Source organism: Erysipelatoclostridium sp. An173 (assembly GCF_002160495.1).
GTDB classification, from domain to species: Bacteria; Bacillota_I; Bacilli_A; order Erysipelotrichales; family Coprobacillaceae; genus Thomasclavelia; species Thomasclavelia merdavium.
Window position 1 is genome coordinate 1 of record NZ_NFKR01000024.1, and the last position, 42529, is coordinate 42529.

The window sequence follows — 42529 nt, forward strand, 5'->3', positions numbered from 1 at the left end:
ATTATTGGTGGCGTTGATAAAGCAGATTCTGGAAGAATATTTTTAGATGATAATGAAATAAGCAGTTATGATTATAAAAAAATGGCTAGTTATCGTCGCAAACAGGTTAGTATCATTTATCAGTTCTATAATCTATTACCGGTATTAAATGTCGTTGATAATATTATTTTGCCACTTAAGCTTGATAACCGAAAAGTAGATCAGCAGTATTTAGATGAATTATTACAATTATTGCAGTTAAATAATAAAAAGGATGCCTATCCATCTGAACTTTCAGGAGGACAGCAGCAGCGAGTAGCAATAGCCCGGTCATTAATAACAAGACCAAAACTATTATTGGCAGATGAACCGACAGGAAATTTAGATAGTGAAAATTCTAAGATCGTAGTGGATTATTTAAAAAAGATCCATCATCAAAATGATATAACGATAATCATGGTAACACATGATTTAGAACTTGCTAGAAACTGTGATCGAATTTATGTCTTAGAGCAGGGAAAGCTAAGAGAATATGAAACTTGAGAAACTAAAATTCTTAATTAAAATAAGCATACAGTTTATAAAAAAAGACAAGATTCGATCACTGCTTACATTATGTACTGTTATAATATGTGTATTTTTAATCAATGCTCTTACAACTAATATGGCTACTTATTCATATCAAAATTATGATGCAGCAGTAAAAATAACTGGTGACTGGTTATTATATTATTCATCTGATTCATATGATATAGAAAATCAAATTGAGGATATTACTGATATAAAAGAAACAACTGTTACCAGTACTATTGGTTACAGTGATGTTGATGAATATTATCATGTTGAACTGATTAGTTATTCTAATTTTGATTTGTTACCGATGTATTTATACGATGGTGATTATCCTCAAAATGAAAATGAAGTCTTAATTACCAGAGCATATAATAATAAAACCGGATTTAAAACCGGTGATACGATAACTATGGAAGTTACAGATCCTGCTGATCCAGAGAAAAAATATGATAAAACTGTAAAAGTCAGTGGTATTATTCAGGGATTAGCTACCAGCAGTGATACAGGTGACTTTTATGATAGAATTATTACCAGATCATCTAAAAAAGCAGATTATTATACAGTATATGTAAAAACAGATACTATTTCTAACGATCAGTTAAGTGAGCTGCAAATATTAATTGAAAATACTGCTAACGCTGGCTTAAATCATGATGAAGCAATAATAAAAGTATATACAGGACATTTACCATATGAATTCAGTAATATAGCTAAAACAGATATTATAATATTTATAGTTTTATTTATTTTAATGTATGTTACATTAAAAAATATCTTTTCGATGAGCTTTAAAAAAAGACAGCGCAATTTTGGTATATTATCAAGTGTTGGTGCTTCATTTAATGATTTAAAACTGTTGGCTATAATCGAGGCTATTTTGTATGCAATACCAGGATTGCTGATTGGAATATTTTCCAGTAATTTTATAATGAAGACCTTGCGAGATAATCTGGTTGCTCACTTATTAGAAGCTGAATATAATTCTCATCCAGCAGCATTTGTTTCAATACCGCTAGTAACTATCATAGTAGCCTTGGTTATTACGATCGTTCTATCATTAGCTGGTTTGTCAGCGCTTAAAGGAATTAAAAAAATCAGTATAATAGATTTATTCAAAACAGCAAAATATCAAAAGAACAGTTTTTCTAAAAAACGTAAAACCATTCTTAAAAGCTGTAAAAATACTAGTCTGGCATTAGCGACGACGTATATGAAAATGGATAAAAAGAAATATTTGTCTGTTTTAATAACTTTGATTTTTTGTATCGTATTTTTAAATGTGACTAATTACAATGCCAGTATTAATGAACAATATCTTCAAGAAACGATGGATATGAATGCTTTATATGTTGATTGTAGTATATATGATTTTTATCAAAATAGAGATGATTTTAATAAATTAATTGAGACAATTAAAGAAAAACAACCCCAGAATAAAACCACTATAAGTGCTGATTTTGATTTTGAAAATATCAATAATTTACCATTTGATCAATACAGTGATGAATATTTATCATCATTTACTACTCCGGAAACTAATAATGTAACTATGCGTTTTATAGGAATTGATGAAAAAGTATTAGAAGAGGTAACCGGACAAAGTGAACCAATCTTATTAAATAAAAAGATTATAACTGAAGGAACAAGAAACAGCAGAGATATTCCGATTTTTAATGATGGTACTATAACGATAACAATGTCATATGAATATCTTATCGAAGATGAGATGACCTGGATCCAGGAAAAACTAGATTTTACAGCAAAAATAGACGGTATGTATGATCTTGATGATTTTGGAATTACAGATATTTTTGAACCAGAATTGCAAGATCCAGAGCGATTATGTATATATATGTTAGCCCCATATGATTACTATTTATCACGGTATCAGGAGATGGAATTTTCTAATGCTAATAGTACAAATATTCTATTTAAAATAGATACAGATGATCGTAGCAGTTTAAAGAAAGAAATTTTAAGCGATGAATTTATTAGTAAATATTTAGTATCGACAGAAAAAAATCAGCCTGATCAATATTTAACATTAACAAGTAAAACTACAAAGATGATTGCATATTTAGCGTTAGTAGTTTGTATTATTAATTTAGCGATAATTATTATTTCAAATTCATATGAAAGAGAAAATGATTATGCAATTTTAGAATCACTAGGTATTGATGATCGTGATATGAAAAAAATGATTTTCTTTGAAAATCTGAGTCTGATAATAATTGCGATAATTATTTCTACTCCATTGATAATAGGAATTGAAGGTCTGCTTTATTATTATCAATACACATATATAAAAGAGTTCAAGATTTCATACATTACTATTATCTCAATGGCACTTATATCATTATTAATTGCAGTTTTAGCGTCAATATTATTATATAAACTAATCAAAAATAAGAGTATCATTGAAAAGATTAAAGGTAATGATATTTAAAATAGACATTATTTATAATTATTAACTACAATAAAACTTTATAAAAAACAAAAGCAATGATAGGTATCAAAAAGCTTTTGTTTTTTTATAGTTATTTTATTTCCTTTAGGTATAAATGTTATTCTTTTTTAATATACTATAGATATATTTTAGTAATTAGAAAGGGAATATGAAAATGAAAAGTGAGGAAATAGTTATTAAAAATACGCTAAAAATGACCCAAGAAGCTGACAATCAGCTTTCATTATATGCAACTAAAAATCGCGACTGTATAAAAATAAAATCACCACTAAAACAACAAGAAGAATTTGATATTCGTTGGCCTTTTGAAGAAGATGTAGATCGTATTTTATATTCTAAATCATATCAGCGTTATGTCGATAAAACTCAAGCACTATCTTTTTTTAATAACGCGCATATTTCCAAACGTTCAATTCATGTTCAATGGGTAAGTCGAATAGCTCGGCAAATTGGTAAGTGTTTAGGTTTAAATACAGATTTGATTGAAGCAGCAGCTTTAGGCCATGATTTAGGGCATGCTCCTTATGGACATGTTGGTGAAAAGATTTTAGATATAATTTTACAGAATAAAGGATTTGGGCATTTTTGTCATAATGCTAATAGTGTACGAAATATTTTGTTTATTGAACGAGACGGGATTGGCTATAATGTTTCATTACAAGTATTAGATGCAATTTTATGTCATAATGGTGAGATGTTATCTAAAAAATATATGCCAGATTATGATAAAACAATAGCCCAGTTTTGGAAAGAATATAATGATTGCTGGTATCAAAAAGATATTAGTAAAAAAATACGTCCGATGACTTTAGAAGGATGTGTTGTTAGGGTATCAGATATAATTTCTTATATTGGTAAAGATATTGAAGATGCTATTAAAGTAGGATTGATAAAGGAAGATGATTTGCCTAGAAAGGCAACTAAGGTTTTAGGACATAATAATAAATCAATGATTAATCGTCTAATTGGTGATTTAGTGATTCATAGTTATGAAAAACCTTATTTAAGCTTTTCACCAGAAGTATTTGATGCCTTACTAACAATGATGAATTTTTTATCAGCTAATGTTCATCATCATCCTGTTTTAGTTAAAGAAAATGCAAAATTAATGCGGATGATCAATCAGTTATATGATGTATATTATGAAGAGTTAACAGATGTTAATAATCATGATTGTAAAATAAAAATGTTTGTAAGTAAAATGACACCAGAATATGCTAAAAATGATCCGGCATTAATTGTAACTGATTATTTATCGATGATGACTGATAGTTATGTGCTAAATGAATATGAAACAATATTTTTACCAATCATGCATAATACCATACTTTAATCAATAAATTTGTACTAACTTTAAATAATAAGTGTTATAATATATACAAGGAGTACAAGGAGGAGTCAATATGAAACTTATAATCGCAATTGTTAATTCTGATGACAGCTCAGCAGTTCAAGGTGCGCTTACTGAAAATGGATACTTCGTAACTAAACTATCTACGACTGGAGGATTTTTAAAGAAAGGAAATACAACATTTTTTGTTGGAACTAATGATGATAAAGTTGAAGACTGTATTTCTATAATTAAAGCCCATTCGAAAAAAAGAGTGGAAAAAGAACCAACTGTTCCGCCAACTGAAATGGGTGAATTTTTTACCCCAATAATGGTTGATGTACTTGTTGGAGGAGCAACAGTATTTGTTTTGAATATCGATCAATTTGAAAAATTCTAAAAAAGAAGTGGTAGTTCCACTTCTTTTATTTTATAATTATCTAAGGTGAAGAAAATGGAATATAGATTATTAGATAAAAAAGAAATTAATCAAGTTATTTTATTAGTCGATAAAGTTGCTAAAAAACATATATTTAATGATTATGATCAAGAAGGAATTGATAGTTTCAATCAAGTTAATCAGGAATCTTTTTATTTAGATCGACATAATTTAACATATGTTGCTTTAGAAAATGATCAAATCGTAGCTATGGCTACACTTTCAAATAATAATCATTTAAGTTTGTTATTTGTTTTAGATAGTTATCAACATTTAGGAATTGGAACTAAATTATTAGAAATTATTGATAATTTAGTATTAGGAGATTTGTCAGTTAATTCGGGAATCGAAGCTAAGGATTTTTATTTAAAAGCTGGATTTGAATTAACTGATAATCTAATAAAAAAGGATGGTATTTTATATTATCCAATGGTAAAAAAAAGAGAAGTTAAGCAGCAGTTTGAAAACTATGACCAGGTTATTGAGTTTATTAATAGTCAAAAAGACCGTGTTTATAGTTTGGATAATTTTAAAAGATATATGGATGATTTAGGTAATCCCCAGCTAATTCTTGATTGTATTCATATTGGGGGTACTAATGGTAAAGGTTCAACTACAAATTATATAAAAGAAGTTTTAAAACAAGCAGGATATAGAGTAGCTACTTTTACTTCTCCAGCCTTATATTCTAGATTAGATATTATTCGTATCAACGATCAATTTATCGATGATAAAACAATGGTCAAATATGCTAATCGTTATGTCGATTTATGGTTAAAATATGAAATTTCAATGTTTGAAATTGAAGTGTTTATTGCCATTATGTATTTTATTGAAAATAACGTTGACATAGCTATTTTTGAAGTTGGATTAGGTGGTTTATTAGATGCGACTAATATCATTAAACCAATGCTGGCTATTAATACTAATATCGGTTTAGATCATGTTGATTATTTAGGACATGATTATCAAAGTATTGCCTTAAATAAAGCCGGAATAGTTAAAGATGGCATTGATTATTTAACTGGAGAAACAAAACCAGAGTGTTTAGAAGTATTTAAAGAAGTATGTAAGAAACATCATAGTCAATTATTACAAGTACAGCCAATTACTAATATTATTGATGGTAATAATGTTGCTTATCGTTATCGTAATTATGATATTATTTTAGATACTCCAGCTCTATATCAAATTAAAAACAGTGCCTTAGCATTAGAAGCTTTGTTGTATTTAAAGAAACATCAATTAATTAGTTTTAGTGATGATGATTTATTACAAGGAATGTATAACGCTAAATGGCCAGGACGTTTTGAAATGGTACATATTAATCCAGTAATTATTGTAGATGGTGCTCATAACAAAGAAGGAATTGATGCCTTTTATGAATGTGCAAAAAAATATGATAATATTAAAATTATTTTTAGTGCTTTAAGAGATAAAGATTATAAGCATATGATTGAAAAACTATTGCAATTAACTGATGATATTACTATATGTGAATTTGAACATGTTCGCGCTAGTACTGCTAAAGATTTAGCTAAAGGGTTTGAGGTTAAAATTCAGCCAGATTACAAACAGGCAATTAAAGAATCATTACATCATCAAGGAACAGTTTTTGTAACTGGTTCATTATATTTTATTTCTAAAGTTAGAAATTATATTTTAAATGAATTAAATGGGTAAAATCGTTAGATTTTACCCATTATCTTTAAAGCTGGAATTATTTAAGATCTATTTTCCTAATTAACTCTTTTAATTCAGGAGTATCTTTTAAAAATTCAGTATTTTTATCAGTACCAATTGATTGAAGAATTGTTTTTTGTAACTTTGTTGTAAATGTATTATCAACTTCTTTGGTTTTAATATGTTGATACAAAGGTGAACTGTTAATATCCCACTTTTTAGTAAGTGATTCTAGCATCAACAAAAGTATTTTTAATAATTCAGCTTTATTTTTTGTAGTACTATAAAGCTGAAAATGAGCAAGATAAAAATTGTATTGCCATAAATCAAATAATTTAGCTGCTTGTTTATCAACATCAGCAATATATTTTGCATCCTCTAAACGGTTTTCTTTAAGAGCAATTTCCATTAAGGTCATTAATGATGTATGAATTTCGTAGGTGGTAGCTAAAAGTTTTTCTTCTATCAGTTTTGCAGCTTTTTTTGTTTCTTGTTGAGCAATGTAGATATTTGCTTGAATCTGCTCTTTGTTTATTGGATTTTTATTTGAAATTGTATTAAGCATTTCTTGGGCGTGGTTATAATCTTGATTTTCCATTGCTTTAGAAATTAAATGTACTAGTGCCTGCTCTTTAATAGCAATATCATCACTTTGAGCAGCTCTATAATATAGTTCTTCTATTTTATCATGATATTTTTCGTTTAATCGTTGATTTTTACAAAGAATTAAAGCACCATCTAATAACATCGCTAAATTGATTATTAATAAATCACAAGTTGGAAATTCTTTTAATTTTTCAGTTGCTAATACATAGCCAGCTTCAAAACCACTTTTATCTATCACTTCAGAAACTTTGTTTAAAAACAATGTAATTTCTTCTTTTGATAAATTATCTTGAAAAGATAAAAGAGTATTTAAATCGGTATCAAGAAGCCTGGCTAGAGCAGGTAATAAAACGATATCAGGATATGAGATCCCGGTTTCCCTTAGTTAAAAATATTACTCTTGTTGATTACTCAACTTTTCCGATAAATCGGTAATATATCTCAATTTCCTGTATTCTTTCGTTATCCTCATTCGTTGTTGCTTCATGTATGAGGATTTTTTCTATCATGGCATTTAATAATGGTGCTGTCAGTTCCTTTGGTACGGAATATTCCTTGATTAACTCAATCCACTTTTCAGCACCTATCATATCCTGTTCCATTTTACTTAGTTCTTCTCTTAGGCTTGTTATCTGCTGTTCCAGTTCTATCTGTTCTTTTTGGTACTTGCTGGACAACATCACAAAATTTCGCTCTGTTATCTTCTCACAGGCTCTATCTTCATACATTTTCGCAAATAAACGGTCAATCTCATTTTGTCTGTTCTCGGCTTTCTTCAAGGTACTTGCCTTTTTCTTCTTTTCCCGTATTCGCTCTGCATTGCCGACTTTCTGTATCTTGTTCAATACCTTTTCTTCGTCCTGCTGTACTGCCTTAGCCCAATACTGCAAGCGTTCCAATACGGCTTGATACAGCACATCATAACGAATGTAGTGCATAGAACAATTACCTTTGCCAAACTGCCCGTAGTAACTGCAAGCATAATAACTGTATGGCGTTTTATTTGCCTTATTCGTTCCCAATCTCATAGACCAGCCACAATCCGCACACTTGACAAGCCCTGCAAAAATCGGCGTTGCCTTTTCCTTTGTCTGTCTGCGTCTTGATTTTATCTGCTCCTGCACACGATAGAACACTTCCTTGTCAATAATCGGCTCGTGAGTGTTTTCTACTCGAAACCATTCACTTTCGGGTTTACGCACTTTCTTTTTACTCTTGAACGATACCGTAGACTGCATATTGTGAACACTGTTTCCGATATAAACCTCACTTTTCAATATCGCCTTGACATGAGCAATCGTCCACTCATAACGCTTACTTTCGGGTTTTCCCTCAAAGATATGTGCAAAAGTACCATACCTTGTAAAATTCAGCCATGACGCTGTCGGAACTTTTTCTACTCTTAACTGCTTTGTGATTTTTGCACTTCCATAACCTTGATAGGCTAGGGAAAAGATTTTTTCAATAATCCATTTTGTTTCCTCATCAATCAACAGTTTTCCTTTGATATCAGGGTGTTTCTTATATCCCAACGGAGCATAAGCACCGTAATGAGCCCCCTCCGCAAACTTTGTCTTAAATGCTGATTTGACTTTACGGCTTGTATCTCTTGCCACCCATTCATTGATGATGTTCTTAAATGGTGCAATCTCACTTTCGCCTTTTTCGCTGTCTACACCGTCATCAATCGCTATGTAGCGGACATTATGACTAGGGAAATACAATTCTGTATATTGTCCTGTCATAATATAATTTCTGCCAAGACGAGAAAGGTCTTTCGTTACAACACAGTTGATTTTTCCTGCCTCTATATCCTCAATCATTCTTTGAAAACTCGGTCTGTCAAAATTTGTTCCCGACCAGCCGTCATCAATATATTCATCAATGACATTCAAATGATGTTCTTTTGCATATAGACGCAACATACTTCTTTGTGTAGTAATGCTGGAACTTTCGCCCTGTAATTCATCATCTCGGCTTAACCTAAGATAAAGTGCAGTATTGTAAATCTGTTGTTTCATTGTCAGTTATCCTCCTTTATAACTAACCCGTGTTTACAATACCTGCTTGCAAGTAAAGTATAACACGGGTACTTTTTGTCATTCAATCTATTTCTTACAACTGCACCGATTTTATGCGATTGTCTGCTTTGCTTTTTCCAGCATGACATCAGTTAGAAGTTCTTCCATTGTTTTGCCCTTTTCGGAAAAATGCTCTTTTACTACAATCTTTGTCTTTCCTCTGTTGCTAATGCCACACTTGCCATTTTTCTTTTGAATTGTTTTTACAGCATTATCAATAACACATACCCCCTTTCTGTAAAATCTTTCTAAGCAATTCAACGGCTTTTGTCATAGCCCACAGGAGTTCCACCTCTGCATAGTTCTTATGTAGCCGTACCCATTGCGTGCGACGTTCTGAACGCTCAAGCTGTGGCTGTACGGGAGTATCATTATCTGACAGCACAGGTCATGGCGATAAAAGAGGACAAGTCCTTTACAGGAACACAATAGGTTTTCGCTCGCTCTTGCAGGGGAAAGGTCGTGGCGTATTTGTTTCAACGGCTCGCTGTCTGTCAAACGTATTGAATTGCTTTATTCAGTTGTAAAAGAACGATTGAAAGAAGAAAATCGTCTTTCCTATATACCGCGTCGGAAAAGAGGGGAAACGTAACCAAAATCCAAAACTTTTTCCATTATTAGTACAAATGGAACGGTTCATTTTGGCAATCAACGGTTGATTTTCTCCTTTTTCATTACTATCTGTATAGCAAACGTCCATTTGCTAAGTTGAAATAGAAAAATTTTAACTTCTTTTCTTACACCATATAGGGACAGAAATTGTCGTTTTGCTAAGTTGATGATGAAAAAGATTATTTTTCTTCTCACACCCTAACTACCCATACAACACCGTTACTGCCAACTATGGAATGAAATATTTTCTTTGCACCATATAGGGAACGGAAACCATGAATTGTTAAGTTGAGAACAAAGTATTTTCATCTTTTCACATCAACACTCAACTGCTAATGCCTGTTTGAATACAAAATGATGATGTTTTTCCTCTTTTCATAGAACACTGTCCACTAATCACGAATTTCCGTCATTTTTTCAAAACTTTTTTCTCCTTTCACATCATATAGGGACAGCAAGACCCGATTTAATGACCTATTTTCAAAAAAAGTTTAGATTTCCTTTTCTCGCACCATATCTGTACGCAAGTAGCCGTTTTGTTGCAGATTTGATAAAAAATTTATTTTTCTTCTTTCACTTCACATAGGGAATGAAAACAGCTCTTTGCTGACTAAATCTGAAATTTTTCAATTACATTAAAAAATACCGTCATTCTCTTGTGGAACAGCGGTATCTATACGTTCTTCTATGGTTGATTTCTCTAATTGTAATAAATGTTTATGCTTGTCTTTAAGTTCTGCCTGCTCAATCATATCTTTCAGTATCGTTGTATGATTTTCTCTGTCTAATGCCTGTACCATTTTTATTGTTGGTGCAACTTGTCTTTGTAGCCAATGCAACGCTTTTTGTAAAGTGTAAGGCTCTGGCTTTGTGGTTAAGCGTATCGGCTCTCTGTTTTCCCCTACAAACCATGCCCAATCATCATTTGTTATCCATTGACTTTTTGGCTTGTCGTCCTCTCTGTCAACAAAGCGGACATAATGATTGATGATAGAAAAAGCGGTGCGTTCAGCGTCCCGATAGGTCAGTAAATCTACAACCGCATAATAGGCTCGTTCATTCTTCATGCGTATTTCAAAACGGTTCTTAATCTCCGTATCTTCAATTTCTGTGCCATTCTTGACATACTGCTCATAATTTTTCTGATAAGCACACATATATAATTCGCTACTTGTTGAACCGAGATATAAGGTTTCTCCTGTATTCTTTGGTAAATCGCTACCGCATTTTTCTGTACCGCTGTAATCTTTCTGCATACGAAAATAGGAAACACATTCGCCAGCCTTGTATTTTTCCTTTAACTTTGGAATATCCAATATTCCTGCTCGGTCATTGATAGCCAAATCAAGCCGTTTCATCACACCACCAGCTGTCATACAATCCAGCATGAAGTCATACCATGAGCGTTCCTGTGCCAGCAGATAACATTCCATTTGCCGACAGCCTTTGCCTTTCAGTTCCAATAAAACACCTAAATGCTCCTGCATGGAACACATGATATTGATGTCGCCAAGTACATATTTGCTTTCATATCCGTATTTTCCATAATCTTCATAAAGCATATAATCAGATTTCAGTTGCAATACATCACGGATAATCGCCAATGCGTCCGTAGTAGGAAAGCGGACACGAAAGTAATCAATCAATAAGAATAGTGGTTCTTGCGGATTGAAACGCTCAATCTGTTTTTCTATGACTTCTCTTAATTCGTCATTCAATGGCTGTTTCCCTTTTTCAATGCGGTTGTAATATTCACGGCTGATACCACAGGCAACAGCAAGCCTTGTTTGTGTTACTCCGTATTCCTCACGCTTTTGTCTTAATTCTTCAATAAAGTTTTTATCATTCATTTTTAAATTCCTCCAATCAAAAAAGGCAACTACCATAATTGATAATTGCCTGTCATTAAAAATCTGTATAGAAAAAGCAGTCAATCCTAAGACTAACTGCTTTGTGTGTATGGATATAAAATTGTTTCTAATCTTGAATAGGTATCCAAATTTCAATAACTGAATTATCACTATTCCAATGAAAACGATAATCGTATTTTTCAAAGTGTAGGATAATATCTTTTATAGGAATATACGATGTACTAGGAATAATTTCTTGATAAATCTTGCCATAAGTTTCATATATTTTATCCATAGCACCAATATGCTCCACAACCAAATATTTATAAGACGGTATTTCTTTATACAGAAAGCCCTCTGGGGTAATGGTTCTTTGGGGAATAGAACAGAAATAATAAAGTTTTCCATTTCTTCTTTCCATAAAAGCATATTTTACCCAATTTCCCGATTGTGAAAGATACGCTTTTTTCAAACTACTGTTAAACTTTCTCCAAAACTGTGTACTAATCTGAATATTCTTTTTTTGATAATTAGTCAGTTCTACTTCTTGCCCAATAACTGCAAATGCGTTTAATTCCTTTATAGAAAAATTTATCATTTTACCTTGTGAGCAGTGATAACGGTATAACTGTACGCATTTACCGTTATAATACAATTATCAATCGTTATATACCAGTTTTTTCCTTTTCTTGTGATTTCCGCATTAGAAAGGCTAATTTTTTCTTTGCACCATTCAATTACATTTTCTACATTCAAAGATAAGTTCTTTTTAATTCTAATAACGCCAAGTTCAGTTGTGTGAAGTCTTCCTAAGTTTTCCAGTAATTCATTTTCCATATTTTGATACCTCATTTTTCAGCAAATTTATTTGTATGTTTTATATCCCAATTATAACATTCTCATATCAGCACTACAATAAAAAATAATTAAGCACCAATAATCTTATTGAACATCTACAACCGTAAATCTTTCACACCATCAGTGTTAAACACTGAGCTGACAGCAATTACGACAGCTACCATAATTGATAATTGCATGCACTTAAATTTCTGCAAAAGAAAACGACAATCAATTTCTTATTTTTTGAAATCAACTGTCTTTCTCATATTTACTATTCAATTTTCATAGTGATATAGGTACAATTTATATCACTACTGTAAAAATGCGGTTTTGCCTTATAAATACAGCGTTTTCCGCTTGTTAGTGTATAGTGTTTCTTGTTTTTTGTGCCCCCCTTGTTAGATAACGGGGGCTTATAAGGCTCGCTACGCTCGCCCAACCGACGAAGTGAACCAGCCCCTCGCCAGCTTTGCTGGCGTGGCGCTATGTCTTACGACCGCCACCGTGGACGGATCACTCCGTCGGTTTGCGAGATTTTGAGCGTATCTTCCACACAAACTGGGAGTTGTAATTACATTTCTAAAAAATCGAATAATCTTTTATAAAATTAAATATATATTTAGATTTCAATAACATCACCGCAAGACATATAATTCATATTATCCATTTGTTGAGATAGATAATGATATGCCTTTTCACCAGTGCAATGACAAGTATAAAATTCAATATCTTTATACTTTTGTAATTCCATTGCAATACTGTTTAACAATTCTTTTGATACTGTTTTCTTTGTAAGTGGGTTGAACAAATGAAAACCACCAATACAAAAATGTGGTTGATACTTCTCTGCTTCTTCCATGATATTTACAACACCAGAATGCCCACACCCCATAATAACTACTACTTTATTTTCTGAAATAATCAAGTTTTGTTCGTGTACAAAAGTATCTTTGCCCTTTTTATCATAAAGAGCATTATTGGCAGGAGAATAAAATTTATTTGTTTTACTTACTGTAAATAGCGATAATTCTTCATCAATTTTATAATTACCATTCAATAGTTTGATTTGCCTATTAGATTTAAGCTTACTATCAATTCCAACTGGTATTTTAAGAAATAAGGTTTTACTGTAATGTGGTTCAAAGGCTTCCTTTTGCACATAGATATTTGCCACAGAATTAATATCTAAAAATTTTTTCAATGCTCCTCCATGGTCAAAATGCCCATGAGAAATAATAACAGTATCCACTTTTGAAATATCTATATTTCTTTTCATAGCATTTTCAAATAATGTGCTATCTGAACCTAAATCAAATAGAATTTTATGTGATTTCGTTTCAATATATAAGGAAAGTCCGTGTTTTGTTTTAAGTTCTGACTTAGTCGTATTTTCAACTAATGAAGTTATTCTCATAAAATCTCCTTTACAATTCTAATTTATCGTTCTCTTTTACAAAAATTATATCACGCTAGAAACGAACAGTCATTCTTTTTCAGTTATCTAATGAAAATTTATTAGATATAGAAAAAGACACTATATTTCAAGTGCCATTCTCTTATACATCAGTATTCTGCAAGCAGGTAAACACAGGTTGTTTCTTAATATCCTTTTGTTTGGGAAACTCCACGTTCCCATTTATTTACAGCTGGAGTGGAAACGCCTAGATAATTTGCAATTTGTTCTTGGGTAAGTCCTTTTGCTAAACGTTTTTCACGGATTATATCATTTATTTTCATAAACAAATGCCTTCATTTAATTTTCTACTTATATTGTAATGATTTAACTTTATATTTTCAATTTACTGTTTATTAACTTTTTAGAAGTTTTATTAACTATAAGTTATTTAGTCTATAAAAAAACAGGGAATTGAAACTCCCTGTTTAAATGATCGCTAGTAATATAAAGTTAATAATGAACAATATTGCTACTACAGCGATAATTGGATGAATTTCTTTTGCTTGTTTTTTAATAATTTTTACAATGCAATAGAAGATAAATGCTGTAGCAATACCATATGAGATACTGTAGCAAAGTGCCATGAAGATTCCGGCAAAGAAAGCAGGTACAGCTTCTTCTAAATCATTCCAGTTAATTTCTGTAAATGATGAAACCATCATGCATCCAACAATAACTAGTGCTGGTGCAGTAGCTGCTGAAGGAATAGCACTTACAAATGATGATAAAAAGGCACTTAAAGCAAAACAGATTGCTACAACTACAGAAGTCAAACCAGTTCTACCACCAACACCGATACCAGCTGCACTTTCAACAAATGTAGTAGTATTACTTGTACCAAAGATTGCACCGATTGAAGTTGCAGTAGCATCAGCGAATAATGCTTTATCCATTTTTGAACTAAATCCACTACTGTTTTCTAAAGCAGCTTCATCTTCAGCTGAGAAGATACCTGATTTACGACCAGTTCCGATAAATGTTCCAATTGTATCAAATGTATCAGACATACTGAATGCAAAAATAGTAATAATTACTAAAGGAATTTTAGAAGCATCAGCAAATAATGAAGGTAAACCTTCAGAAGTAAAGATAACCCCAAAAGTAGAAGGTAAAACACCTAAAGCTTCTGAAAAACTAACAGTATCAGCTGTTGATGTTACTCCAAAAGGAATCCCGATCAATGTTGTTATGATGATAGCAATTAAAATACCACCTTTAACTTTTAAAATAGTTAAAACAACAGCTAAAACTAAACCAATTAAAAATACCCATAATACTGGCTGATTCATATTTGATAAAGCTGGTACACCAGAATCAAAATTAATCATACCAACATTTAAAAATCCTAAATAAGCAATGAAAACACCAATTCCACCACCAATAGCATTTTGTAAAGATTGTGGAATTGCTTTAATAATTGTTTTACGAATTTTAGTTACTGTAATAAAAATATTAATTAATCCACAAATAAAAACCATTGATAAAGCTTGTTGCCATGTAAATTTTAATGCAAAGCAAACTGTATAAACGAAGAATGCATTTAATCCCATTCCCGGTGCTTGAGCATATGGAACATTGGCAACTAGACCCATAATTAAAGTCCCGATTACTGAAGCAATAATTGTTGCTAAGAAAACAGCACCCCATTCCATTCCAGATTGGCTTAATGTATTTGGATTTACCGCAATAATATAAGCCATTGCAAAGAAAGTGGTAATACCTGCAATTATTTCTGTTGAAACAGTGGTATTGTTTTCTTTCAATTTAAAAAATTTTTCCATTTAATTTCTCCTCTTTAATCTATTTCAACGTTAAGACTTTATCATGTTTTAAAAAAAGTTGCAAACAAATATCGTATATATGTAAAAAATTGAATAAAATAGCTTATTTAAAGTGTGAAGATGTAAATTATATTGAAGCTATAATATATTTATAGTATTATATTTTTCGTATACACTTTTGTATATAGATTAAGAAAAGGGGGAGTCTACTTTTAAGTAGCAATCGCATGTACGGTCATTGATCGGAATTAACGCCTGTGGACTAGAAATGAGGATGAAGCAGGAAAGATTGTAAATAAGTAGCAATCAATTATGATTCAAATTATTTGCGGAATTATTTTAGTATTGATCGGAGTTTTGGTTTTCTGGAAATATCCGATTAAAAGTGATGCTAAATCACTATCGCTGGCAGCCTTGTTCATTATTTTAGCTGCTATTTTAAATCGGTTATCAATTATGATACCGTTATTTGGCTTTGAAAGCTTAAATATTTCTATCGAAGTTATTCCTATGATGTTAGCCGGGATATTATTAGCTCCGGGATATTGTTATATTATTGGAATAGCTATTGATTTAGTAGGGTTGCTTGTAAACCCGACCGGTTTTCCATTTTTAGGATTTACTTTAAATGCAGTATTACAATGTTTAATACCTTCCTTAATTGTAACAACGATCAAAGAAAATCGTTTAAATTATTTAGAAAAAGTTATCAAGATTTTATTGATTGTTTTAGTTGTTGGTGCTTGTAGCTATGTATTTAGTTTAAATCAAGTTACTATTTCTAATAATGTAGTTACAATTAGTACTAGCTTTAAGATAATTATGAGTATTATCTGCGTAATAATGATTGCAATATTGTTTATTGTAATGTATTTTTATAAAAAGAAATTAAATGAAGAAGAGTATTATTTATTTAATATCTGGTTGATTTCAGTTGTAATTGTTGAAATGGCTGTTTCTTTTGTTTTAACGCCATACTGGTTAGAGGCAATGTATGGAATACCGTTTACTTTGTCGTTATTTATTCGAGTAATTAAAGAATGTATAATGATACCAGTGGATATCATTTTAGGATATAGTGTTTTAAGAATATTGAAGAAGCTTAAAGTGTAATCGATTGATTACACTTTTTTTGTTTATTTTTTTTATTAGTGGAAAAAATATTTATTGTGAGGTGATAAAAATGGAAACATCTAAGTATAATCAAATTGCAGAAAGTTTAAAACCGAAAAAAACGGTTTTAAAACATTGTATATATGCTTTTGTTTATGGTGGTGCTATTGGGGCAATCGGACAATTTTTCTTAGAATTATATATGAATATTTTTGAAATTGATCAACAGGAAGCAACACCAATGATGATCATAACTATTGTTTTAATTGCTGCAATATTAACTGGACTAGGAATTTATGATCGTCTAGGTAAAAAAGCTGGAGCGGGAACTTTTATTCCGATTACTGGTTTTGCTAATAGTATGACTTCTAGTGCTTTAGAAGCTAAAAGTGAGGGATTAGTAACTGGAATTGGTGCTAATATGTTTAAACTTGGCGGTACGGTAATAACTTTTGGAATTGTGGCTTCATTTGTATTAGGAGGAATCCGATATGTCATCAGTCTTATCTGGTAGTTCGATGGGATTAAATAATGTATATATTCGCTCAATTGGATCAACATGTGGTATTGATGAATTTAATGGTCCTTTAGGTGATTATTTTGATCGTCATTATCCTGACTTTCATTGTGGTTATCCTTCTTATGAACAGGCTGAAATTGCGATGTTGGAAGAAGCAATAAAATTTGCTTTAAAAAAAGGAAAATTAAAAAAAGAAGATATTAATTTATATATGGGTGGCGACTTAAATAATCAATTAACAGCAACTAATTATATGGCTAAAAAAATCAAACGACCATTAATGGCAATGTATGGAGCCTGTGCAACAATGGGACTAGTAATAGATAATGCTGCAATGTTAATCGAAAATCATTGTATTCATAACGCTAATTGTTTTGTGTGTAGTCATAACGCTACTGCTGAAAGACAATTTCGTTACCCGCTTGAATATGGTGTGCAGCGCAAAGAAACGATGACAACAACGGCTACTGGTGCTGTTAGTGTAATTTTAGATAACAATCCTAGCAATGTAAAAGTAGAATCAATAACAATAGGTAGAGTCGTTGATTTAAATCAAAGTGATCCCAATGATATGGGACGAGCCATGGCTCCAGCTGCTTTTGATACTTTAGTTACTCATTTAAAAGATCTAAAAAGATCGGCTTCATATTATGATTTAATTGTAACTGGTGATTTATCAGCCTATGGTAAAAAAATTATGAAAGAATTGATGAAACAAAGTAATATTGAATATCGTCGTTATGATGATTGTGGCTGTTTATTATATGATTCTAATCAGGATGTTAATCAAGGCGGTAGTGGACCTTCTTGTAGTGCCTTAGTAACATTTGGTTATTTATTTGCTAAGATGTTAGAAGGGAAATATAAGCGAATTTTAGTAATTACAACGGGAGCTTTATTATCACCAGTAATGACTAATCAAAAACAAAGTATTCCTTGTATTGGCCATGCTTTTTCATTGGAGGTAGTACAATGATGAATTATGTTTTAGCGTTTTTATTTTGTGGTAGTGTTTGTGTAATTGCGCAGTTAATTTATGAATACACTAAGTTAACACCTGGACATATTACAAGTTTGTTTGTGGTAATTGGTGCATTTTTAGATTTGTTTCATATTTATGATCGTTTGGTTGAAATATTTCATGCTGGGGCATTATTGCCGATTACCAGCTTTGGTCATTCTTTGATGCATGGAGCTTTGGCGGCTACTAAAGATTATGGCTTTTTTGGTTTAGCGATGGGTATTTTTGATTTAACGGCTGCGGGTATTAGTAGTGCGATTTTATTTGCTTTCTTAGTTGCGATAGTTACTAAACCTAAATCATGAAAAATCCATCATTTGATATTAATACCCGTATCTTAGACTATAATAATGAAAAAGTATCAATTAGTTTCCTTTCTAGTCTATGTGGCGATGATATGGTGGCCTATATTGTTGAAGGAATCACAAATAATCGCGGGGAAACATTAAAAGATTGTATCAATAATGGAGCGATAACTGAAGAACCGGATCATCAAAAAGCATTATATGCCATGCTTTCAGGATGTGCTTTGGTTGCTTATCGTGATAAAGAATATGTTGTTGATACAAGACGCTATCCCAATCGTTCTGTAGAAGAACCAGAAACAGAAAAAAGTGTGCGTGGTTCTAAGGATGGTTTTAATGAATCAATTTTAACTTGTGCAGGATTAATTAGAAGAAGAATTAAAACTATGGATTTGATCTTACAGAAATATACGATTGGAAAGAATAATCCGCTTGATATTTGTGTTTGTTATTTAGATAGTGTTGTAGATAAACAGATGTTGGATACAGTAACTAGACGAGTTAAAGAAATAAAAAATGATGATTTAGTTATGACTGACCGAGCGGTTGAAGAAATCATATTAAATCAAAGTTATAATCCGTTTCCATTAGTTAGATATAGTGAACGACCTGATGTTGTTGCGACCCATATATTAGATGGTAAAATTGCGATAATTTGTGATACTTCATCTTCGGTAATGATGTTACCAACAACTATTTTTGAAATTTTAGAGCATGTTGAAGAACATCGGCAAACACCAATTATTGGTACATTTATTCGTTTAATTCGTTGTAGCGCTGTATTACTTTCAATTTATCTGGTGCCATTGTGGCTTTTAATAAGTAGCCATGGAAATTTAGATATATATTTTTTAGGTCAGGTTTTATTGATGGAATTATCAATTGAATTATTAAGAATTGCTACGATTCATACGCCAACTCCTTTATCTAACGCTATGGGGATGATTGCAGCAGTATTATTAGGACAGTTTGCCATTGATTTAGGTTTTTTTAGTGAAGAAATTTTATTATTTTGTGCTATTGGTGATGTTGGTGGTTTTGCAACACCGAATTATGAATTATCACTTACTAATAAGTATATTAAAATATTTTTGATTATTTTTGTTGGTTTATTGGGATGGGCTGGTTTTATTGTTTTTCATATTATTTTAATTGGTTATTTAATTTCTATTAAACCACTAGGAGTTTCTTATTTGTATCCATTAATACCGTTTGATGGTAAGGCATTATGGAATTTTATTATTCGAAAACCGAAAACGAAAAAAGGTAGTAAAACTGTAACATAGTTGCAGTTTTTTTAGTTCTTCTAATGATTTTAAATCTGTGCTATAATAACAAGGTCATAAGGAGGAAACAGGATGGAATATCAAGTAATAATGGATGATTTTCAAGGACCCCTTGATTTATTGTTACATTTAATCAAGGAAAAAGAAATGGATTTAGAAACTTTAGAATTATCTGTGATCGCTGATCAATATTTACAATATATTCATGCAATGGATCCTTCAAAACTAGAAGAAATGTCAGAGTATTTAGTAATGGCAGCAGATTTGATTGAAATGAAAAGTAAGCTGTTATTACCAAAAGAAAAGGTTGATATTAATGATGAGTATCAAGAAGATCCTCGTGAAACATTGATCAAACGATTGATAGAATATAAAAGATATAAAGATGTTTTAGATGATATCAAAAATCAATATGAACATCGTCAGACAATGATCATTAAACCAGCTGCTTCAATGGATGAATATGTAGTGGATACTAGTACAATGATTCCTAAAGATTTAGAAGTATATGATTTAATGAAGGCGATGCAAAAAATGTTTCAACGTAAAGCGTTAATGAAACCATTAGATACCCATATCGCTAAAAAAGAAATTTCAATTGATGAAAGAACATCACAAATAAAAGATTTCTTTAGAACCAGGGTAAATAAAAAAGTTAAATTTGAAGAATTATTTGATCATTATGATCGAACATATTTTATTGTTACATTTATGGCTATTTTGGTTTTAGCTAAAGATAAAGAAGTTGAAATAATTCAAAATGGATTATTTGAAGATATATATATAGAAGGGAAACTTTAATGAAAGATAACAATTATTTAGATATTATCGAAGGTATGCTTTATTTAGCTGGTGATGATGGTATAGATATTAAACAGATTGCTGGGGTACTAGAGATTAGTAGAAAAGAAGCGACTGTTTTAATGGATCAGTTTATTGAGCTATATGAAAATAAGATGTTTAAAGGTATTAAATTAGTCAATTTTGGTGGGCGTTATAAACTAGCTACTAATGAAGATTATTTTATGTATTATCAAAAAATGGTTGAACAAAGCAGTAGTACTTTATCAAATGCAGCCTTAGAGACATTAGCAATTATTGCTTATAACCAGCCAATTACTCGTTTAGGTGTTGAAGATATTCGTGGGGTTGGTTGTGATGCGATGATTAGAAAATTAGTTGCTAAAGCATTAATAAAAGAAGTAGGGCGTGAAGATAGTCCAGGAATGCCAATTCTTTATGGGGTAACTGATGAATTTATGGATGCTTTTGGATTAACTTCATTAGATGAATTGCCTGATTTAGCTGATATTGTAGAAATTGATGAGCAGGAAGATATTTTTGCAACTCGATATCGAGAAACTGATGTTGAGGAAATTGGTAAGAAAGAAAGTGATGATAGTGAAACTAATTAAGCACTTAAAAACAATAACTAAACATAAATACTATGTTATGAAATTATGTTTTCGTTTTGGATTGTATAAACAAGGCTTGCTCCATGATTTATCAAAGTATTCGTGGTGTGAGTTGTCTACGGGAGCTAAATATTATTTAGGCTATAAGTCACCTAACAGTAATGAACGCCAGCAAAAAGGATATAGTAGTGCCTGGTTACATCATAAAGGACGTAATAAACATCATTGGGAATATTGGATTGATTTTACGCGTGATGGTATTATTGCAATTGAGATGCCAATTAAATATGTAGTTGAAATGTTTTGTGATCGGGTAGCGGCTACGATGGTATATCGCGGTAGTGATTTTGATTTTACGGCACCATTAGATTATTATAATAAGACTCATCATTATTATGTAATTAATGAAAAAACAGATCAGATTATCAAAGACATGTTAGAGCATTTAGCCAATAGCAATCTTGATGAAACAATTAAATATATAAAAAACAATTATTTAAACAAAAAATAAAAATGAAGGTCAGCTAATGAATTAACATTGGAAAATGACCTTCATTTTTTTAGATATGAAAATACTTTTTTACAAATAAAGTTTATTCCTAGAATAATGATTACCATCCAAAGCGTCCAGGCAAAAATACTAACCATATCGATTTGAACTCGGGCGAAATATAATTGTTTACCAATTCCACGATTGGCAGAAACAAATATTTCAGCCATAACACCAACTTTTAAACTAAGTGGTAAGGCAGTTTCAATTGCTGAAACCAAATAACCTTTAATCAAAGGAAGGTAAACGTGAAATAAATTAAATGAAAAAGAATGATGATATAAATTAATAACATCTTTTAAATCAGAATCAATATTTACAATACCATTAACTGCATTATTATAAAATATTGGTAAAATCATCAATAAAACAATAACAATTAAAGCAGTTAAACTTTTAAACCAGACTAATAAAATTAATATATAGGCAATTTGAGGAATTGTCTGCATCAAAGAAATAATTGGATATAAGTAATCATTAACTTTTTTTGATAAACCACTAAATATTCCTAAAATTGTACCAATTATTAATGCTAATAAAAAACTAATAAATACTCTTAGTAATGTAGCTAAAATGGCTAAATAAAAAGACTTTGAGGAAACAAATGTAATCATTTGTTTAAAAACTGTAAGTGGTAATGGCAAGATTACCACTTTATCAATCGATAAAGCAAAACCTTGCCAAATTACCAATAATACTATAATTGTAATAAATTTGCGTTTCATTAAACTATCATATCATCACTATATTCAATATTGTATAATTTCAAAAAGTCTTCAATTTGTTTAGCGCATTCACTAGCTGGTCGATAATGAAGATTTTGACGTTCAATAGAATTTACAGTAATATCAACACTTGGTAATCCTAATGTTTCAATACCAATATTTTCTAAATCTTCTTTTAATCCATCGTAACCATTATTAGTAAATTCATCAATTTTGCTAAATAAAGAATCATAATTTTTTCCTTCTTTAACAAATATTGCTGCTTGAGGATAACCATCTTCACCATATGATTCTTGTAAATCAGTGATAATTGATAATTCAAGACCACTTTGTTTTGCTTTAGCAATTGTTGCACTAGCAAGTGGTTCGGCCAATAATCCGACTTGAACATTACCAGCTAAAAGCTGTTGTTGTACTAAAGTAGCTGATTGATAATAAGTAGGAGTTAATGAAGTTTCAATATTCGTTGCTTCTACTATTAATTGGGGAACTGCACCTTCACCAAATAAAGCCAATTCACCGGTTTGTGATAAAGCTTCTTTGCTTGTACCAACTAAATATAAATTCCCCCAAGTAATTACTGCCTGGATACGATAATCACTCTGGTCGCTAGCAATTAATTTTGCACCTAAATTAATGGGAGCAACTATAATATCGTATTCACTGTTATCTTTAGATAATTCGGCTACTAATTGATCACTGCCATCAACAAAATCAATTTTACCGTTTTCTGTTATATTTTCATATTCACTGACAAAAGCTAATGATGGTGCGCCTACAGGACAAAGGATGTTAGCAGTATCTGATTCATCTGAACTATTTGTACCTCCTGAACATCCGACTACTGTAGTCAACATCATAAAACATAATAAATATTTAAATAATTTCTTCATAAAACTCCTCCTAATAAATTATTTAAAACGTGGTTTTCCACTATAGTGAGTATGCAGAAGATGGTGTGCTTTTTCACTATTTGGTTCTCCTAAGAAGTTTGCATATAATTGTTGTATTTGTGAATTCTTATGAGATTTTCTAACTGGAAGTGACATATCTTCGTCATATAAAGCTTTAGCACGAGCTTGTTTCCAGTCAAAACCGCTATTTCGAACTAGAGCATTAACATAAGATTGACCGCCACCGTTAACACAACCACCTGGACAACCCATAACTTCGATAAAGTGGTATTTAGAAGTACCGTTTTTGATTTCTTCAAGTAATGGTTTAGCTAGGACCATGCTATGAGCAACAGCTACATTTAAAGTCTGATCACCAATTTTAACCGTAGCTTCTTTAATTCCTTCTTCACCACGAACAGCATGGTAGTCAATATTAGTTAGATCTTCATGTGATAAAACATCAGCTACAGTTCTTAAAGCTGCTTCCATAACACCACCGCTGGCACCAAAGATAACTCCAGCACCCGTATATTCACCAAACATATCTTGATCGAAGTCTTCGTCTTTTAAATCTCTAAAATTGATACCAAACATTTTAATTAATTTACCTAATTCACGAGTAGTTAAAACTGCATCAACGTCTTTTAGACCATCAGTTAGATTTTCTTCTCGTTCTTTTTCACCTTTTTTTGCAACACAAGGCATGATTGAAACAACATAAATATCTTGTGGATCAATATTATTTACCTTAGCGTAGTATGATTTGATCATCGCACCTAACATCATATGTGGTGATTTACAGCTAGAAAGATGATCTAGTAAATCAGGATATTCATGTTCAATATAATTAACCCAGCCTGGACTACATGAAGTAATCATTGGTAATACACCATTATTATTTAAACGATGCAAGAATTCATGACCTTCTTCCATTATTGTTAAATCGGCACCAAAGTTAGTATCATAAACTTTATCAAAGCCCATTAGTTTTAAAGCGTGAACCATTTTACCAGTTACTCGAGTACCGATTGGCATTCCAAATTCTTCACCTAAACTAGCTCTAACAGCTGGAGCAGTTTGAACAATTACATGTTTATCAGGATCATTTAAAGCGGCAATTACATCATGAATTTCTTCTTTTTCTGATAAAGCCCCAACCGGACAAACATTAATACATTGACCACATTGCATACAGTTAACATCAGCAAAACTTTTATCATAAACTGGACCAACTTTAGTTTTAAATCCACGATTGATATAGCCTAATACGCCTAGTCCTTGGGTTTTAATACATGTTTCAACACAACGACCACAAAGGACACATTTAGATGTATTGCGGACAATACCTGGAGAAACTTCATCAAAAGTTGGTTTTGATTTTTCACCAGCAAAGGCATCTTCACGAACCCCTAACTCCTGACAAAGACGTTGTAATTCACAGTTTGTATTTCGAATACATGAAAGACAGTCTTTAGAGTGGTTAGATACAATTAATTCGACTACTCTTCTTCGGGCATCTAATGCTCTTTGAGAGTTTGTTTTTATTACAAGCCCTTCACGAACTGGATAAACACAAGCGGCTGCTAATGTTTTAGCTCCTTCTATTTCAACCTGACAAACACGGCAAGCGCCAGTTCCCGTCACTCCTTTTAAATAACACAAAGTAGGGATATGGATACCGTTATTTTTGGCTGCTTCTAAGACTGTTTGCCCTTCGTAAGCTTCTACGACACGGTTGTTGATTGTTATTTTTACTTTTGACATTCCTTACACCTCTACTTTCTTTCAATTACATTAAAGTGACAAGCGTTGATACATTGACCACACTTAATACATTTTTCTTGATCAATAACATAAGGAACTTTTCCTAATTCCCCATGGATAGCACCAACTGGACATTGTTTTGCACATAAACCACATTTACGGCATTTTTCTTCATCAATAACATATTTAAGCAATGCTTTACAAACACCAGCAGGGCATTTTTTATCAACGATATGGGCAATATATTCATCTCTAAATTGATTGATTGTTGATAAAACTGGGTTAGGAGCTGTTTGTCCTAGTCCACATAAAGCAGTATCTTGAATTGTTTTAGCTAGCATCTCTAATTCATCTAAAGTATGCATAGTTGCTTTACCATCACAAATTTGTTCTAATAGTTCTAACATTCGTTTAGTTCCTACTCGACAAGGAGTACATTTACCACATGATTCATCAACGATAAAGTCCATATAGAAACGAGCAACGTCAACCATACAGTTATCTTCATCTAAAACAATCATTCCACCTGATCCCATCATTGAACCAAGTTTAACTAATTCATCGAATCCAATTGGGGTATCTAATTGTTCTTCAGTTAGACAGCCACCGGAAGGACCTCCAGTTTGAACGGCTTTAAAGCGTTTATGATTTGGACATCCTTCACCAATTTCATAGATAACTTCTCTTAAAGTAGTTCCCATTGGTACTTCAACTAATCCAGTATTAACGATTTTTCCACCTAAAGCAAATACTTTAGTTCCTGGTGAAGTTTCAGTACCGATTGATCTAAACCATTTAGCACCATGTTGAATGATCTGGGCAATATTGGCATAAGTTTCTACGTTATTAATAATTGTTGGTTTACCCCAAACTCCTTTATGAGCTGGAAATGGTGGTTTTGGATTTGGCATACCACGTTCACCTTCGATTGATTTGATCAATGCTGTTTCTTCACCACAGACAAAGGCTCCAGCACCAAGACGAATTTCTAAGTCAAAATCAAATCCAGTATCAAAAATATTTTTCCCTAATAATCCTAGTTCACGAGCTTGAGTGATTGCTGTATTCAAACGATCAACAGCAATTGGATATTCAGCACGAATATAAATATAACCATGATTAGCACCAATTGCATAACCAGCAATTGCCATTGCTTCAATGACACTATGAGGATTTCCTTCTAGAATGGAACGATCCATAAATGCTCCTGGGTCACCTTCATCAGCATTACAAATTACATATTTTTCATCACCAGGTTCATCTAAGGCAAATTGCCATTTAACTCCAGTAGGGAAACCACCACCACCACGGCCACGCAAACCGCTGGCTTTAATTTCGTCAACAACTTCTTGAGGTGTCATTTCCTGTAATACTTTAGCAAGAGCAAAGTAACCATCTTTTCCAATATATTCATTAATATTTTCTGGATCGATAACACCACAGTTGTGTAAAGCGATTCTTCTTTGTTTATGATAGAATTTGGTGTCGTTAATATCATGGATTTCCCGAGTATCTTCATCTGATTCATTTAACATTAAACGATGAACAGGACGTCCTTTATATAAATGTTCCATAACAATTTCTTTTACATCGGAAACTTGAACTGATTTATAAATGATATTATCAGGGTAAATTGAAATATTAGGACCAACACCACAAAGACCTAAACATCCAGTTCTTAAAACTTCGATTTCATTATCTAATCCTAAGGACTTAATTTCTTTTTCAAATTCAGTGATTAATTCTCCTGAATTCCCGATTGTACAGCCAGTTCCAGCACAGACTAATACTTGTGTTCTTTTTGCTGCCATCTTGCAACCTCCTATTTTTTATAGTGTCCGACTGTGTACTCGTCGATTATTTCATCATTTTTTAAATGTCTTTCAGCAATTTCTTTAGCCTTTTTTTCATCGACTAAAACATAAGTAGTTTTATTATCATCTTTATCAAAGACTTCAACAATTGGCTCTAATGTACACATTCCGATACATCCAGTTTGTAGTACTTTAGCTGAAAGTTTTTGTCTAGCAACTTCTTCAACTAATGTATTTAATACAGGTCGTGCCCCAGCAGCAATACCACATGTTGCCATCCCAACAACAACACGATATTTTTGTAATCCTTCATCACGAATACTCATATTATTTCTTGCTGCATCACGAATTTTCTTTAAATCTTCTAAGGATTTCATAGCTGTAATCCCTCCTTTATATAATTTTTTAGCCAAATAATTATTTCTGGTTCATTAATTAAGACATCATCAAGAATTTCTTTTATTTCTCGAGTGTCTAATTTAAATTCAGTATCATCAGTTGTATATTTAAATAAATAATCTATTTTTTCATCAGCTTGAATTAAAGTAATTATTGTATCAACGATATTACCCATCGGTGGGGTATCTAAATGATCTTTAACAAAAGAGCCAATTACTTCAGTCCCCTTGCCAAGTGAAGAGCTGATAGTAAAAGTTCCACCGGTTGCCTCGATATTTTCCTTAAAGATTGGAATTCCTAAACCTACTTTGCGGGTAGTTCTAGTTGTATAAAAAGGATCGCATACTTTGGCAATTGTTTTTTGATCCATACCACAACCATTATCAATGATCTTAATTTCAATAACATTTTGTTTGCTGCTATCTAAGATTAAAATTTGAATAAATGTAGCTTTAGCTCGAATTGAATTGTAGGCAATATCCAGGATATTCATAGCAATTTCCTGCATTATTATTTCCTCCATAGCTGATAGAATTTTTCACGATCAAATTGATTTTCAGGTTCACTAATTGCCTCTAAATAATGGGCATCACTGTTAAAAAAAACATATTCATCATTTAAATAAGGACATATTTCCCGTAATTTTTTTAGCTCTTTAATACTAGTAACTTCAATTCCATCATAGTTTAATGACATTGGGATATCTTGATATACTTCATAAAGTCCAAATTTTTTAGCCATTACATGAGCAAGAATAGCCACGCCATTGAATTGATGGATTTTTTCAATGATCTTAGCAACATCTAAATCCAAAGATTCTAATAATAGATTTTCTTCAGTAGCAATAATATTATCATTTTCATCAAATATTACTTGGTTACCATAATAATCAGGGTTATTTGGACTTTTAATTAAATGTTTATCAATCCACTTTTGAATTGGCTGTAATGGTGTTTCTTTAAGAAAATATGCCAAAATATGCACTTTTTCGATACTTTGAAGCTCAACACCATGAACAAAATCAATTTTCCCTTTTAAAACATCATGTTCAATAATCTTAGATAAATAATGCTGCTGTTTTAAAGAATTATGATCAGTAATCGCAATTAAATCCAAACCTTTAATATAGGCCATATTAAAAATATTATTAATTGTCATTAAATCATCGCCACAAGGTGATAGGGCTGAATGAATATGCAAATCATAGTACATTTTATAAACCTAGATTCACTAATTCTTTAGCTACATGATAAGCATCATCTTCACTTATAAAAAGCGGTATTTTGAGTTCGGTTGCTTTAGCAATTGTATCTTGATCAGGATAACTATTTTGAACGAAAATTATTCCTGCAAAGTCATTTAAATCAGCTACTGCTATTACATTTAAATGCTTTTGTACCGTAAGCCATAAAGCACCAGTTTTTCCATTTGCCATCACGAAGCTTAACAAATCCCCGATGTAAACACCTTCAATTTCATTTGAAAGATCAACATCATTGATTTGTTTAAGTGATAATTTTAAAATTTCGCTTACTTTCATATTATTACCTTTTCTTGATACGACATAGCGAGTCATCAACTTCACCTTTAGCAATTCGCGCTGCCAGCCCGCGACAGTTTGCAAAACCACAACTGCCACAATCAAATTGAGGCAAGGTTTCTAAAATAGCATTTACTTTATTAAACCATTGTAAACGTTCTTTAAAGTTTTGTTCATTACTGCTATCAATTTGATGGACTTTAGTATATTCATCTTTTGATAATGCTTTTAATGGGCCATTACAATCTTCAAAAATACTTTCAATATTAAAGCAGCCTTCAAATGGATTAGACCACAAATAATAACCACCAATACAACCTTGAAAACAATTAAATAAAGCAATTAAATCAACATGTTGTAACTGATCAAATTCAATTAAATCCAAAACAGTATTTATTTGTGTCAATCCTTCAACACTAATAACTGATAAACTACGATTACCATATAAATCACTAACATTACTTTTAACACCATAACGGTTAAATGAAATTTCGGTTTTTTCTTCATTTTTTAAACGATTAATTTGAGGAAATATTTGAGAAATACTAATCGCATAGTCAATATTAGAATCCTGGTTATCAAATGGTTCTTTTGCAAGGGTTAACTTTGATACACATTCACAAAGTGAAAAGATCCCGATATCACGATCATTATATTTTTTCTTTAATCTTTTAGCGGCTATTTCTACTGGATAGTCGTAAGGTAATAAATGATCGATTAAAGTAGGGTATTCATTTTCAATAAGTTTATTAATTGTCGGACAAAAAGACGTTAACATTGGAAGATGCTTATCTTTACTATCCTCAATTCCTTGTTTATAAAGAAATCCCTCAATATCGCTATATTGAACCACTTCATCAAAACCAAACTTTTTAATAGCCTGTGCAATATTTTTTGCTTCCTCATAAGTTTTTAAATCAGATAATATCGCAGTTGGAATTAATGCAATATTATAATCATGTTTTTCTAGACAGGTTTGTAAATCAATATTTCTGGTTCTTAAAATTTTCTGGTCACATGCCTGAATACAGATATCACAATTAATACACTTATCTTGATCGATAATTACTTGCTTATTTACAATTGAAATAGCATCTACTGGACAGGATTTAACACATTTAATGCATTTTTGACAATGGGTACCTAAATAACTAATTACTGGCTTCATTTAAAAGTCATCTTAATATGTGTACCTTCTTTTGAAGAAGTTATTTCAAAAGTAGAGGCCACACTTTGCATATTATAAAGGCCCATTCCAGCTCCAAAGCCTAATTCTCGTGCTTTAGGCGAAGCGGTCGAATAACCTGGAGTTAAAGCAAGTTCAATATCTTCAATTCCTGGGCCAATATCATCAAATGATAAATGAATGATACCCTCGTCATCGATTTCAAAGGTAACTGTGCCACCATCAGAATGAATTGCAATATTGATTTCTGCTTCGTAGCAGGCAATCGCTACTGCTTTTAAAACTTTACGATCAATTCCTAGGGCTTTTAAAGTTCTTTTGATATCGCTAGAAGCTGTTCCAGCATCCTGGTAATTATCTTTGATAACTTGATAAGTTTTTTTCATCGGCGCATTCCTGCCGTATATAGCTTCCCGCAAGCTTCAAACATTGCTTCATCAGTTTGAAAAAGATTTATATGCAATTTTTTAGCCATATCAACAATTGACATATCTAATGGCTTTCCTCTTACAAATAAAATTGTTTCTAAATCTAAAACCTCTGCGGTACGTAATGATTGAACATTGGCAAGACCAGTAATAAATAAAATGTCCTCAGTTTCATTTTTTAATAAAGCTAAAGCATCTGACATTAAATCAGTTGCAAAACCTTTATCATAATTTTTTTCATAGATTGAAGTATCATCAACATAAATTTCACGAGCATTTAATAATTTAACAATTTCTTTAACTTGCATGTGATTCTTCTTTTAAATAGTCTAAGACTAACATTTTTAAATCTTCTAATTGCTTAGAACATCCAAAAACTGTCCCATCAACGCTTACTACTGGAGCTAGTCCACAGGCTCCAACGCAGCGAGTAGCGTCAATTGAAAATAGTCCGTCTTCACTTGTTGAATTTACTTCGCATCCCGTCATTTCACAAAGCAAGTCAAGAATTGTCTGAGAACCATTGACATAACAAGCTGTTCCTAAGCAAACTGAAATAACGTGTTTCCCTTTTGGCTCAGTAGTAAATTGAGAGTAGAATGTTACAACTCCGTATACTTTTGATACTGGTACATTAATAGCCTGAGAAATTTTTTCCATTGCTTCAAAAGGAATATAGCCAAGACTTTCTTGAACTTCATGAAGCATTAGTTTCATGGGTCCTTTTTCGTCTTTGTATTTAGCAACAATTTCATCAATTTTATCTAAATACTCTTGTTTCAGCTTTTTCATTTTCACACCTCTTTCTTTTTCATCATATGATTAATTATAACATACTTTGAAAGCGCTTTAAATAGGGTGATGAAAAAGGTCCCATATATTTAAATAGATATATATTTAGATAAAAACTAATATATCAGGATATTTTTGTTACGAAAGTAACACAAAAATATTATTTTATGATAGAATTGTCTCATTAAGGGAGGCGAAATAATGAATCTTTTGCATTTGAAATATGTAATTGAGGTAGCTAAAGCTGGTTCAATAAGTAAAGCTGCTAATCATCTTTACATGAATCAACCGCATTTAAGTAAGATAATTAAAGAATTTGAAGAAACTATGCATATTAAAATATTTGAACGTACTTCTAAAGGGGTTGTCCCAACCAAAAAAGGGGCTGAATTTATTGAACGAGCCAAAGATATTATCAGACAGGTTGATCAAATGGAGGCGTTATATTGCAATTATGATGAAAAATCAGTGCATTTAGATGTTAGTGTACCTCGAGCAAGCTATATTGCAAATGCATTTACTAATTATTTGTCTAAAATAAATTTTCAAGATAAAAAGATTACTGTTAATTATCGGGAAACTAACTCTTTTGATACGATCAAAGCGGTTTATGAAGGTGATGCTAATATTGGGATTATTCGCTTTTTTCAAGACGAAGAAAGTTATTTTATAAATTTATTGAAATCAAAGGAATTGGAATATAAAGAAATATATAAATTTAATTATCAGCTATTAGTATCCAAGGAAAATCCTTTGGTCTATAAAAAAGAAGTTAAATTAAAAGATTTAAAAGACCAGATTGAAATAACTCATGGTGATGTATCATTGCCAGAGCGGCCATTAGTTTCGACTAACCGTAATAGTGAAATTCGTCAAAATAAAAAAGAAATTTCTATTTATGAACGAGGAATTCAATTTGAATTATTGAATTGTTTACCGCATTGTTATATGTGGGTTTCACCAATGCCTAAACAAGTTTTAAATCGTTATAATTTAACGACATTAACATTAAAAGAGCATAAAGCGATAAGTTATGACTGGCTTATTTTAAGAAAAGGATATCGTTTATCAAAAGAAGATTTGAGTTTTATCGACGAAATTCATTGTATTATTCAAAATAATTATGGAGGTATATGTCAAAAGGAATAGCACTATTCCTTTTTTGTATCTACTACATTATTTTGTAAGCGCTTATAATTAGAATCATGGAGGTGCTTATGACATGCAAAGATTTACATTACCAAGAGATTTATATCATGGAAAAGGAGCTTTAGAAGCTTTAAAAACATTAGAAGGGAAAAAGGCTATCGTTTGTGTTGGTGGCGGAAGTATGAAACGTTTTGGTTTCTTAGATCGCGCTGTTGAATACTTAAAAGAAGCTGGAATGGAAGTAGAATTATTTGAAGGGATTGAACCAGATCCATCTGTAGAAACAGTTATGAAAGGTGCAGCTGCAATGGAAAAATTCCAACCAGATTGGATTATTGCTATGGGTGGAGGATCACCTATCGATGCTGCAAAAGCAATGTGGATTAAATATGAATATCCTGAAATTACTTTTGAAGAAATGTGCAAAGTGTTTGGTATTCCAAAATTACGTAAAAAAGCTCATTTCTGTGCAATTCCATCTACAAGTGGTACTGCAACAGAAGTAACTGCATTTTCAATTATTACTGATTATGAAAAAGGAATTAAATATCCAATCGCTGATTTTGAAATCACACCTGATATTGCAATCGTTGATCCTGATTTGGCAGAAACTATGCCTGTTAAATTAGTTGCTCATACAGGAATGGATGCTATGACTCATGCAATTGAAGCATATGTATCAACTGCAAATTGTAACTATACAGATCCACTTGCAATTCATGCAATTGAAATGATTCAAGCTAACTTAGTAAAATCATATAATGGAGATATGTCATGCCGTGATGATATGCATGATGCTCAATGTTTAGCTGGACAAGCATTTTCTAATGCTTTATTAGGTATTGTTCACTCAATGGCTCATAAAACTGGTGCTGCCTTTGTTGATCAAGGTGGACACATTATTCATGGTGCTGCTAATGCGATGTATTTACCAAAAGTAATTGCATTTAACGCTAAAGATGAAACAGCTAAAAAACGTTATGGTGTAATTGCTGATTACATGCATTTAGGTGGTAAAGATGATGATGAAAAAGTAGAATTATTAATTGCATACTTAAGAAAAATGAATGATGATTTAAATATTCCACATTCAATCAATCATTATGGTGCTGATGGTTTACCAGCTGAAACTGGATTTGTACCTGAAGATGTTTTCTTAGACAGAGTTGAAGAAATCGCTGCTAATGCAATTGGTGATGCTTGTACTGGATCAAATCCACGTATTCCAACTCAAGAAGAAATGGTTAAATTATTAAAAGCTTGCTACTATGATACAGAAGTAGACTTCTAATATAAAATAATCTAAACCCTGCATTTAATTTGCAGGGTTTTATTTATAGTAAAAAAGATTGGTTATTGTAGATAAATATAGTAGAATGATTTTGTTAGGTGGTGATTTAATGAGTTTATATGTTACTAGACATGGGCAGACTGATTATAATGTTGAAAATTTAGTATGCGGTATTTCACCGGCTGTTTTAACTAAACTAGGGATACAACAAGCTAAGGAATTAGGAAAAAGATTAGAAAATATTGATTATAAATATTTATATGTTTCACCATTAAAGCGAGCTTTGGATACTGCTAGCTTAGCAAATATAAAAGAAGTTGAAATGGTTATCGAACCACGAATTCAAGAGATCAATTTTGGTATTTATGAAGGCTTACCTCGAGATACTCAAGGTTTTTTAACTAATAAATATGATTTGGCGTATCGTTATCCTACTGGTGAATCGTTTATTGAATTATGTAACCGAGTTTATTCATTTCTTGATGAAATTAAAAGACAAGCAATAGAAAATGATGTTTTGCTTGTCTGTCATGGAGCAGTTTGTCGGGCTATTAATACATATTTTAATGATATGACTAATGATGAAATATTTGAATATACAACTGAAAATTGTCAGTTATTAAAATATGATTATTTATCTAAATAGTCTTTTAAAGCTGTCCGGTTTAAAATATTTATTTTTTTATATTTTAATTCAATCCAGCCAAATTGGCAAAAATCGTTTAATATTTTTGTAACAGTGACCCGATTTAAGCCGGTTAGAGAAGCTATTTCTTCATGAGTATAAGAGATAGTTTTTTTATTTTGTTCTAATAAAAAAGCAGCAATTTTTTCATGGCGATTATATAAGTAAGCTTTTTTTACTTGATTAACTAAATAATCATTGGTTGATGATAATAATTGTAAAATAGCGATAGTTAATTCCTGCGATTTTAAAATAGTAGGGTACATTGTTTCTAATTGACATGAAATTAATTCAACTTCATCGATAGCGCTAACACATACAGGCCGATTAGTATTTTGAAGAAATGATGATTCACCAAAGATCCGCCCTTTACCAATGATATCAAGGGTTATTTCCTGTCCATCTTTGGAAATTAAATAGACTTTGACCCGCCCTTTTAAAATTAAGTATAAGTTATTAGTAGTATCTTCTTCCATGTAAATAACATCGTTTGGATGATATTTAATTAAAGTACCAGCTTCTTTAAAATATTTAAATAAATCTTCTGAAATCTTCATACTTCCTCCATTATTTTACTTTTTTTCTTTAATTGTAGCATAGAATACATTTTTTAGATAGCTAATGTGGTATCTTATCTCCTGAGGTGAGTAGGATGAAAGAAAGATTGGTAAAAATTGGATTAATTATTTTAGGAAATATTTTAGTAGCATTTGCAATTAGTACTTTAGTTTTAGAAAATGAATTGATTTCTGGTGGGGTAACTGGTCTAGGGATTGTCGGAAATCATTATTTAGGTATTAATATTTCACTAGTAGTAGGGGTTATTAATATTGGTTTGTTTTTGCTTGGGCTTTTATTTATTGGTAAAAAGTTTGCTCTTTCGACATTAATTTCGACTTTTACTTTTCCGTTATTTTTAGAATTTTTTAATACTCATAGTTTTTTCCATAATTATTGTGATGATACTTTATTAGCTGTTGTTTTAGCAGGGTGTTTACTTGGAGTTGGAACTGGATTGATGATTAGAAATGATGCATCATCTGGAGGAATGGATATCATTGCAATTATTTTAAATAAAAAATTTAAGATTCCAGTTTTTATCGTAGTTAATCTTTGTGATTTTACAATCTTATGTTTACAAGCAGCGTTTAGTGATATTAATAAAATTATTTATAGTATTGTTTTAGTTTTCATTACTTCATTTATGTTGAATAAGACTTTAACAAAAGGTTCTAAAATGGTGCAATTATTAATTATTAGTGACTATTATGAAGAAATTAAAAAACTAATTATTGGTGATCTTGATGCTGGTGTCACAGCTTTATATAGCGAAAAGGGTTATACTGGTAATGATACTAAAGTATTGATGACAATTATTCCACCTGTAAAACTAAACCGGCTTAAAGAACAAGTTAAAAAAATAGATCCACTGGCTTTTATGGTTGTTGCGACCGTTGATGAAGTCAGTGGAAGAGGATATACATTTTCAAGAAATCAGTAATCGCTTAATGCGATTACTTTTATTATGTGGTAAATATTACCATCACCAGCAAAACGACTATCATCTTTAAAATCTTCATTAATATCGATCCAGACTAATTCGTTTTCATCACCATGGATGTTTACATCCTTAAAAAGGGTAGCAACATATGTTTCTAAAAGAGTATCATCTAAATAATATGTAAAGTCCATAAAATGAGTTAAAGTAACATCTTTATTTGTAATATTGGTTTCTTCTTGTAATTCACGATAGGCTGCTTGAAGATGGTCCTCGCCTGGTTTTATTTTCCCGCCAACAAAATTATATTTGCCTTGATAGGGATCTTTTTTTCGTTTACACATCAATAGTTTTGTTTTATTTTGATTAAAAATTACAATAATATTTACATTTCGTTTCATTTTTATTACCTCTAGTAAATTTTATCATAATTATTAGTATATTTATAAAAAATTAAGAATATATTTAATGTAATTTTTTTAAGATAGTGCTATAATGCAAAAGTATATTGGTGGAGGAGATTATGGACATTATAGAGTTAATTAAAGTTTTTATTTTAGGAGTTGTTGAAGGTATAACCGAATGGTTACCAATCAGCAGTACTGGACATATGATTTTAGTTGATGAGTTCATTAAGTTAGATGTTAGTGCTGAATTTTTGGAAATGTTTTTAGTAGTAATTCAGCTTGGAGCGATTTTAGCTGTTATATTCCTTTATTTTGATAAGCTGATGCCATTTGATTATCGCCATGGCTGGAAAGTAAAAAAAGATACTTTTTCAATGTGGTTTAAAATTATCTTTGCTTGTTTACCAGCGGCAGTTGTTGGTATATTGTTTGATGATCAGTTAAATGAATTATTTTATAATCCTCTTACAGTTGCCATTGCTTTAATTGTTTTTGGGATCTTGTTTATCTTTATTGAAAATTATAATAAAGGTCGTTCATCAAAAATTAATTCCATTAGCGAGATTACTTATAATACTGCTTTGATCATTGGTATTTTTCAATTAATAGCAGCTATTTTTCCAGGAACATCACGTTCTGGAGCAACAATTGTTGGGGCTTTATTAATTGGGGTTAGCCGTACTGTAGCAGCTGAATTTACTTTCTTTTTAGCGGTTCCGGTAATGTTAGGAGCTAGTTTATTAAAGATTGTAAAATTTGGTTTTGCTTTTACTTCTTATGAATTAATATTATTAATTTTTGGAATGGCGGTTGCCTTTGTTGTTAGTATGATAACAATCAAATTTTTAATGAGTTATATTAAAAAGCATGATTTTAAAGTCTTTGGCTGGTATCGAATTATTTTAGGGGTAATTGTCTTAGTTTATTTTATGATTTTTTAAAAGTCCAGATTGAATCTGGGCTTTTTTATATGATAAAATAATTATATATGATACAATTATATTAATAAAAAAGGAGGTCGTTTTATGAAAATTTTATTATGTTGTACAGCTGGTGTTACTTCTAATATGTTTGCAGCTGCTTTAAAAGATGAGGCGGATAAGCGTAACTTAGAAATTATTGTTTGGGCCGCAGCAGAAACTGCAGTTGAATATTCTATTGAACAGGCAGATTTAATTTTGGTTACTCCACAATTAGCAGGTTCAATTAAGAAATTCAAAGATTTAGCTAATCCAGGTGTACCAGTTTTATTAATTAGTGAAGATGACTTTAGGAACTTTAATGCTAAAAAAGTTTTAGACGAAGCAATTAGTGTATAATAATATTTAGGAGTTAACTTATGTTAACTCTCTTTTTTTATGCAAAAAAGTTAAGAATTTGTTAAGAATATTTGTGTTATCTTAATTTTATGTTAAATTATTAGGGATTGCAAAAATATAATTAGGAGATAAGAATGGAAATTACAGATATTTTTGGTTTATTAGGCGGTTTAGCATTATTTTTATATGGAATGAAAATGATGTCAGATAGTTTAGAACTAGCTGCCGGTAATAAAATGAAAACAATTTTAGAAAAATTAACTACTAATCGTTTTTTAGGAGTTATAGTTGGTGCTTTAATAACAGCGGTTATTCAATCATCATCGGCAACAACTGTTATGACGGTTGGCTTTGTTAATGCAGGATTAATGAAACTTAAAAATGCGGTTTGGATCATTATGGGTGCTAATATTGGTACAACAATAACTGGACAGTTAATTGTTATTGATATTAGTGCTTTAGCACCGTTGATTGCTTTTATTGGTGTTGCATTAATTGCTTTTTTTAAAAATAAAAAATTAGATATGATCGGTGGAATTATTGCTGGTTTAGGAATTTTATTTATGGGAATGGATATGATGTCTGGGGCAATGATGCCTTTAAGAGATTCTAAAGAATTTGTCAATATTGTATCAACATTTAAAAATCCTTTAATAGGAATATTAGTTGGAGCTATTTTTACTGCAATCATTCAAAGCTCTTCAGCTTCAGTTGGGATTTTAATTGCTTTAGCAAAAAGTGGCGTTATTACTTTATCGTCATCTATCTATGTGTTATTTGGACAAAATATTGGAACTTGTATAACTGCAGTGTTAGCTAGTATTGGTACTAGCAAAAATGCTAAAAGAACAACAATTATTCATTTGTCTTTCAATATTATTGGAACAATTATCTTTGTAACGATCAGTTTATTGTTCCCGTTTGCTGATATTGTTGCTTCTTTGACACCAGGAAATGTTCCAGCACAAATAGCTAATGTTCATACGATCTTTAATATTGGAACAACAATTTTATTATTACCATTTGGTAAACAATTAGTTGATTTATCGTATAAACTTTTACCAAAGAGAGATGAAGATATTGAAATCAAGAAAGTTAAATATTTAGATAAGACGATTTTTGTTAATGATTATCATATTGGAACTAGTGCGATTGCTAATCGACAATTGTTCAATGAAATTCAAAATATGTTAACGGTAGCAAAAACTAATTTAGAAATGGCTTTTTCAATCCTGGTTAATTGGGATGAAAAGAAATTTGATAAAATTATTGATACTGAAGATTATATTGATTATTTAAATAAAGAAATAATCGAATTTACAACACTAGCAATATCTTCAGAATTACCAGTTGAAAACTCTAAATCAATTGGATTGTTTTTAAAAACAGCAGGTGATTTAGAAAGAATTGGTGATCATGCTATCAATATCGCTAAACGTGCTAAAAAATTGAATGAAAATCAAAACAGTTTTTCAAGTGAAGCAATGCAGGAAATTAATGAGATGAATGATTTAACAATGAATGTTTTAAAAAGATTAAATACTGTAAACATTGATGATCCAGATACATTAATTCATAAAGTAGATTCTTTAGAAACAATCATTGATGAAAAAACAAGTAAATTTTCATATAACCAAATGTTACGCTTACGTGATAAAAAATGTACCCCAGAAAATAGTGCTTTGTTTACTGAGACATTGATTGATTTTAAACGTGTAGGTGAACATGGTGTAAATATTGCTAATGCATTTAATGAAATAAAAGATGTATTAACAACAATCTAGGCTGTAATTGGCAGCCTTTTTTTATTAATGGTATATGCATTATTTTAAGATATTAAAAAAATCATTATTTTGTAGATATTCTGAAAGAATCACTATATCATGAAGATCAATATAATATTGATAGCTTAATATGTGGATGATATACTATAAATGATATTCTATACCTTGTGGTATAAGTATTATAACAAATGAATAATATAAGGCTTTATAAACAGTGTGAACATGAAATACAGTTACAATAATCATAGAAGATTTTGATTGATAGAAAAATTTTTAAAACTAGGAAGTAATTAATTATTGGAGTTGCAAAGAATATACTTACAAAGATTGATGAAGAAGAAGCTGTTAATTTTGGCACACTTGTAAAATAGCATTATACTTCGATTGTGGAATCAATAAGGTGTTTTTGAGTTTGAAAATAAAGTGAAGGAGATAAATAAAATGGCAGAAGCAGAAAATAGTAAAGATCTTATAAGTGTATTATGGAGTGGGGCTGATATACTTAGATCAAAAATGGATGCAAATGAATATAAAGATTATTTATTAGGAATTGTCTTTTACAAATATTTATCTGATTCTTTTTTGATTAAAGTATATGATCTGATCAATGATGAAAAACCGTCATCATTAAAAGAAGCACTTGAAGAATACCGAGAAGCATTAAAAGATGAAAGTGCTGATGAGTTGATGGAAGAAATCAAGTCTGCTTGTCACTATGTTATTGAACCTGATTTAACATATACTTATTTTGCAGACGCGGCTAGAAATAATTCATTTAACAGAGAGTATTTACAAAAAGCGTTTAATAATATTGAACAAAGTGATCCGTTATTCGCTGATTTATTCACTGATATTGATTTATATTCTAATCGTTTAGGAACTGGTGACCAAAAACAAAGTGATACTATTTCAAATTTAATCAAGGAAATCGATAAAGCAGATTTATTAAATACTGATGCTGATATTTTAGGAAATGCCTATGAATATTTAATCGGACAATTTGCATCAGAAACCGGAAAGAAAGCTGGAGAATTTTATACCCCTCAAGCAGTCTCTAAAATTTTAACAAAGATTGCAATTGCTGGACAGGAGAATAAAAAAGGGTTATCTGTATATGATCCTTGTATGGGATCTGGTTCATTACTTTTGAATGCAAAGAAGTATTCTAAGGATCCAAGAAATATAAAATACTATGGTCAGGAACTTATGACCTCAACATATAATTTAGCAAGAATGAACATGTTTTTGCACGGTGTTGTTCCAGAAAACCAGAAATTAAGAAATGGTGATACATTAGATGCGGACTGGCCAACTGATGAAGAAACAAATTTTGATATGGTTCTTATGAATCCACCATATTCAGCAAAGTGGAGTGCAGCTGCTGGATTTTTACAAGATGAACGTTTCAGTGATTTTGGTGTATTAGCTCCAAAATCAAAAGCAGATTATGCGTTCTTGTTACATGGACTTTACCATTTAAAAAATAGCGGAACTATGGCAATCGTATTACCACATGGTGTTCTCTTTAGAGGTGCTGCTGAAGGTAAAATAAGAGAAAAATTACTTCGGTCAGGAAATATTTATGCTGTTATTGGATTACCAGCAAACTTATTCTACAATACGTCTATTCCAACTTGTATTGTTGTTTTGAAAAAGCATAGAGATGGACGAGATGTACTATTTATTGATGCATCTAAGAAATTTAATAAAGGTAAAAAACAAAATGAAATGACAGATGAACATATTGAATCAGTAATAGATTTATATATGAAAAGAGAAACTGTTGATAAAGAATCTTATCTTGCCAGTTTTGAAGATATCGAAAAGAATGATTTCAACTTAAATATTCCTCGATATGTAGATAACTTTGAAAAAGAAGAACCTGTTGATATTAATGCGCTTTTAACAGAAATGAAACAAACAGACGCCGAAATTCAAAAAGTACAAAATGATTTTGTATCATTATTACATGAATTAACCAGTACTGATGAAAACATAATGGCATCATTAAATGAGTACATTAAGATGGTTGAGGGGGGATTATAGTGAAAAAACCTAAAATTAGATTTAAAGGTTTTAATGATGATTGGGAACAGCGTAAGCTATCCGAGATTGCTACAATGCATGCAAGAATTGGATGGCAAAATTTACGAACATCAGAGTTTTTGGAAAACGGCGATTACATGCTTATCACGGGAACAGACTTTGTTGATGGATCGATTAACTATTCTACTTGTTACTTTGTTAACAAAGAACGATACGAACAGGATAAAAATATACAGATAAAAAATGGAAGTATTTTGATAACAAAAGACGGAACTCTTGGAAAAGTTGCGTTAGTTCAAGGATTATCAATGCCTGCGACACTTAATGCAGGGATATTCAATATTGAAATCAAAAATGAATTGGAGATAGATAATAAATATCTCTTTCAATATCTAAAAGCACCGTTTTTACTAGATTATGTAAAAAAAAGAGCAACTGGTGGAACTATTAAACATTTAAATCAAAATATACTTGTAAACTTTCCTGTATTAACGCCTCAAAAATTGGAGCAAACTAAAATCGGACAGTATTTTTCAAATCTTGACAATCTCATCACTCTTCACCAGTGGAAGTGTATTGTTTGTACAAAAATAAAGGTAAATACTTGGATACAGTGTAAGTTCATAAAAATAGGTGTTAAATTACAAAAATGTATACTTCTAAGTATCATTTTACTGTTTAAGCGAAGAAAAGTAAGTTGTGTTTTCTCAATGTCATTAAGTTAAGATGACAAAATTTTAGCCAGGAGCTATATAGAAAATATATTTTCTCCTGGTTTTTAATATTTATTCAAGCTAAAAAAGTGTAGTCTTGAAACTACATTTTTCAAGGTATATAATAAACTATGTTAGTTATAACGATAGTTAAAGAATACGACAGTCTTTGGCTTGACATGTCGC

Annotated in this window: 46 protein-coding genes and 1 pseudogene; 22 read left to right on the top strand and 25 right to left on the bottom strand. The window is 31.1% G+C overall.

Translation table 11 applies throughout. From position 1 onward, the window contains the following. The 5 genes from B5F09_RS10125 to B5F09_RS10145 form a co-directional block, all read left to right on the top strand. Nucleotides 1–522, top strand: a 522-nt coding sequence (locus B5F09_RS10125) for an ABC transporter ATP-binding protein (RefSeq protein WP_158095837.1), incomplete at its 5' end; no start/stop codon positions are given. Then, a complete protein-coding gene (locus B5F09_RS10130) occupies nucleotides 512–2998 on the top strand; it encodes an ABC transporter permease (protein ID WP_087373983.1) in 2487 nt (828 codons plus the stop codon). The genes B5F09_RS10125 and B5F09_RS10130, both read left to right, overlap by 11 nt. A 169-nt stretch (nucleotides 2999–3167) precedes the next feature. Beyond that, on the top strand, nucleotides 3168–4352 hold the full coding sequence (locus B5F09_RS10135) for a deoxyguanosinetriphosphate triphosphohydrolase family protein (protein WP_239404316.1): 1185 nt from the start codon (nucleotides 3168–3170) through the stop codon (nucleotides 4350–4352). A gap of 70 nt (nucleotides 4353–4422) precedes the next feature. Next, nucleotides 4423–4749 (top strand): cyclic-di-AMP receptor, encoded by a 327-nt coding sequence (locus B5F09_RS10140; RefSeq protein ID WP_087299223.1) that lies wholly within the window; start codon nucleotides 4423–4425, stop codon nucleotides 4747–4749. 54 nt (nucleotides 4750–4803) lie between these two features. After that, on the top strand, nucleotides 4804–6471 hold the full coding sequence (locus B5F09_RS10145) for a GNAT family N-acetyltransferase (RefSeq protein WP_087373987.1): 1668 nt from the start codon (nucleotides 4804–4806) through the stop codon (nucleotides 6469–6471). Between the two features lie 37 nt (nucleotides 6472–6508). On the opposite strand, the gene B5F09_RS10150 is transcribed toward B5F09_RS10145, so the two are convergent. From B5F09_RS10150 to B5F09_RS10190, 11 genes and pseudogenes are all read right to left on the bottom strand, one after another. Beyond that, nucleotides 6509–7339 (bottom strand): transcriptional regulator, encoded by an 831-nt coding sequence (locus tag B5F09_RS10150; RefSeq protein WP_087373989.1) that lies wholly within the window; start codon nucleotides 7337–7339, stop codon nucleotides 6509–6511. A 145-nt stretch (nucleotides 7340–7484) separates the two neighbouring features. Then, on the bottom strand, nucleotides 7485–9098 hold the full coding sequence (locus B5F09_RS10155; RefSeq protein ID WP_087286539.1) for a recombinase family protein: 1614 nt from the start codon (nucleotides 9096–9098) through the stop codon (nucleotides 7485–7487). A 111-nt stretch (nucleotides 9099–9209) separates the two neighbouring features. Next, the gene (locus B5F09_RS10160) at nucleotides 9210–9419 is read right to left on the bottom strand and encodes a hypothetical protein (protein ID WP_021421986.1); all 210 of its coding nucleotides are present in this window, start codon (nucleotides 9417–9419) and stop codon (nucleotides 9210–9212) included. 986 nt (nucleotides 9420–10405) lie between these two features. Further along, nucleotides 10406–11203, bottom strand: coding sequence for a replication initiation factor domain-containing protein (locus B5F09_RS10165; protein ID WP_368656538.1), 798 nt, complete (start codon nucleotides 11201–11203; stop codon nucleotides 10406–10408). Nucleotides 11204–11215: 12 nt separating this feature from the next. Beyond that, a pseudogene (locus B5F09_RS15430) lies at nucleotides 11216–11545 on the bottom strand (Cro/Cl family transcriptional regulator); the annotation flags it as partial. Continuing rightward, nucleotides 11523–11573, bottom strand: coding sequence for an AgrD family cyclic lactone autoinducer peptide (locus B5F09_RS15435; protein WP_205505360.1), 51 nt, complete (start codon nucleotides 11571–11573; stop codon nucleotides 11523–11525). The gene B5F09_RS15435 and the pseudogene B5F09_RS15430, both read right to left, overlap by 23 nt. 174 nt (nucleotides 11574–11747) lie before the next feature. Further along, nucleotides 11748–12218 (bottom strand): GyrI-like domain-containing protein, encoded by a 471-nt coding sequence (locus B5F09_RS10170; RefSeq protein WP_003066134.1) that lies wholly within the window; start codon nucleotides 12216–12218, stop codon nucleotides 11748–11750. Then, entirely contained in the window at nucleotides 12215–12457 is a 243-nt protein-coding gene (locus B5F09_RS10175) for a DUF3781 domain-containing protein (protein WP_002303262.1), read from the bottom strand. Before B5F09_RS10175 ends, B5F09_RS10170 begins: the two co-directional genes overlap by 4 nt. Before the next feature lie 622 nt (nucleotides 12458–13079). Continuing rightward, on the bottom strand, nucleotides 13080–13874 hold the full coding sequence (locus B5F09_RS10180) for an MBL fold metallo-hydrolase (RefSeq protein ID WP_021421987.1): 795 nt from the start codon (nucleotides 13872–13874) through the stop codon (nucleotides 13080–13082). Nucleotides 13875–14059: 185 nt separating this feature from the next. Further along, nucleotides 14060–14197 carry a helix-turn-helix domain-containing protein gene (locus B5F09_RS10185; RefSeq protein WP_087373991.1) on the bottom strand — a complete coding sequence of 46 codons (138 nt, stop codon included), beginning with the start codon at nucleotides 14195–14197 and terminating at the stop codon, nucleotides 14060–14062. A 144-nt stretch (nucleotides 14198–14341) separates the two neighbouring features. Beyond that, entirely contained in the window at nucleotides 14342–15697 is a 1356-nt protein-coding gene (locus tag B5F09_RS10190; protein WP_087373994.1) for an NCS2 family permease, read from the bottom strand. A gap of 312 nt (nucleotides 15698–16009) precedes the next feature. Between B5F09_RS10190 and B5F09_RS10195 the strand changes: the two genes are divergently transcribed. From B5F09_RS10195 to B5F09_RS10230, 8 genes are all read left to right on the top strand, one after another. Continuing rightward, entirely contained in the window at nucleotides 16010–16810 is an 801-nt protein-coding gene (locus B5F09_RS10195; protein WP_087373997.1) for a folate family ECF transporter S component, read from the top strand. 70 nt (nucleotides 16811–16880) lie between these two features. Beyond that, entirely contained in the window at nucleotides 16881–17324 is a 444-nt protein-coding gene (spoVAC, locus tag B5F09_RS10200) for a stage V sporulation protein AC (protein WP_087299213.1), read from the top strand. Beyond that, nucleotides 17302–18306 carry a stage V sporulation protein AD gene (locus B5F09_RS10205; protein WP_087373999.1) on the top strand — a complete coding sequence of 335 codons (1005 nt, stop codon included), beginning with the start codon at nucleotides 17302–17304 and terminating at the stop codon, nucleotides 18304–18306. Before spoVAC ends, B5F09_RS10205 begins: the two co-directional genes overlap by 23 nt. Continuing rightward, nucleotides 18306–18656: a stage V sporulation protein AE gene (gene spoVAE, locus B5F09_RS10210; protein WP_087299231.1), complete on the top strand. Its 351-nt coding sequence runs from the start codon at nucleotides 18306–18308 to the stop codon at nucleotides 18654–18656. Before B5F09_RS10205 ends, spoVAE begins: the two co-directional genes overlap by 1 nt. Beyond that, a complete protein-coding gene (locus B5F09_RS10215; protein ID WP_087374001.1) occupies nucleotides 18653–19942 on the top strand; it encodes a spore germination protein in 1290 nt (429 codons plus the stop codon). Before spoVAE ends, B5F09_RS10215 begins: the two co-directional genes overlap by 4 nt. Before the next feature lie 72 nt (nucleotides 19943–20014). Then, complete coding sequence (locus B5F09_RS10220; RefSeq protein WP_087299207.1) at nucleotides 20015–20743, top strand: ScpA family protein; 729 nt, start codon at nucleotides 20015–20017, stop codon at nucleotides 20741–20743. Next, nucleotides 20743–21357, top strand: a complete 615-nt coding sequence (scpB, locus tag B5F09_RS10225; RefSeq protein ID WP_087299205.1) for an SMC-Scp complex subunit ScpB — start codon at nucleotides 20743–20745, stop codon at nucleotides 21355–21357. The genes B5F09_RS10220 and scpB overlap by 1 nt, the downstream gene beginning before the upstream one ends. Continuing rightward, complete coding sequence (locus B5F09_RS10230; RefSeq protein ID WP_087299203.1) at nucleotides 21344–21868, top strand: DUF5662 family protein; 525 nt, start codon at nucleotides 21344–21346, stop codon at nucleotides 21866–21868. Before scpB ends, B5F09_RS10230 begins: the two co-directional genes overlap by 14 nt. A gap of 41 nt (nucleotides 21869–21909) precedes the next feature. Here B5F09_RS10230 and B5F09_RS10235 read toward each other — a convergent pair whose 3' ends face one another. Genes B5F09_RS10235 through B5F09_RS10290 form a run of 12 tightly spaced genes read right to left on the bottom strand, consistent with a single transcriptional unit; the run spans nucleotide 21910 to nucleotide 31451 of the window. Beyond that, complete coding sequence (locus tag B5F09_RS10235) at nucleotides 21910–22632, bottom strand: ABC transporter permease (RefSeq protein ID WP_087374003.1); 723 nt, start codon at nucleotides 22630–22632, stop codon at nucleotides 21910–21912. Beyond that, nucleotides 22632–23525: a hypothetical protein gene (locus B5F09_RS10240; RefSeq protein WP_087299199.1), complete on the bottom strand. Its 894-nt coding sequence runs from the start codon at nucleotides 23523–23525 to the stop codon at nucleotides 22632–22634. The genes B5F09_RS10235 and B5F09_RS10240 overlap by 1 nt, the downstream gene beginning before the upstream one ends. Before the next feature lie 18 nt (nucleotides 23526–23543). Next, nucleotides 23544–25292 carry an NADH-dependent [FeFe] hydrogenase, group A6 gene (locus tag B5F09_RS10245; RefSeq protein WP_087299197.1) on the bottom strand — a complete coding sequence of 583 codons (1749 nt, stop codon included), beginning with the start codon at nucleotides 25290–25292 and terminating at the stop codon, nucleotides 23544–23546. Between the two features lie 11 nt (nucleotides 25293–25303). After that, on the bottom strand, nucleotides 25304–27103 hold the full coding sequence (locus B5F09_RS10250; RefSeq protein WP_087299195.1) for an NADH-quinone oxidoreductase subunit NuoF: 1800 nt from the start codon (nucleotides 27101–27103) through the stop codon (nucleotides 25304–25306). Nucleotides 27104–27114: 11 nt separating this feature from the next. Then, nucleotides 27115–27483, bottom strand: coding sequence for a ferredoxin (locus B5F09_RS10255; protein ID WP_087299193.1), 369 nt, complete (start codon nucleotides 27481–27483; stop codon nucleotides 27115–27117). Continuing rightward, the gene (locus tag B5F09_RS10260) at nucleotides 27480–28013 is read right to left on the bottom strand and encodes an ATP-binding protein (protein ID WP_087299191.1); all 534 of its coding nucleotides are present in this window, start codon (nucleotides 28011–28013) and stop codon (nucleotides 27480–27482) included. Before B5F09_RS10260 ends, B5F09_RS10255 begins: the two co-directional genes overlap by 4 nt. 2 nt (nucleotides 28014–28015) lie before the next feature. Beyond that, the gene (locus B5F09_RS10265; protein ID WP_087299189.1) at nucleotides 28016–28717 is read right to left on the bottom strand and encodes a PHP domain-containing protein; all 702 of its coding nucleotides are present in this window, start codon (nucleotides 28715–28717) and stop codon (nucleotides 28016–28018) included. A gap of 1 nt (nucleotide 28718) precedes the next feature. Further along, nucleotides 28719–29081, bottom strand: coding sequence for a hypothetical protein (locus tag B5F09_RS10270; RefSeq protein ID WP_239404318.1), 363 nt, complete (start codon nucleotides 29079–29081; stop codon nucleotides 28719–28721). Beyond that, nucleotides 29050–30213: a [Fe-Fe] hydrogenase large subunit C-terminal domain-containing protein gene (locus B5F09_RS10275; RefSeq protein ID WP_087374005.1), complete on the bottom strand. Its 1164-nt coding sequence runs from the start codon at nucleotides 30211–30213 to the stop codon at nucleotides 29050–29052. Before B5F09_RS10275 ends, B5F09_RS10270 begins: the two co-directional genes overlap by 32 nt. Then, complete coding sequence (locus B5F09_RS10280; protein ID WP_087299185.1) at nucleotides 30210–30617, bottom strand: ATP-binding protein; 408 nt, start codon at nucleotides 30615–30617, stop codon at nucleotides 30210–30212. Before B5F09_RS10280 ends, B5F09_RS10275 begins: the two co-directional genes overlap by 4 nt. After that, nucleotides 30614–30967 carry a hypothetical protein gene (locus tag B5F09_RS10285; RefSeq protein WP_087299183.1) on the bottom strand — a complete coding sequence of 118 codons (354 nt, stop codon included), beginning with the start codon at nucleotides 30965–30967 and terminating at the stop codon, nucleotides 30614–30616. The genes B5F09_RS10280 and B5F09_RS10285 overlap by 4 nt, the downstream gene beginning before the upstream one ends. Beyond that, nucleotides 30957–31451: an NAD(P)H-dependent oxidoreductase subunit E gene (locus tag B5F09_RS10290; protein ID WP_087299181.1), complete on the bottom strand. Its 495-nt coding sequence runs from the start codon at nucleotides 31449–31451 to the stop codon at nucleotides 30957–30959. Before B5F09_RS10290 ends, B5F09_RS10285 begins: the two co-directional genes overlap by 11 nt. A gap of 201 nt (nucleotides 31452–31652) precedes the next feature. Between B5F09_RS10290 and B5F09_RS10295 the strand changes: the two genes are divergently transcribed. The 3 genes from B5F09_RS10295 to B5F09_RS10305 all read left to right on the top strand — a co-directional run bounded on the left by B5F09_RS10295 (nucleotide 31653) and on the right by B5F09_RS10305 (nucleotide 34537). Next, nucleotides 31653–32600, top strand: coding sequence for a LysR family transcriptional regulator (locus B5F09_RS10295; RefSeq protein WP_087374007.1), 948 nt, complete (start codon nucleotides 31653–31655; stop codon nucleotides 32598–32600). 73 nt (nucleotides 32601–32673) lie between these two features. Further along, nucleotides 32674–33891: an iron-containing alcohol dehydrogenase gene (locus B5F09_RS10300; protein WP_087299176.1), complete on the top strand. Its 1218-nt coding sequence runs from the start codon at nucleotides 32674–32676 to the stop codon at nucleotides 33889–33891. Nucleotides 33892–34000: 109 nt separating this feature from the next. Further along, the gene (locus B5F09_RS10305; protein WP_087374009.1) at nucleotides 34001–34537 is read left to right on the top strand and encodes a histidine phosphatase family protein; all 537 of its coding nucleotides are present in this window, start codon (nucleotides 34001–34003) and stop codon (nucleotides 34535–34537) included. Here the strand turns inward: B5F09_RS10305 and B5F09_RS10310 are convergent. Continuing rightward, nucleotides 34522–35133, bottom strand: coding sequence for a Crp/Fnr family transcriptional regulator (locus tag B5F09_RS10310; RefSeq protein WP_087299172.1), 612 nt, complete (start codon nucleotides 35131–35133; stop codon nucleotides 34522–34524). The genes B5F09_RS10305 and B5F09_RS10310 overlap by 16 nt on opposite strands. Nucleotides 35134–35228: 95 nt before the next feature. Here B5F09_RS10310 and B5F09_RS10315 point away from each other — a divergent pair, with 95 nt between their 5' ends. After that, nucleotides 35229–36077, top strand: coding sequence for a YitT family protein (locus B5F09_RS10315; RefSeq protein WP_087299170.1), 849 nt, complete (start codon nucleotides 35229–35231; stop codon nucleotides 36075–36077). On the opposite strand, the gene B5F09_RS10320 is transcribed toward B5F09_RS10315, so the two are convergent. Beyond that, nucleotides 36071–36475, bottom strand: coding sequence for an NUDIX hydrolase (locus B5F09_RS10320; RefSeq protein WP_087374011.1), 405 nt, complete (start codon nucleotides 36473–36475; stop codon nucleotides 36071–36073). The two genes, B5F09_RS10315 and B5F09_RS10320, sit on opposite strands and share 7 nt — an antisense overlap. A 122-nt stretch (nucleotides 36476–36597) precedes the next feature. Here B5F09_RS10320 and B5F09_RS10325 point away from each other — a divergent pair, with 122 nt between their 5' ends. The 5 genes from B5F09_RS10325 (at nucleotide 36598) to B5F09_RS10345 (ending at nucleotide 42355) form a co-directional block, all read left to right on the top strand. Next, nucleotides 36598–37422: an undecaprenyl-diphosphate phosphatase gene (locus B5F09_RS10325; RefSeq protein ID WP_087374013.1), complete on the top strand. Its 825-nt coding sequence runs from the start codon at nucleotides 36598–36600 to the stop codon at nucleotides 37420–37422. Between the two features lie 84 nt (nucleotides 37423–37506). Beyond that, nucleotides 37507–37800, top strand: coding sequence for a PTS sugar transporter subunit IIB (locus tag B5F09_RS10330; protein ID WP_087299164.1), 294 nt, complete (start codon nucleotides 37507–37509; stop codon nucleotides 37798–37800). A 134-nt stretch (nucleotides 37801–37934) separates the two neighbouring features. Beyond that, nucleotides 37935–39584 (top strand): Na/Pi cotransporter family protein, encoded by a 1650-nt coding sequence (locus B5F09_RS10335; protein ID WP_087374015.1) that lies wholly within the window; start codon nucleotides 37935–37937, stop codon nucleotides 39582–39584. Between the two features lie 441 nt (nucleotides 39585–40025). Continuing rightward, complete coding sequence (locus B5F09_RS10340; protein WP_087374017.1) at nucleotides 40026–41630, top strand: type I restriction-modification system subunit M; 1605 nt, start codon at nucleotides 40026–40028, stop codon at nucleotides 41628–41630. After that, nucleotides 41630–42355, top strand: a complete 726-nt coding sequence (locus B5F09_RS10345; RefSeq protein WP_204215297.1) for a restriction endonuclease subunit S — start codon at nucleotides 41630–41632, stop codon at nucleotides 42353–42355. Before B5F09_RS10340 ends, B5F09_RS10345 begins: the two co-directional genes overlap by 1 nt. The last annotated feature ends 174 nt before the right edge of the window (nucleotides 42356–42529 follow it).

Excerpts from the sequence above, each read along its gene's own strand:
- B5F09_RS10130 (WP_087373983.1), top strand. The coding sequence starts at position 512 with ATGAAACTTGAGAAACTAAAATTCTTAATTAAAATAAGCATACAGTTT.
- B5F09_RS10135 (WP_239404316.1), top strand. The coding sequence starts at position 3,168 with ATGAAAATGAAAAGTGAGGAAATAGTTATTAAAAATACGCTAAAAATG.
- B5F09_RS10140 (WP_087299223.1), top strand. The coding sequence starts at position 4,423 with ATGAAACTTATAATCGCAATTGTTAATTCTGATGACAGCTCAGCAGTT.
- B5F09_RS10145 (WP_087373987.1), top strand. The coding sequence starts at position 4,804 with ATGGAATATAGATTATTAGATAAAAAAGAAATTAATCAAGTTATTTTA.
- B5F09_RS10155 (WP_087286539.1), bottom strand. The coding sequence starts at position 9,098 with ATGAAACAACAGATTTACAATACTGCACTTTATCTTAGGTTAAGCCGA.
- B5F09_RS10165 (WP_368656538.1), bottom strand. The coding sequence starts at position 11,203 with ATGGAATGTTATCTGCTGGCACAGGAACGCTCATGGTATGACTTCATG.
- B5F09_RS10170 (WP_003066134.1), bottom strand. The coding sequence starts at position 12,218 with ATGATAAATTTTTCTATAAAGGAATTAAACGCATTTGCAGTTATTGGG.
- B5F09_RS10175 (WP_002303262.1), bottom strand. The coding sequence starts at position 12,457 with ATGGAAAATGAATTACTGGAAAACTTAGGAAGACTTCACACAACTGAA.
- B5F09_RS10180 (WP_021421987.1), bottom strand. The coding sequence starts at position 13,874 with ATGAGAATAACTTCATTAGTTGAAAATACGACTAAGTCAGAACTTAAA.
- B5F09_RS10185 (WP_087373991.1), bottom strand. The coding sequence starts at position 14,197 with ATGAAAATAAATGATATAATCCGTGAAAAACGTTTAGCAAAAGGACTT.
- B5F09_RS10190 (WP_087373994.1), bottom strand. The coding sequence starts at position 15,697 with ATGGAAAAATTTTTTAAATTGAAAGAAAACAATACCACTGTTTCAACA.
- B5F09_RS10195 (WP_087373997.1), top strand. The coding sequence starts at position 16,010 with ATGATTCAAATTATTTGCGGAATTATTTTAGTATTGATCGGAGTTTTG.
- spoVAC (WP_087299213.1), top strand. The coding sequence starts at position 16,881 with ATGGAAACATCTAAGTATAATCAAATTGCAGAAAGTTTAAAACCGAAA.
- B5F09_RS10205 (WP_087373999.1), top strand. The coding sequence starts at position 17,302 with ATGTCATCAGTCTTATCTGGTAGTTCGATGGGATTAAATAATGTATAT.
- spoVAE (WP_087299231.1), top strand. The coding sequence starts at position 18,306 with ATGAATTATGTTTTAGCGTTTTTATTTTGTGGTAGTGTTTGTGTAATT.
- B5F09_RS10215 (WP_087374001.1), top strand. The coding sequence starts at position 18,653 with ATGAAAAATCCATCATTTGATATTAATACCCGTATCTTAGACTATAAT.
- B5F09_RS10220 (WP_087299207.1), top strand. The coding sequence starts at position 20,015 with ATGGAATATCAAGTAATAATGGATGATTTTCAAGGACCCCTTGATTTA.
- scpB (WP_087299205.1), top strand. The coding sequence starts at position 20,743 with ATGAAAGATAACAATTATTTAGATATTATCGAAGGTATGCTTTATTTA.
- B5F09_RS10235 (WP_087374003.1), bottom strand. The coding sequence starts at position 22,632 with ATGAAACGCAAATTTATTACAATTATAGTATTATTGGTAATTTGGCAA.
- B5F09_RS10240 (WP_087299199.1), bottom strand. The coding sequence starts at position 23,525 with ATGAAGAAATTATTTAAATATTTATTATGTTTTATGATGTTGACTACA.
- B5F09_RS10245 (WP_087299197.1), bottom strand. The coding sequence starts at position 25,292 with ATGTCAAAAGTAAAAATAACAATCAACAACCGTGTCGTAGAAGCTTAC.
- B5F09_RS10250 (WP_087299195.1), bottom strand. The coding sequence starts at position 27,103 with ATGGCAGCAAAAAGAACACAAGTATTAGTCTGTGCTGGAACTGGCTGT.
- B5F09_RS10255 (WP_087299193.1), bottom strand. The coding sequence starts at position 27,483 with ATGAAATCCTTAGAAGATTTAAAGAAAATTCGTGATGCAGCAAGAAAT.
- B5F09_RS10260 (WP_087299191.1), bottom strand. The coding sequence starts at position 28,013 with ATGCAGGAAATTGCTATGAATATCCTGGATATTGCCTACAATTCAATT.
- B5F09_RS10265 (WP_087299189.1), bottom strand. The coding sequence starts at position 28,717 with ATGTACTATGATTTGCATATTCATTCAGCCCTATCACCTTGTGGCGAT.
- B5F09_RS10270 (WP_239404318.1), bottom strand. The coding sequence starts at position 29,081 with ATGACTCGCTATGTCGTATCAAGAAAAGGTAATAATATGAAAGTAAGC.
- B5F09_RS10275 (WP_087374005.1), bottom strand. The coding sequence starts at position 30,213 with ATGAAGCCAGTAATTAGTTATTTAGGTACCCATTGTCAAAAATGCATT.
- B5F09_RS10280 (WP_087299185.1), bottom strand. The coding sequence starts at position 30,617 with ATGAAAAAAACTTATCAAGTTATCAAAGATAATTACCAGGATGCTGGA.
- B5F09_RS10285 (WP_087299183.1), bottom strand. The coding sequence starts at position 30,967 with ATGCAAGTTAAAGAAATTGTTAAATTATTAAATGCTCGTGAAATTTAT.
- B5F09_RS10290 (WP_087299181.1), bottom strand. The coding sequence starts at position 31,451 with ATGAAAAAGCTGAAACAAGAGTATTTAGATAAAATTGATGAAATTGTT.
- B5F09_RS10295 (WP_087374007.1), top strand. The coding sequence starts at position 31,653 with ATGAATCTTTTGCATTTGAAATATGTAATTGAGGTAGCTAAAGCTGGT.
- B5F09_RS10300 (WP_087299176.1), top strand. The coding sequence starts at position 32,674 with ATGCAAAGATTTACATTACCAAGAGATTTATATCATGGAAAAGGAGCT.
- B5F09_RS10305 (WP_087374009.1), top strand. The coding sequence starts at position 34,001 with ATGAGTTTATATGTTACTAGACATGGGCAGACTGATTATAATGTTGAA.
- B5F09_RS10310 (WP_087299172.1), bottom strand. The coding sequence starts at position 35,133 with ATGAAGATTTCAGAAGATTTATTTAAATATTTTAAAGAAGCTGGTACT.
- B5F09_RS10315 (WP_087299170.1), top strand. The coding sequence starts at position 35,229 with ATGAAAGAAAGATTGGTAAAAATTGGATTAATTATTTTAGGAAATATT.
- B5F09_RS10320 (WP_087374011.1), bottom strand. The coding sequence starts at position 36,475 with ATGAAACGAAATGTAAATATTATTGTAATTTTTAATCAAAATAAAACA.
- B5F09_RS10325 (WP_087374013.1), top strand. The coding sequence starts at position 36,598 with ATGGACATTATAGAGTTAATTAAAGTTTTTATTTTAGGAGTTGTTGAA.
- B5F09_RS10330 (WP_087299164.1), top strand. The coding sequence starts at position 37,507 with ATGAAAATTTTATTATGTTGTACAGCTGGTGTTACTTCTAATATGTTT.
- B5F09_RS10335 (WP_087374015.1), top strand. The coding sequence starts at position 37,935 with ATGGAAATTACAGATATTTTTGGTTTATTAGGCGGTTTAGCATTATTT.
- B5F09_RS10340 (WP_087374017.1), top strand. The coding sequence starts at position 40,026 with ATGGCAGAAGCAGAAAATAGTAAAGATCTTATAAGTGTATTATGGAGT.